Source organism: Sinorhizobium americanum, assembly GCF_001651855.1.
In the GTDB taxonomy this organism is placed as follows: Bacteria; Pseudomonadota; Alphaproteobacteria; order Rhizobiales; family Rhizobiaceae; genus Sinorhizobium; species Sinorhizobium americanum.
The window spans coordinates 115344-172355 of sequence record NZ_LNQC01000080.1; the positions used below are offsets into that span (position 1 = coordinate 115344).

Consider the following 57012-nt stretch of genomic DNA (forward strand, 5'->3'; position numbering starts at 1 on the left):
TCCTCCCCTGCCTACGACAGGAAATGTCGGAAAGGTCGCTCAGCGCAGGAAAAAGTAGCCGGCGACGTTGAGGAGGATGAACAGCACGAAGGCACTGATGAAGCCCATGGTCGTGAAGAAGCCGGCGGCCATGGCGATCAGCAGGGCAACGCAAAACACCGTGCCGTATTTCGTTGCGTTGAGAAAGAGCGTGTAGGTCTTCTCATGCTCGGAATAGTCCATCGGGGCGCCCGTCTCGGCCGGTCCCGTATGATGCTCTGCCATCTCCAGTTCTCCAGAATGCTGTGGCACCGCCTTTCGGCGGTTCGCTTTGACCCACTATTCGGAACCGCTCCGCGTGTAACGCGAGAGAGCGGTCCTTTAGCTTCCGCATACACAAAGCGACGGCCCTTCGCAACGAAAACCCGCCCCGCCAGGCTGCGGCATAGTCGAACGCGCATGCCGGCGAATTGTTTCGGCGTAGGTAACGCAGGCCTAACGCGAGACGCGCCTAAGCGCCTGGCTATGCCCGCAAGAAGGAGCGGCCCTGACCCAATTGCGCGAATCTCGCGGTTGGCAGGATCGTCAGCGGCGCAAACGGCACCTCCTCGCGCCCGCCGAACATCAGGCGGCGCTCGAACGGCTCGGAATCGAAAATCGGGTACCGATCCAGAATGGACGGCCTCTGGCCACGCACCTGCGCAACGAGGAGCGCACCGTCGGCGTTGTAGACGCCGAGATTCTCCCGCCGCTCCACCACGGTCGTCGATCCGAAGATGCGCTTGTAGAAGGCGGTGTGCCGTGGACGGCAGGCGGTCAGGCAGCGGTCGGCGGCAAAATACTCGCAGGCCATCGCCACCGGGCGCAGCGTCAGATACGGCAGGGCCTTCAGATCGTCGCCGAGGACCTCCGGATCGACGGCCAGTCTGCCCGGATCGATCAGCACCATGCCCGCATCCAGAAAGACCTCGATCTCTTCGCCGAAAATCAGCCCGGACGTGCTGGCGCGATGGTCCGGCGTCACATGGTGGACGCGCACCGTGCTGACCAGCCTCTCGTCGAGATAGATGCCGAAGACATAGGCGTGGTTGTCGAAGTCCAGCGCGTCGACGAGCGTCGCACCGGGCAGCTCCATGAGGTTGACGGCCCTGTAAGCCTTGAATCTCAGGCGTGCGATATCCTCCATATCCTCGCCGCCTTCGACCCGCCGGTATTCGACGCGATCGAGGAGCAGCATGAGCTTCTCGGAAAAACTGCCAGAACCGGTCTGGCCCCCGTTGGCACGCATCACCCCATCCCATGGTTAACAGGTGGTTAAACCTATTTATGGGAGGGCCGTCGGCAACAACAAAATGGCACAACTCACAATTAACGTTCTGTTAACCTTAACAAAAAGTTAAATCGCCGCGGCTAACGGGCGGCGAGCGGTACGACAGTCGCCTATTCGCGTTTAAGCGATCTGCGAGCGCGACGCTTTCGCGTTCCGTCGTCGGACACGCGGCTTGCACAAGTCCCTTATCGCCGATGCCGGCATCGGCGCCGAGAACACGAAACCTTGGATCAGATCGGCACAGCGATAGTCGTTGATGAGCTGCAGCTCATCGAGGGTCTCGACCCCTTCTACGACTGCTTTGAGGCCGAGGGCGCGGCCGAGATTGACTGCGCTGCACAGCAGTTTGAAGCGGCGCGCATCGTCGCGGATGTTGCGGACGAAGGAGCGATCGATCTTGATGATCGAGACGGGCAGTGCGTCGAGATAGCTAAGGCTCGAATAGCCGGTCCCGAAGTCGTCGATCGCAAGGGTCATGCCGCGCTCGCGCAATTCGTGAAGTAGCGACTGGCCCTTGGCCGGCTCATCCATAAGGCAGCTTTCAGTCACTTCCAGATGCAACCGGGCCGGGTTCAGACCGGTCTCGTGCAGTGCCTTGCCGACCATCTCGACAATCTGCCTGTCGCGGAGATCAAGCACCGACAGGTTGACCGAAACCGAGACGCCCGCGGGCCAGGTCGAGCAATCGCGGCAGGCCTGCCGGAGCACGAAGCATGTGATCTCGGTGACGAGCCCCATCTCCTCCGCAAGCTGGATGAAGACGCTCGGCGGCACCGGCCCGCGTTCCGGGTGAGTCCAGCGCGCCAAGGCCTCGCAGCATTCGACGCGCGCCCCGTCGGGCGTGAACATCGGTTGGTAGGAAACGCTGAGAGCACCGGACTTGAGCGCTTCGCGCAGATCGCTCTTGAGCTTCTGCCGGTCGAGATAGCGCGCATCCATTTCGGCTTCGAAGGCGGTGCACCCTCCCCTTTCGCGCGATTTCGTTTCCGCCAGCGCCAGGTCGGCCTTGATCTGCAGATCCTCGAATCGAAAGGCGCTGCTCCTGGCAATGACGAAGCCGGAGCTCATGGTCATGTAGAATGTGAAGCCACCCGCCTCGTAGGCGCCACGCATCCGGACGTGGACATCGCGAATGCGCTCGTCGAGGTCCGGGCGGTTTTCCTTGTTGGGGAAAAAGACGACGAACTCGTCGCCCATCAGCCGTGCCGCGATCGCGCCGCTGCCCGCGACATCTTTGAGGCGCTCGGCGATCGACTGCAGCAACTTGTCGCCGACCACGTGACCGCGTGTATCGTTCACGTGCTTGAATTCGGCGACGTCGATGAGCAGCAGCCCGATGTCTCGGTCGGGCACAGCCTCGCCGGCGACCGCATTGTGCGCCAGTTCGAAAAGATAGTCGCGGCTCGGCAGCCCGGTCAGCGTATCGAAGCGTACCATCTGCAGGATCTGTCTTTCCGCCTGAACCCGCGCCGTCACGTCTTCGAAAATCAGCACGATCTCGCCGCTTTCGCGCCGGCTCGCCGAAAATTCAAGAAAGAAATCTTCGGAAACGGGAACGAGCGCACGCGATCGCTTTCCCTTGAGCAGGAGGTCGAGCCTACGAACCATGGTCGCGGTCTTTTCCGCGTCCAGCGTCATCTCGCGGGCGCCACGCCGCAGCACCTCGTTGAGGAGCACATCTTTCGTTTCCGCCTTGTCGCCGAGCTTCAGAAGCTCGCAGGCGCGCTCATTGGCGACGACGATCCGGTTGTCGCCGTCCAACATGAACAGGCCGTGCGTCATGTTGTTGAGAGCCGCATCGAACTGGCCGTTGATCGACCTGATTTCTCGAGCGGCTAGGACATTGTCGTAGAGAAACGCGCGCACGTTGTTCGCCATCTTCCATGTCGTGAAGATGAACGGCAGGATTAGGACCGCCAGCACCAGCATGTAGGGGTCGCCCAACGTGATGAGGCCCATGACGATCGGCAGGCAGGCCGACGAGGACAGCAACAGCACCGCGCGTTCGGAGCCGTAATTCCTGCCCACCAGCGAAATCATCGAGGCAAGCGTCACCGAAATGCAGGCGAGCTCCGCGAATGAATCCTGGCTGACGGCAATGGCATAGCCACAGGTGAGGCCACAGGTCAGCGTGACGCCGATGCCACCGACTATATATCGGTTTTCCCATCTTCTGACGATCATGCGATCGGCGTGAGAGAAATCCTCGCGGTCGAAGCGCCGCATGTCGAGATTTCGGAGAGTCCAGATGATGACGATCGCAACGGCGCAGCCGAGATAGAAGGCATCGGACGTCTTCAGGAAGACGAGCAGAAAGGTCACGACGTGCGACAGCATGCCGATCACCAAGGCCCGGCGATGTTGGTAGAGCGAGCTTACAGACGAGAGGTAGATGTCTGTCGGAAAAGCGCCCTGTTCATTGCGCGTCATGAACCAAGCTCCGGTTTGCCGGATTGTTAGAAGTGAGGACTTAAGGAATGATTTCGTCTAACTGTCGAATATAACTGCAGAACTCCGGATCAGCGGCAACTCGGTTTTCGCGTTTCGGCGGAGATTCAACCTTCTCTTGCGGCCAGCCGCCGATAATGCACGGGTTTTGCAACCGCGCATAGGCGTGCGTTAAGGAAATAAAAACCAATCGAACTTCCATGGTTGTCGAGTGGGCAAACCCCCTTTCAAAAGGAAATGGTTAGCCGATCTTGAAGAAACGGCGCCGAATGCCCGTTGCAAACCTTGAAACGCGCCGTAAAACTCCACCGGGAGGCCTCGCATGGCACCCGCCTCTCTCCGTGGTTGACTTTGACCGCTCTCTGGCGGCAAGGCTTTTCAAAACGATAACCGGAGTTTGATGATGCCGAAACCTGTCGTCGCCATACCCTGCGACTTTCGCGAATTCGACGGCAATGTCTGGCACGTGGTAGCCCATCAATATGTGCGTGCTGCCGTCGAGGGGGCAGGCGTCATGCCCTTCCTCGTTCCGGCGCTCGAAAGCGGCAACGACATCGATGAAATCCTCGACCGGGTCGACGGGGTGCTTGCCAGCGGCGCCCGCTCCAACGTCCACCCGTCGCATTACGGCCGAGAGGCGACCGATGCGGATGGACCCTTCGACGCCGGCCGCGACGCGACCAGCCTCCCCTTGATCCGTGGGGCGCTCGATCGCGGCATTCCGCTGCTCGCCATCTGCCGCGGCATTCAGGAACTCAATGTCGCGCTCGGCGGCACGCTCGCAACCGAAATCCAGGATCTGCCGGGGATTTCGGACCATCGCAAGCCGGACGTGCCCGATCTCGACATCGCCTATGGCATCCGCCAGGACGTGGTCGTCAAGGAAGGAAGCTGCCTCGCTCCCGTTCTCGGCACCGGGCGGATTCGGGTTAACTCGCTGCATCGCCAGGCGATCGCAGCCACCGCGCCAAGGCTGGCAGTCGAGGCCGTCGCCGACGATGGCACGATCGAGGCGGTGTCGGTCATCGGCGCCAAGGCGTTTGCGGTCGGCGTCCAATGGCATCCGGAATATTGGGTGCGGACCGACGGCCCCTCCGCCGCCCTCTTCAAGGCCTTTGGCGATGCGGTGCGCGGCTATCGGGAGAGCAAGGCGAAATAGCCGCTCTGACAGCGCCGCGCGTCTTTTCAGACGTGCAAAGGACGCTGTAGCACTTTAAGTCTGCGCATCGTGCTTTCAAGTGGAACCACCGAAAGCAGAAAGATGCTCTAGATTCAAAGTGCTAGAGCGTCCTTTGCGCGTTCAAATGAACGCGCGGCGCTCTAGCGGCCTTTGCGCTCGAACGGCGTCTCGGCGACCGGCGTCAGCGCCCGTCCGGTGGAAAACCAGGCCTTCAGATTGTCGACGACGAGATCGGCCATGGCATTGCGGGTGACGACCGAGGCGGACGCCACATGCGGCAGCAGCGAGACGTTCGGGAAAGCGAGAAGCGCCTCCGGCACATGCGGCTCGTTCTCGAAGACGTCGAGCCCGGCACCGGCAATTGTGTTGCTTTCGAGCGCCGCAACCAAGGCAGCCTCGTCCAGCGTCGAACCGCGGCCGACATTGATCACCACCCCTTGCGGTCCAAGCGCCGCGAGAACTTCCGCATTGACGGCCTTCGCCGTGCTCGCCGTCCCCGGTACGATGACGATCAGCGTGTCGACTGCCTCGGCCAGGGCCAGAAGGCTCGGATAAAAGGCGAAGGGCAGTTCCTCGCGCCGGCTGCGCGTGTGATAGGCGATGGGCACGCGGAACGCCTCCAGCCTGCGGGCGATCGCCAGGCCGATCCTGCCAAGGCCGAAAAGCCCAACCTTCCGGCCCCGGAGCGACAGCGGCGACAGCGGGAAAGCACCGTCGCGCACCCACCGGCCCTGCCGCAGCCATTGCTCCGCCTGGGGCAGCTGACGCACGGTGTTGAGGAGCAGCCCGATCGCCGTATCGGCGACTTCCTCCGTCAGCACATCCGGCGTGTTGGTGACGACGATACCGCGCTCCGCTGCGTGGGCGACATCGACGCCGTCATAGCCCACGCCGAAGTTGCCAACGATTTCGAGCCGAGGGAAGGCATCCATCAGTCCCGTCGGAAGACGTCCCGACACGGCGATGCCGACGACATCCGCCATGTCTGCCGTCACCAGTGCCGCATCGGCGCGCTCGATGCGCACAGTCTCGAACATCTCCGGCAATCGCTCGAGGATGCGCGGGTTGATCTTCCCGGGCACCAGGATTCTAGGACGGCTCATCGAGGCTTCCTTTCAATGCGTCACAAAATACGGATGCCTGCATCTTGTTCCGACTCGCAAGGAGGGATCAAGCCGTTACCCGGAGCGGACCGGTCGACTGGCGGATGCGCATCTCCGGTTTGATCAGGTGAATGCCGTCGGGCTCATGGCTGCCGGAAAGCTTGTCGAGGAGCGCACGGGCCGCACTGCGCCCGACTTCCGCCTGGCCGTTCCAGACGGTCGTCAGCGCCGGCGTCGCGATCGAGGCTTCCTCGAGATCGTCATAGCCGGTGACCGAAATATCGACGCCCGGCACGAGGCCGGCGCGGGCGATGCCGTTCATCATGCCGATTGCAACCAGGTCGTTCCAGCAAACCACGGCGGTCGGCTTCTGCGGCAGCGACAGGAGATGCACCGCCGCCTCGAAGCCGCCCTGCTTCGAGCGGGGGCCCGGGATACGCAGGTCCGGATCGACCTCGATATTCGCCTTACGCAAGGCGTTGACATAGCCCTGGTAGCGGTCGCGCCCGGTCGAGGTCTGGTCGGTGCCGCCGACCATCGCGATGCAGCGGTGGCCGAGACCGATCAGATGGTTGGTGGCCAGCGCGATGCCGTAGGCGTCGTCGCCGCGGAAGATCGGTACGTCGAGGCCTTCGATCGAACGGGCGATTAGGATCGCCGGCATGCCGTTGTCCTCGGCGAGCTGGATATCCTCCGGCGGCGTGCCGATCGCCGGCGACATAATGACGCCGTCGCCGCCGAGTTGCAGCAGCGTCTCGATGAAATCGCGCTGTTTCTCGACGGAATCGTAGTGATTGGAAAGAATGAAGGTCTGCTTGTCGCGATCGAGCTCCGCCTCGATCGACTTCAGGATCTCGCCGTAGAACGGATTCATGATGTCGTGCACGACGACGCCGATGATGCCGGAGCGGGAGGTCCTGAGGCTCGCGGCGCGGCGATTGTAGATGTAGCCGAGGGCGCGCGCCTGTTCCTTGATCTTCTCACGGGTTGCGATCGCCACGAGCGGGCTGTCTCGCAATGCCAGGGATACGGTCGCCGTCGAAAGTCCGAGTGTTTCCGCGATTGTCGAAAGCTTGACCTTCTGCGCCACCGTGCCCCCCGTTTGCCCGTCGAATGTCTCGGCTCGTTTTAAACCCTCTTTAAACTGTTTAAATCGCCGCTGCAATCGGGAATTGGCCATACGAGCTGCGTCAGTCGGCAGCACGCGCCGCCTGCAGATTGCTGTCGACCACGCGCAGGAGTTTCAGAAGCGTGCGCACCTGCTTGTCGGTGAGGCCGCGCGTGGCGAGCTTTTCGGAATGCTGACCGGCCTCGGCAATCGTCTGCAGTCGGTCGCGCCCCGGAGCCGTCAAAAAGACCTTGGTCAAGCGCGCATCGTCTTCGTCCGGGCGGCGCTCGAGGAAGCCCTGAGCCTCCATGCGGCCGATCGTGCGCGTCATCGTCGGCGCCTTGACCCCGAGTCTCACGGCGAGCGCGCCAGCGGTCAGGCCGTCCGTTTCGGCCAAGGCGAGCATGACGCCGTCCTGGCCGGCATAGAGGCCGCTCTCAACGAGGTTGCGGGAAAGCACGGTGCGCATCGAGCGGGCAGCCTGGACAAGCAGCGAGGCAAGGTCGTGGTCCTGCACGTCGGCATTCAGCTCGTCGCGCTTCTTGCCGTTCTTGCCCTTCTTTTCGGCTTTGCTCTTCTTGCCCATTGGACCTCCGGCCGAATCCCTGACACTTTCTTTATAGCAAGTCGGCTTGCGAATACGAACTGTATGACTCAAATAACGATTTTACGACAATCGCCGCCGAGGACCGAAGAGAAATGTCGCTGCCGAAGCCCCGCTGGGGCGACAATGACGCCGCACTTGCTCCCACCGAGCGGCGGGATTGGATCGCCGTCCTGCCGCTCGGCGCTGAGGAGCAGCACGGCCCGCATCTGCCCTTCGAAACGGACCGGCTGATCGCCGAGGGCATTGTCGATCGCGTCATTGCAAGGCTGCCCCGCGACCTCCCGGCGACCTTCCTGCCGGCCGAGCCGGTCGGCTATTCGATCGAACATATGGACGTTGCCGGAACCCGGACGCTTGCCTATGACGAAGCAATTTCGCGCTGGCTTGGTATCGCCGAAGACCTTGGCCGGCTCGGCATCCGCAAACTGGTGCTTTTGAATGCACATGGCGGCAATTCGCCGCTGACGACCATTGTGGCAACCGAGGCCAGGGTGCGCATCGGCATGCTCGCGGTCGCGACGAGCTGGACCCGTTTCGGGCAGCCGGACGGCTGGATCACAGCCGAGGACAAGGCGATCGACATCCATGGCGGCGACATCGAAACATCGGTGATGCTGGCCCTCCACCCGGACAAGGTCGACATGACAAGGGCGCGCCACTTCCCCTCCCGTCAGAGCGAGTTTCAGCGGCGTTTCAAGCATCTGCGCGCCTATGGCCCGCATGCCTTCGGCTGGAAGATGGCGGACCTCAACCCGGACGGCGTAGCCGGCAATGCGGCCGCCGCCACGGCGGAGCGCGGCGAAGCTCTCCTCAGCCATGCGGTCGGCGGCATCATCGAGCTGCTCAAGGACGTGCAGGCCTTCGACCCCGACGAGCTCGCGTGAGCGGATGACGGCGGCGAAAAGGCGCGCCGCACATTTGCGCATCGCTGCGTCATCTCCTATATGAAACGCCAACGAAGATGCCCGCGGCGCATCGCCAATCCTCGAGGCTCCCATGACCGAAACGACCACCCAGAAGCCGATCCCCGTCACCGTGCTCACGGGCTATCTCGGCGCCGGCAAGACGACGCTCCTCAACCGCATCCTCAGCGAAAACCACGGTCGCAAATATGCGGTCATCGTCAACGAATTCGGCGAGATCGGCATCGACAACGACCTGATCGTCGAGTCGGACGAGGAAATCTACGAGATGAACAACGGCTGCGTCTGCTGCACGGTTCGCGGCGACCTGATCCGCGTCGTCGAAGGGCTGATGCGCCGCCCCGGCCGTTTCGATGCGATCATCGTCGAGACCACCGGCCTTGCCGATCCGGTGCCGGTTGCCCAGACCTTCTTCATGGATGACGACGTGCGCGCCAAGACCGAGCTCGACGCCGTCGTTGCGCTTGTCGATGCCAAGCACCTGCCGCTCCGCCTGAAGGACAGCCGCGAGGCGGAAGACCAGATCGCCTTCGCCGATGTGGTGCTGCTCAACAAGACCGATCTCGTGACGCCCGAAGAACTGGAGCGCATCGAAGCGACGGTCCGCGTCATCAATCCCTCCGCCCGCATCTACCGGACGCAGCGCTCCGATATCGATCTCGGCAAGGTCCTCGACCAGGGGGCCTTCAATCTCGATAGGGCGCTGGAGAACGATCCGCATTTCCTCGACCAGGACGAGCATGACGATCACGTCTGCGGCCCCGACTGTGATCACGACCATCACCACCATCACCATCACCATGATCATGACCATCACCACCATGATCATGGCCACGATCATCACCATCACCACGATCATGCCCCGTCGCCGATTCACGACGTGACGGTGCAGTCGATCTCGTTGCGTGGCGGCGAGATGAATCCGGAGCGCTTCTTCCCCTGGATCCAGAAGATTACCCAGACGGAAGGACCGAACATCCTTCGCCTCAAGGGCATCATCGCCTTTGCTGGCGACGCCGAGCGCTACGTGGTGCAAGGCGTACACATGATCATCGAGGGCGACCACCAGCGGCCGTGGAAGGATGGCGAGAAGCGCGAGAGCCGCCTGGTCTTCATCGGCCGCGACCTCGACCGCGAGAAGCTCGAGCGCACCTTCAAGGCCTGCGAAGTGCAGGCATGATCCGGGGTAGTGGTAACCAAGAGAGCCTGACCAACTAATGCCGACCGTCGCTCCGCTCGATCTCGAAGGCCACGTCGTCGGCGTCGCCTTTCTGAAGGACATTCCCTTTTTCGCCGGGGCCGCCGGCACCATCCACCGCCTCGACCAGGGCCACAAGACGACAGACCTGCACGACGGCCTGCTGTCGCTCGCCTATGACGAAGCAACCGATACGCTCTTGACCGGCGGCGAGGACGGCAAGGTGATGCGCGTTGCGCCCGACGGCACGACGAGCCTCGTCGCCGAGACGCCGCGCAAATGGATTTCCCAGGTCGCCGCCGGCCCGCAAAAGGCGGTCGCTTATGCTTATGGCAAGACGAGCTATGTCCGCCTTGCCGACGGCACGATGAAGGAATTTTCAGAAGAACGCACGGTGGAGGGCATCGCCTTCGCCCCGAAGGGCCTGCGCATCGCGGTTGCGCGCTATAATGGCGTGTCGCTGCATTGGGTGGGGATGGCCGGCCAGCCGATCGACCTTGAATGGAAGGGCGCCCATACCGGCGTCACCTTCTCCCCCGATGGCCGTTTCGTCGTCACCACCATGCAGGAAAATGCGCTTCATGGCTGGAAGCTCGATGCCAAGGCAGGGGCCGAGGCGCGCCACATGCGCATGACCGGTTACCCGGCCAAGGTGAAGTCGCTCTCCTGGTCCGCCAAGGGCAAGTGGCTCGCCTCCGCGGGCGCCCCGGCGGCGATCGTCTGGCCCTTCCAGGGCAAGGACGGGCCGATGGGCAAGGCGCCGCTCGAACTCGGCACCCGCGGCAACACGATGGTGACGACGGTCGCCTGTCATCCGGCCGAGGATATCGTCGCGATCGGCTACGAGGACGGCATGATCCTTGCCGCCCGTCTCGCCGACAGCAAGGAAGTGCTGCTGCGCCGCCCCGGCAAGGGCGCGATCACCGCCATGGCCTGGAACCGGACCGGCCGGCAGCTCGCCTTCGGCTCCGCCGCCGGCGATTGCGGTGTGGTGGATCTAGCTGGATAGCCGGCGTTTACGCTCGCGATAGCCCCTCACCCTAGGTCCTCTCCCCGCACGGGGGAGGGGACGCAAGGCGCAGCCTCTCTGTTCGAAGGAAGCGGTGCCGCGACCTTCTCCCCGCGTGCGGGGAGAAGGTCGCGGCAGCGGGATGAGCGGCATGACCCATCACCAACCCTCACCACTCGAGCTCCAGATGCGGCCTTCCGTTCGACGTCCTCTCGACCGTGCGGCCGTTTTCGTCGACGGTCGCCGTCACCCTGTGGCGGAAGGCCGAGAAGCTTTCGAAGGTGACGACATCCACCGGCGCGTCGAACCTGAAGGTCAGCCGGTAGTGGCCCGGCTTCGCGGTCAGGGCCTGCGCCGAGAGGATTTCCGCCGCGAAGGGCTGGCCGAGATAGCTACCCCTCACCCGCGCGCCGAGCATCCATGGATTGAATGGCGGCCGGTTGCCGGCGGCCGCGTGTAGCGTGTTCCAGTCGCGATAGCCGTATTGCGCGGCAATCAACTCGAGAGATTTCGAATGTCCAATCTGCTCGCCTTCGGCGCAAAGCCGGGTGCGCAGGCGTCTGGCTTGGTCCTTGAGCGTGTCCAGGGAGGGAAGCGTGCGTGATTCATGCGTCATGACAGGGTCTCCTGCTGCGGCATGCATTTCATCGGATGGGTGCCCGCATTGCCATCGGTTCGCATGCCTCACGGCGTGACCGAGTCGGAAGAGAGGGACTTTACCAAAGCTTGACGCTCGCGGACGGCTGGGGCCCTCGCCCGCCGCCTCCATAGGCGAAGCGGTGAATGCTGTCAAATCGTGCCGCACAGCAGGCGCTCGCAGGCCCCACGCAATTCCTCGTTGCAGCGCTTTCGAAGATGTGGAACGACTATGCGGCGCGAGAGGAGATTTCCATGAACGAGATGACCATCCTTGCATTCGCCGCCGTCGCCTTCATCGGCATCGCAACACCGGGGCCGACCGTGCTCCTGGCGCTGACCAACGGGTCGCGCTATGGCGTCCGCCGCTCCGGCTACGGCATGTTCGGCGCAGTGCTCTCGGACTTCGTGCTGATCGGCGCCGTGGCGCTAGGCCTCGGCGCGCTGCTGGCCGCATCCGAATTCTGGTTCTCGGTGGTCAAGTGGGTCGGCGCCGCCTATCTCGCCTTCCTGGGCGTCACGCTGCTGCGCTCCCACGGCACGCTCGATATCTCGCAGGAGCCGCAGGGCACCGGAGCCGGAACGCGGCGCGCGATCTTCCTGAAGAGTCTTCTCGTCGCCGTCACCAACCCCAAGGGCTACCTGTTCTTTTCCGCCTTCCTGCCGCAGTTCATCGACCCCACGCTGCCGCAGGCGCAGCAATACGCCGTGCTGGCCCTCGTCTTCGCCGCGATCGATTTCATGGTGATGTTCGGCTATGCGCTGCTTGGTTCCCAAGCCGTGCGCTTCCTGAAGCGCTCCGGCGCGGTCTGGCTGGATCGCGTCTGCGGTGGCGCGCTGCTGGCGCTTGCCGGTTCGCTGGCATTCTATCGTCGCGTCACCACCTGACATGGCCTCGCAAAAACGCGACAACGCCCCTGCCTCGCGGCAGGAGCGCTGTTCGTTGTCCGCCTCCGCAGGGTGAGAGGCGGAAAAATCAGGCGGCGCGCTTGACCGGCGGCAGAGCGAGCTTGCGGCCGCTGGCGACGAGCATGCCGGCGGCCCCTTCCAGCCAGCCCTCTTTCAGCTCGAGCGCCAGGAACCGGTCGCGTTCGAACGGACCGGGCATGACGAGGTGCTGCGTCCGCTCGGTGAAGAAGCCGAAGCGCTCGTAGTAGGCCGCGTCGCCGACGAGCAGGATCGCGCCATGGCCGCGGCTCTTGGCTTCCTGGATTGCCGCCCGCATCAGCATGCCGCCGATGCCCTTGCCCTCATAGGCCGGATCGACGGCAAGGGGGCCGAGGAGCAGCGCCGGCACGACGTTGCCCTCCCGGTTGACGCCGGCCTCGACGTTCCAGAGACGCACGGTGCCGATGACGTGGCCGTCGGCGTCGCGGGCGACCAGGGCGAGCCCCTCGGCCGGCACGCGGCCGCGACGCAGCTTCTCCGACGACTTCCTGCGGCGGCCGGGCCCCATGGCCCGGTCGAGCAGGTTTTCACGCGCGACGACGTCGCCCGGGTTTTCGGAGTCGATTACAAAGGTGGACGGCGCGAAGAACGCGCGCAGGGTGTCAACAACAGCGGCCATCGGGGCCTCCCGTCATCAAAACCGCTTCAGGCGGACCAAGGATGATTGTGAAGTCGCCGCTCCCGCTGAAGCGGGAGCGAGCAGGATCAGATCACATAGGCCTTCAGCGGCTCGAAGCCATTGAAGGCGACGGCCGAGTAGGTGGTCGTGTAGGCGCCGGTGCCCTCGATCAGAACCTCGTCGCCGATCGTCAGCGAGATCGGCAGCGGGTACATGTTCTTCTCATAGAGCACGTCAGCCGAATCGCAGGTCGGGCCGGCCAGCACGCATGGCTCCATCGCGTCCGTATCGCGCGCCGTGCGGATCGGATAGCGGATTGCCTCGTCCATGGTCTCGGCGAGACCGCCGAACTTGCCGATGTCGAGGAAGACCCAGCGGTGGCTGTCGTTGTCCGACTTCTTCGAGACGAGGACGACCTCCGCCTTGATCACGCCGGCATTGCCGACCATGCCGCGGCCCGGCTCGATGATCGTTTCCGGAATGTTGTTGCCGAAGTGCTTCTTCAGCGCACCGAAGATCGCCTGGCCGTAGGCTTCGGCCGACGGCACGTCCCGCAGGTACTTCGTCGGAAAGCCGCCGCCCATGTTGACCATCTTGAGCTCGATGCCCTGCTTGGCAAGCTGTACGAAGACGCGCTTGGCATCGGCAAGCGCCGCATCCCAGGCGTCGAGCTTCGTCATCTGCGAGCCGACATGGAACGACACGCCGTAGGAGACGAGGCCGAGCTGATGGGCGTAGACGAGCACGTCGACGGCCATCTGCGGAACGCAGCCGAACTTGCGCGACAGCGGCCATTCGGCGCCTTCGCCATCGGTCAGCACGCGGCAGAAGACCCGGGCGCCGGGAGCGGCGCGCGCGACCTTCTCGACCTCTTCATGGCTATCGACCGCGAAGAGGGTGATCCCGAGGCCGTGAGCGCGGGCAATGTCGCGCTCCTTCTTGATGGTGTTGCCATAAGAAATGCGGCTCGGGGTCGCACCGGCGTCGAGCGCCATTTCGATTTCGGCGACGGACGCGCAATCGAAGTTGGAGCCGAGACCGGCGAGAAGGCGCAGGATTTCCGGCGCCGGGTTGGCCTTTACGGCGTAGTAGATGGCGCTATCGGGCAACGCGTGACGGAAAGCCTTGAAATTGTCGCGCACGATGTCGAGGTCGACAACGAGGCAGGGGCCTTCGGGTCGTCGGGTGTTGAGAAAGTCGATGATGCGTGCGGTGGTCATGGCTGTATTCCCCGATCCATTAGACTCCACAACTGTGGAGGACAAAGGGCATACGCGCGCTTGCACTGGAACCAGCCGGTGGAGACCCCGGAACCATGCATGCGCTCGATGCGCGAACGATGAATCGAAGCCCGCAAAGGCTAAGATTCGGCTTTGTCTGCCATGGATTGGAGGGAATAACCCAACCGCACTTCCGGCAATGAAGGTGTGCCTCTTCAGTAACCCCGGCTGTTGGAGAGCCGGCAGACACCAGAAAGGCCCGCACCGTCGTTGCTTCAAGATGTCCTCGCATTTCCCGGTTGGCCGGAATAGCGACTGGAGGGGTTAGTTCCAGGTACCTTACCGAGATCCTCACCTAATCGAGGGTCGGCGGACACCCACAGGCACGTGCGACTTTGGGCAAGGGCGTAGGTAAGAAAATTCGCTGTCGTAATCAAGAGTTTTTTGCCGCTTCGCCCCTAATTTTTTCTGGACCGAGCCAGAGCGGGCGTGTTCACTTTCGATGAACGATTGCAGCCGCGCCGGTGCGCGCCGGAAAGACACCTCAAACCGGGGATTCGGTGGGGCTTTCCGGCTTCCCGCGGGTCAGAAGAGAAAGACGAATCATGGACACCTTGACCCGCATCCGCGCCTTCATCGATGTCGTGGACGCGGAGGGCTTTTCGGCGGCCGCCCGGCGCGTCGGCAAATCCAAGGCATTGCTGTCGAAATATGTCCGCGAACTCGAAGACGAGCTCGGCGCCCTGCTCCTCAACCGGACAACGCGGCAATTCTCGCTGACCGAGGCCGGGCACACCTATTATCGCTCCGCCTCCGAGATCCTCAAGGAGATCGACAATCTCGCCGATCTCGTCCGCGCCAACAATTCCGATCTGCGCGGACGGCTTCGAATCACCGTGCCGCGAACCTTCGTCGATGCGGAGATCGGCCAATCGCTGATCGACTTCGGCCGGCAGCACCCGGAACTGTCGCTGGAAATCGTTTCCGACGATCGCTTCATCGACCTCGTCGAGGAGGGCTTCGATGTGGCGATCCGCATCACCCGGCTCGAGGACTCGACGCTGATCGCTCGCAAGCTCGACGACTTCCAGGTGCTGATCTGCGCCTCGCCGGACTTCATGGCGAAGGCCGGTCCCTTCGCGCATCCGAGCGAGCTTTCGAAGATACCCTGCATCCTCGACACCAACGGCCGATCCTACTCGAACTGGCGTTTCGTCGAGCCGGACGGGTCGCCGTTCACGGTGCCTGTGAGCGGTCCGATCGAGGTCAACAGCCCGCTTGCCGCAGCCCGCGCCGCGGTGACCGGCATCGGGATCGCGGTCCTCCCCGACTTCATCGCCCGGCCGAGGGTGCAGTCTGGCGAGCTCGTGACGCTCTTCGACGACTACCTGCCCAAGGACCGCGGCATCTATGCGATCTATCCCCACCGGCGTTATCTGCCGACGAAGGTGCGGACATTCGTCGATTTCCTGCATGGCTGGTTCCGCAAGACGCAATGAAGACGTCCGGCGCTTTGCCTGGCGAAGTCCCAATTCCGTCCCATTTTCGGTACATTTCGGGGCGATTCGTACGGTCCGCTTCGACCGAAAAGGAAATCCCGCTCCGATGAACACACAACGCCTCGTCCTGGCCGGCCTTGCGACCCTGCTGACGCCCGGGCTCGCTGCCGCCCATCCGCATATCTTCGCCGAGGCGCGGCTGGAGATCGTCTCCGACGACCAGGGCAACATTGGCGAGCTGCGCAACGTCTGGCGCTTCGACGAGCTATTTTCGGCAAGCGTCGTGCTCGATTTCGACAAGAACTCCAATGCCACGCTCGATCCGGAGGAGCTGAAAGAGGTCGGCCAGACCGTGCTGGAGTCGCTTTCCGAGTACAACTACTACACGACGATCTTCGACAACGGGAAATCCGTGAAGGTCAATCGGCCTGACAGCATCACCGTCGACTACAAGGACAACCAGCTCTTGATGATGTTCGCGGTCAAGCCGGCCGAGGCGATGCCGCTCAAGGGCAAGCTCTCTTTCGGCGTCTACGACCCGACCATGTACACAGCGATGGACTTCCCGACCGACGACGACCTGACCGTCATCGGTGAGAAGATCGAAGCGTGCAAGCATCAGGTGGTGCGGCCGGACCCCGACGAGGTGCTGGCCGAGAACAAGGACACGCTCACCGACGCCTTCTGGAACGATCCGACCGGGACCGACATGTCGAAACTCTTTGCAACCAGGATCGAGGTCACATGCTGAACCTGCGCAGGATCGGCGGTCCGCTCGCCGCCGGCCTTCTGCTGGCGGCCCTTTCGGCGACGCTCGCCATGGCGCAATCGCCGCTCGGCATCGGCTCCGCCGAACCTTCGATCCCGACCAGCGGCCTCTTTGGCGGGTTTTTCGCCTGGGTTAACATGGAGCAGCAGAGCTTCTACCGGCTGCTGACCGGGGCGCTCAAAGGCATGCGCGAGAACCCCTGGCAGCTCTGGTCGCTGATCGGCCTTTCCTTCGCCTATGGCGTCTTCCACGCGGCCGGCCCTGGCCACGGCAAGGCGGTGATCTCCTCCTACATGATCGCCAACGAGACGGAACTGAAACGCGGCGTGCTCCTGTCGTTCCTCTCCTCGATCCTGCAGGGCGTCGTAGCCATCCTGCTGATCGGCGCCGTCTATCTGGTGCTGCGCGGCTCCTCCATCAACATGACGCATGCAACCCATTCGCTCGAGGTCGCAAGCTATGCGCTGATCGCCGCCTTCGGCGGTTGGCTCGTCTACCGAAAGCTGCGGTCGATGGCCCGACCGGCGCTCGCCGTCAGCGGCGAGCACGCCCATCATGACCATGGTTCCAATGATCCCGGCCATCACGCCCATTCGCATCACCACCATGATCACGGCCACGCGCATGGTCCGGGCGAAGTCTGCGCCACCTGCGGCCACGCGCACGCCCCTGACCCTGCGCTGCTGAGGGGCGACCGCTTTGCGCTCAGCGAAGCCTGGTCGGCGATTGTGGCCGTGGGCCTGCGCCCCTGCTCCGGTGCCTTGATCGTGCTTTCCTTCGCGCTGCTGAACGGTCTCTACCTCGGCGGCATCCTCTCGGTCTTCGCCATGTCGATCGGCACCGCGATCACCGTCTCGATCCTCGCCACCCTCGCCGTCACCGCCAAGGGTTTCGCGCTCCGCTACGCCTCCAGCCAATCGGCCGCGGCCCGCCTCTCGAACGGCATCGAGATCGCCGGCGCGCTGCTGGTGCTAGTTCTGGGGCTTGTCCTGTTGGGGGCTGCGCTGCAGGGCTGATCAAGAAAATTGCTGCCGCGACGGCCCCTCATCCCGCTGCCGCGACCTTCTCCCCGCAGGCGGGGAGAAGGGACATGCCGCGCCGCCAGTCCCTCTCCCCGTTTGAGCGCAGGCGAGAAAGGGCAAATCGCGAGCTCTCCAGTCCCCTCTCACCGCCTGCGCGGAGAGGGCTAGGGTGAGGGGCAATCACTTTGCATTACGGCAGCTTTGCGCCGGCAGAATTACAGCCCCCGCCGGCGCTGATGCCGGGCGCGCAGCCAAAAGATCAGGAAGAAGCCGAGCACGAAGAGCGCTCCGACGCCAGCGGCGAGCCAAGGCGAGATGTCGCCGAGCCTGACCATGATCGACGGCAGCACGAAAAAGCCGATGCCGACGACCATCAGGATGATGGCGGCGGCAACTGCCGGCGATCTATCCTTCTTCTCGGGCGCCTTCACGCTTGCTCCTTTGCCGCGAGTTCTGCGCGAATCTCGTCCAGCCGCCGCTTCTGGCGCCCCTCGGGATCGAAATTCTCCGGCGAAAGCCACGCCTCGAAAGCCGCCTTGAGCAGCGGCCATTCGCTGTCGATCATCGAAAACCAGGCCGTGTCGCGATTGCCGTGTTTGGAAATCATGTGCTGGCGGAAAATGCCCTCGAAGGTGAAACCGAGCCTGAGCGCCGTGGTGCGGCTCGGCTGGTTCTCGCTGTGGCATTTCCACTCGTAGCGGCGATAGCCGAGGTCCTCGAAAACGTGCCTCGCCATCAGATAATGCGCTTCGGTCGAAAGCGGCGAACGCGACATGGCCGGCCCGTGCGCGACGCCGCCGACCTCGACGACGCCGTTGGCGGGGTCAGCACGCATATAGTTCGCCATGCCAACGACCTTGCCGGTCGCCTTGTCGCGAAACACCTCGGTGATCCAGCCGGATTTCGTCTGGACCGCCGAGAGCCAAGCGTCGAAGGCCTCGATTCCCGAAAAATCGTCCTGGGTGAAATATTTGAGCAGCGGGTTGATCGCCAGGCCGCCGAAGGCGTCGTGCCAGAGCGGCTCGAGATGCGCCGTCCGATCATAGGACTCTACGCGGACATATCGGCCCTCGATCGAGACCGGCTGCGGCGCCGGACATCCCTTCCAATTGGCAAGATCGCGCATCGATCACTCCCTGCGTTGCACTTGCTTCGGGAATAGGACAGACGCCAGCCGGTTTCAAATTCAAACTGGTGATCGAACCATGAGCGGAACGGATGTGCTCCGCTCCGCGCTTTGGCTAAATGGAAACCTTCGCCGCGGAGACCGTCGCCTCGATATGGTCGACAAGCGCATCGGCAAGTCCGAGCCGCCCGGCGAGAAGGTCAAGATAGCCGCGCTCCGCCCGACCCTCCGGCTCGATCGCAAGCCGTGACGCCGTATAGATCTCGACCCGTTCCTCCTCCGTCTCGCCGGCAGCGACGATGGCATCCAGATCGATCGGATTGGCGAGCTCCGTTTCAAGGAAAGCCGCCGCATCCGCCGAAAGACCGGAAACGGATAGCTTGTCCATGATCCGGCCGCGCTCGGTTTCGTCGATATGGCCATCCGCCCGGGCGGCGGCGATCATGGCGCGAACGAGCACCAGCGCGAAATCGTTGCTGAGCGCTTCCGGTGCGGCGAAGCCGGAATCGGCCGGCGGTGCGGGGAGTTGAGCGGGTGCGGGAGTTGCCGATTGCGGCGCCTGACCGGCCTGGTAGTTCTTGTAGGCCTGATAGCCGAGGCCGGCGATCGCCGCCAGGCCGCCGAGAACGGCCGCGTTGCCGGCCAGCTTGCGTCCCGACTTGGTGCCGAGCAGCACCGCCGCGATCGCGCCGGTTGCCAGTGGATTGTCCTTGGCGAGCTTGGTTACCTGATCGGCGCGGCCGCCGACCGTGCCGCCGGCACCGGGCATCTGCGAACCCAAGAACTGATCCAGCAATTTTTTCGCGTCGAACATCGGCCTCGCTCCTTAGGTTTGACGCGCGGAAGCTCCCGCCCTGGCACGTCGTTGCGGAGTGAGACATAGGAACAGCGGCGCGAAAATACAAATACGCACTGGACACGAAAAAAGCCGGACGTAAGCCCGGCTCTTGTAAGTTGCCCGTTTGGCCCGGTCAGTCTTTGAGCGCGAAGGCCTGGGCGGCGAGCTTGGTGATACCGGCCCAATCGCCCTTGGCGACCAGCTCCTTCGGCGCCACCCAGGATCCACCGACGCAGACGACGTTCGGCAACGAAAGATAGTCGCGCGCATTCGCGAGCGAAATGCCGCCGGTCGGGCAGAACAGCGTGCCCGCGAGTGGCGAGGACAGCGATTTGAGATAGGCGGCGCCGCCGGCCTGCTCAGCCGGGAAGAACTTCATGACGCCGTAGCCTTCCTCGCGCAGCCCCATCACTTCGCTGGCCGTTGCCGCCCCCGGCAGCAGCGGCACTGCGTGGTCATTGGCGACATCGATCAGTTCCTGCGTCGTGCCCGGGCTGACGATGAACTCGGAGCCGGCTTCCACCGCCGCTTCGAACTGGGCGGCGTTGAGGATGGTTCCGGCACCGGCAACGGCGCCCTCCACTTCGTTCGCCACAGCGCGGATCGCCTCGAGCGCCGCCGGCGTGCGCAGCGTGATCTCGATCGCCTTCAGGCCGCCGGCCACCAGGGCGCGGGCGAGCGGCACTGCAGTTGCCGCATCGTCGATCACCAGCACCGGCACCACCGGTTGCAGCTTGAGAATGGATAGAAGCTTGTCGGTCTTCGCACTCATGCCCGGGTCCTTTTAAAACGATTGAATCCGCCCCTCGCATACTCTTCCTGCCAAGCAATGTCGAGCCCGAAAGGCGCGCGCATTCGCGCCTCCTATGCAAGCAAATGATAAAATATGATTTGGCGCAAAGACATGGCTTGAGCCTCTGCTACAATCCGATAGTTTCATGACATTCGACTTCTCGAAGTGGCGGGACATTCCATGGCGAAGGAGATAGAGCGCAAGTTCCTGGTCGCTTCCGACGGCTGGAAGGAGCGCGCCGACGGAGGCATCAGGCTGCGCCAGGCCTATATCGTTACTATGGAGGATCGCTCGGTGCGCGTGCGGATCCATGGCAACAAATGGGCCCGTCTCACCGTCAAGATCGGCAAGTCGGCCCTGGTCCGCAATGAGTACGAATACGATCTGCCGATGGAAGACGCCCGCGAGCTGCTGGCCCAGGGCGTTGGCATCGTCATCGAAAAGCGGCGCTACCGCGTGCCGCACAAGGGCTTTACCTGGGAGGTCGACGTCTACGAGGGGGCCCTCGAAGGCCTTGTCGTCGCCGAAGTCGAGATGAAGCGCGAAACGGATTTGCCCGCCTTGCCCTCCTGGGTCGGAGGGGAGATTACCGGCGACCGCCGCTATTCCAACCAGGCGCTTGCCACCGAGGGGCTTTTGGTCGCGCAACGATGACCTACGCCTTCAGTCCGGACCGCCCCTTTACCGAGGACTTTCGCGCCGTCGGCGCCGAACAGATCGAGCGTGCGATGACCGTCCTCAACGAGCAGCCGGCCGGCGTGCACGAGGCAATCCACGACGTCCGCAAGAATTTCAAGCGGCTGCGCTCTCTCTATCGGCTCGTCGCCTCCGATGCCCCGCTTTTCCAGAAGCAGGAAAACGCCCGCATCCGCGATATGGCGCACAATCTGTCGACCGTCCGCGACGCGGCCGCCCTCGTCGAGAATGCCAGCTACCTGCGTCAACACGCGGCAGGCGAGGAGCAGCAACTGGCACTCGACAAAGTCTGTTCGATCCTTGCCTCCCGCCGCGACCGGATCGCCGAAGGTGAAGCCGATCTCGACGGAAGAATCGAAGCGACGATCGTCAATTGCGAGCGGGCGCTCGCGGCACTCGGGCATGTTTCCTTTGACGACGGCAAGCGGAAGTCTGCGCGTCGAATGGCGAAGGGATGGCGACGAACATTGGAGCGTGCCGCCGGCGCCCGGGCGACCTGCGAAACGAGCACGGAGGCCGCTCGCTTCCATGACCTGCGCAAGCGTGCCCAGGACTACAGGATGCAGCTGGCGCTCTTACGCGAGGCGTGGCCATCGGCGATGCAGGCGAAGCGGGCGGAGACCAAAGATCTGGTCGACGTGCTCGGCCATTTGAACGACCTCGCCACGATGACCTCGCTCATCAACGAGCAACCGGAGCTCGCCGGCGACAGTCAGAACCAGGCGCATCTCCTTTCCGCCGTCATCGCCCGCCAAGAAGAACTGAGGCGAGAGGCACTGAAGCGGACCGAGGCCGTGTTTCTCGACGATCCGAAGTGCGAAAGCCGCACCGTCGAATTGCTGTGGATCGATGCCGGGCGCTGACGCTCGGCAGGTGGGGCGATCGGGCGCGGCCACTGCAATTGCGCTCGGCCGGCGAAAGCTGTATTTGCGTGCCCCATGACCGACATGTTCACGACACCGCGCCCGGCGGCGCAGGGCCAGTTTCTGGTGGCCGCGCTCTACCATTTCGTTTCCTTCGCCCGTTTCGCCGATTTCCGCGAGCCGCTGCAGGTGGTCTGCGACGCCAACGGCGTCAAGGGCACGCTGCTCCTCGCCCATGAAGGCATCAACGGCACGATCGCCGGCACTGACGAAGGCCTCGCGGCGGTGCTCGCCTTTCTGCGCGCGCAACCGGAATTCGCCCGTCTCGAGCACAAGGAAAGCCGGGCGTCGGCGATGCCCTTCCTGCGAATGAAGGTGCGGCTGAAGAAGGAGATCGTCACCATGGGCGTCGAGACCATCGACCCCAATAAGGTGGTGGGCACCTATGTGGAGCCGAAGGACTGGAACGCGCTGATCTCCGATCCGGACACGCTGGTCATCGACACGCGCAACGACTATGAGACGGCGATCGGCCTCTTCCGCGGTGCCGTCGATCCGAAGACCAGGACGTTCCGCGAATTTCCCGATTGGGTGCGCAACAACACCGGCCTGCACAACAAGCCGAAGATCGCCATGTACTGCACCGGCGGCATCCGCTGCGAGAAGGCGACCGCCTTCATGAAGGAGGAGGGCTTCGAGGAGGTCTATCACCTCAGGGGCGGCATCCTCAAATATCTCGAGGAAGTCCCGGCCGAGGAAAGCCTCTGGGACGGCGCTTGCTTCGTCTTCGACGAGCGCGTCTCCGTCACCCATGGCCTCGCCGAGGGCGAGCATACGCTCTGCCACGCCTGCCGACAGCCCCTGACTCTGGCGGACCTGCAGTCGCCGCTTCACGAAGAGGGCGTCTCCTGCGTCCATTGCCATGAGATCCGCACCGACGAGGACCGCGAGCGCTACCGGGAGCGGCAGCGGCAGATCGCCTTGGCGAAGAAACGCGGAGAGCGGCATCTCGGCAACTGAGGCGAGCCCCAGTCGCCAACATCAAATCTCGATCGTCGCCGCCTCGTCTTGCGCGTCAATCGAAAGGGATGCGGCTCCGGTGACCGCCGTCCAATCCGCCTCGCTGGCGAGAACCACGGGACAGGCCTTTCCATAGAGCTCGGCCGCGACCATCGCCCCGACGGTGACGATCGCGTCGCGCGCCAAGAGCACGATCCCCGCCGGACCGGTTCCGCGCCGGAGCGCTTCCGCCAGCACCGAACTGCCGGAGCTCGAGCCGCGCCCAGCCCGCATCACCAGGATGCGGCCGCTCATCACTTCGTTCTTCTGCGGATGCCATTGGTCGATGATCCGGCCGGTCGCCGAGTCGAGGCCGCCCCAGAAGCTTAAGGGTTCCGAAAGCACCAGCGTTTCCGCCGCCGCCGATCCTGCAACCAGCGTTGTTGCCTGCAGCCGCACAGTCACAGCCGCACCACCTTTCCGGCCCGCGCCGATGCGACGCAGTCCGCAAGCGAGCCAAAGGCGACGTCGACGCCGATATTGCCGGGCGCGTAATAGGCCCACTTGCCGGAATTGGTCATGACTGCGCCGGAGAGGTCGCGCATCACCGCCGTCACATAGGTGCAGGTATCGATGACCAGCGTCACGCCGGCTTCCCGCAGGCGCTCCTCCCAGCCGCGTCTGTGCAGTTCCTCGAGCACCGCCCGGTGGGTGTTGATATAGACATCGATCGCCGGCCGCGCCCCGTCGATCAGCGGCATCAGCCCTTCGAACTCGGCAAGCGAGAAATGCGGCGTGCCCAAGCTGACGGCAGTCAATGGTGTTCCGTCCGGAACCGTCGACAGCTTGCGCACCGTTTCCAGGAGGTCCGCCGCCGCCAGCCGGATCACCTCTTCCGGTACCCTGCCCTGGAAGGCCGCCTCGATCGTCGGCGCCTCCGGCGTCAGCCCGACCGCATGGAAGAGCGCAACGGCGCCCGCGGAAGCGGCGACGGCGCCGAGCGCCTTCAGATCGTCCTCGTTCGTCGAGGCCGGCAGGCCGGTGATCGCCGGCACCCGGTCGCCGCAGCGCCTGCCGATCGCATGTCCGACGGCGACGCAGGTAAGCCCCGCTTCCGCCCATTCCTCGGGCAGGCTCTCAACCTCTACCAGGACGCGCGCGCGGCGGTTCTCGCCGATATGCAAGCCGTAATAGGGGGCACGGCCGGTCAAGGCGCAGCAGAGATCGATGAAATCGCCATAGCGGTTGGTGCGGGCGCCGAGCACGGAATTGGCAAAGACGATGGCGTTCGATTCGGCCCAGGCGATCTGTGCGCCGAAGCAGGGCCGGAAGATCGTCTGGTAGGGCGCGCAGGTGAAGGTCGGCACGCAGCCGAGCTCCTCATGCGCCTGCATCAACCGCGCCCCGCCACGACCGACCTCGTCGCTGCCAAGAAAAAGCTCCGGGTGGATAAGGTCGACCGAGCCGACATTGAGCGTCGTCGGCACGCGGACACGGCCGCCGAGACGCACCAGATGCTCGACAAAATCGAGGCTCACCTGGCCGAGATAGAGACAGCCGTCGATATGCGCCGCCTCGATATCGGTGAAGCGCTCTGCGCCGACCGCCTCGGCGAAGCGGACGAGCAGCCGCATGGCGAAAGCGGCAGCCGCGCCTTGCTCGCCGGACAGAAGCGATCGATCGAAGGATGAAAGCGCAACGGGCATGCGGCCGATTAAAGTCTTTGCCGAGCGCAAGTCAATTCGCCGCGTCGCTGTCAGGCCGGAAGCGTCTCGTACTCGTCGACTCCGAGAGCGGACCGGTCCCAATGCGGGCGGCTGCGCGCGAAGACCGCATTTGTCGGTTCGAACAGCGAGGGATCGTCAAGCGTCCCCGCAAAAACGGTCCATCGATCGTCATCGGGCGGACCGGAAGCGAAAATCTGGCTGCCGCAGGTGGGGCAGAAATGACGGATCGACACATTGCCGCTTTCGGCAGACTTCGCGTAGGCGCGCAACTCGCCGGTGTAAGCGACATCACCCCGCGAAAAGATCATATAGCAACTGTGTCCGGTCCCCGTGGCCCGTTGGCAATCCAGGCAATGGCAAAACCCGGAATAGATCGGTGCCCCCTGCGCCTCGTAGCGAATGGCACCGCACAGACATCCACCCTTCATGTGTGCTTTCCTCCTCGAAAGTGGGAGAAATAGAGCCGTGCCCGCGTCAATCAAACAGAACCGCGCGTCTGGTCCCGACGCGCGGTTCTTCTCAAAGCGAAGAATGCTTACCAGCCGGCAATCACCGAGCCCTTGAAGGTATCGTTTACAAAGGCCTTCACCGTGTCGTTGTGGTAGGATTCGATCAGCGTCTTGACCCAGGGCGCGTCCTTGTCCTTGCCGTTGACGGCGATGATATTGGCATAGGGCGCCTTCTCGCCCTCGCGGGCGATCGGGTCCTTGGATGGGTCGAGGCCGGCTTCGAGCGCATAATTGGTGTTGATGACGGCAGCGTCGACGTCATCCAGCGAGCGCGGCAGCTGCGCGGCATCGAGTTCGGCGAAGGTGAAATTTTTCGGGTTTTCGGCCACGTCCGCCGGGCCGACCTTGAGACCGGCGCCTTCTTTGAGCTTGATCAGCCCCTTGTCGGCGAGGATCAGCAGCGCCCGGCCGCCATTGGTCGGGTCGTTCGGGATCGCCACCGTCGCACCCTCGGCGAGCTCTTCGAGGCTCTTCACCTTCTTCGAATAGACGCCCATCGGGAAGTTGACCGTATAGGCGACGCTGACGATGTCGTAGCCGCGGTCGGCGACCTGATTGTCGAGATAGGGCTTGTGCTGGAAGGAGTTGGCGTTGAGCTCGCCGTCGGCGAGCGCCTGGTTCGGTACGACATAGTCGGAGAATTCAAGGATCTCGATGTCGAGGCCCTTGCCGGCCGCCACTTCCTTGACCTTTTCCATGATCTGGGCGTGTGGGCCCGGTGTCACGCCGACTTTGATGGTTTCGGCGTTGGCCGCCCCGGCCGCAAAGGCAAGGGCGAGCGATGCTGCGAGGAGGAAGTTCTTCATGGGAGGCTCCTTGTTATCTAAAGGAAGTCACGTGTGGGAGGAAAGGTCAGGTCTTGCGGCTGCGCTTGTCGAAGCGGCGCGCCAGGCGGTCGCCGGCGCTCTGGACGAGCTGCACCAAGACGATCAGCACGATGACGACGATCAGCATGACGTCCGGCATGAAGCGCTGGTAGCCGTAGCGGATGCCGAGATCGCCAAGACCGCCGCCGCCGACGGCACCGACCATTGCCGAATAGCCGATGAGGCTGACGATGGTCATGGTGAGCGCCAGCGTCAGCGCCGGCCGGGCTTCGGCAAGCAGCACCTTGAAGACGATCTGCATTGGAGTGGCGCCCATGGCGCGGGCCGCCTCGATGAGGCCCCGGTCGACGTCGCGGATCGCCGCCTCGACGAGGCGGGCGAAGAACGGAATGGTCGCGATCGTCAGCGGCACGATTGCCGCCTTGGTGCCGATCGAGGTGCCGGTGACGAGCCGCGTAAAGGGAATGATTGCCACGACGAGAATGATGAAGGGCGTCGAACGCGTCGCGTTGACGATAAGGCCCACGGCGCGGTTGACATTCGGCGCCGGAAAAAGTTCGCCCCTGCCGCTGGTCGCGAGGAAGATGCCGATCGGCAGGCCGATCAGCGCGCCGATGAAACCGGCGATCGCCACCATGCGAAGCGTATCGAGCGTGGCCTTGCCGATAAGCATGAGAAGATCAGGCGACATAGCCGAGCACCTCCACGGTAAGGCCGTTCTCGGCGAAGAAACGATCCGCCTTGCCCGAGGTTTCCGGATCCGCGCCATAGGCGACGACGAGCGAGCCGTAGGGCTTGCTGCCGATCTCGTCGATCGTGCCGGCGATGATATTGACCTCGGCGCCGATCGACTGGATGAGCCGTGAGATCAGCGGCCGCTCGGCCGCCGCGCCGAAGAAGGTGAGACGCACGACCACCCGGTCGCCAGCCGCTGCAGCAGGCCGGATGTCCCTCGCAACGGCTTCCGGCAGCTTCGAGCCCGGCAGGCCGGATAGAAGGGCCCGCGTCGTTTCGTGCTTCGGATGGGTGAAGACGTCGAAGGTGTGGCCGCGCTCGACGATTTCGCCCTTGTCGATCACTGCAACGTCCGAGGTGACCGCCTTCACCACCTCCATCTCGTGGGTGATGAGCAACACCGTCAGGCCGAGTTCGGCATTGATGCGCTTCAGCAGTTCGAGGACCGACTGGGTGGTTTCCGGATCGAGCGCCGACGTCGCCTCATCCGAAAGCAGCAGCTTCGGCTCGGTCGCCAGCGCTCGTGCAATGCCGATGCGCTGCTTCTGACCTCCCGAAAGCTCGGCGGGATAGCGCCCGTGCTTGTCGGCGAGCCCGACCAGGTCGAGCAGCGGCCGCACGCGCTCATCGATCGCTCGCCTATCCATGCCGGCGATCTCCAGCGGCAGCGCCACATTGCCGAAGACGGTCCGCGACGACAGCAGATTGAAGTGCTGGAAAATCATCCCGACCGAGCGTCGAAGCTCGCGCAATGCCGCCTCGTCGAGTGCGCCGACATCGACGCCGTCGACGAGCACCTTGCCGGCTGTGGGCTTCTCGAGGCCGTTGACCAGCCGGATCAGCGTCGACTTGCCGGCGCCGGAGCGGCCGATGACCCCGGTGATCGAGCCGCGACCGACCGTCAGGCTCACATCGTTCAGCGCCGTGAAGGCAGCGCTTTGGCCGGATGCCGCGAAGCGCTTGGAAACGCCGTCGAAGACGACGGCGGCATCGCCGGTCTCAATAGGGGAAGTTGAAACGGTCATTGTCCGGTCGCCTCCGCAGGAGGGATCACAGGGATGTCAGGATACATGATGCTCTCGGATGTTCGAAACTCTCGTCCCTGTCACGTTGCTGGACGGGAGGCGTGTCGGGTCACTCGGACCTGCGACAACGCATTCGGAACGGGGAGCATTTCTCTATCATCGGGCAACCGGTCGGTTCAAGGTCGCGTACGGCATGGCTGCCATGCCGCCTCGTCTAGGTTGTTATGCCCTTCGACCCTCCTGTTTCACAGACACGATTTTTCCCTGCGCCGCAGCCCGACGCAAAAGTCTACTCTTTTTATGTAGAACGATTGCGCCTGCAGTGCAGCCTGGGAGTTGTCAGGCCGGCTTATGGTTGCCCTTCGGAAACTGTTGCGCCAGTGCCTTGTACCAATGGCCGCTCTTCTTGATCGTGCGGATCTGCGTCTCATAGTCCACGTGAACGATGCCGAAGCGCATGCGGTAGCCTTCCGCCCATTCGAAATTGTCCATCAGGCTCCAGGCGAAATAGCCGCGCATCGGATAGCCCTTGGCGATCAGGTCGGCGGTGACCGACAGGTGCTCGGCGATATAGTCGAGGCGCGGCTGGTCGTCGACGACGCCTTTCTCGACGCCCATATTGTAGCAGGCGCCGTTCTCGGTGATGTAGCAATCCGGCAGCGTGTAGCGGGCGTTGAGCGTTTCCACGAGCGTCCCCAGCGCCGGCGCATAGACCTCCCAACCGATATCGGTCTTCACCTCGCTCACCGGCTTCGCATTGACCGTTGCCGGATATTCGGCACCGGCGGCCGGATCATGCGAAACGCGCATCGGCGTGTAGTAGTTGAGACCCCACCAGTCGAGCGGCTGGGCGATCGTCGCCATGTCGCCGTCCTCGATCAGAGGCACGCGGGATCCGAGTGCCGAGAGGAAGCCTTCCGGGTACTCGCCCTTGAAGATCGGGCCGAAGAAGACGCCGTTGTGGAAATCGAAGGCGCGCTCGGCCGCGGCCTTGTCCTCGGCGCTGTCGCTGCCGGGATAGACCGGGTGAGCGTTGATGACGATACCGACCGGCAGGTCCGACCGTTCTGAACGGATCGCAGCGACACCGAGGCCGTGGGCGAGATTGGTGAAATGCAGTGCGGCGAGCGCCGCATCCATGTTGCGTTCGCCCGGCGCGTGGATGCCGTAGAGATGGCTGAGCCAGACCGAGCACCAGGGCTCATTGAAGGTCGCCACCGCATCGAGCCGATCGCCGAGGCGGGCGATCACCGTCTTCGCATAGCGCTGATAGGCATAGGCGGTCGTGCGCGCCGTCCAGCCACCGTCGCCCATCAACGCCAGCGGCAAGTCCCAATGATAGAGCGTTGCAAAGGCCTTGATGCCGCGGGCCGTCAGGCCATCGACGAGGCGGTCATAGAAGTCGAGCCCCTTCTCGTTGATCGGCCCGGTGCCCTCCGGAATGATCCGCGGCCAGGCGATCGAGAAGCGGTAGGCCTCGACGCCGAGACTTTCGATGAGATCGAGGTCCTGGTCGAGCCGATTGTAATGGTCGCAGGCGACGTCGCCATTGTGGCGCTCGAAGACGCGGCCCGGCATGTTGGAGAAGGCGTCCCAGATGGACGGCTTGCGCCCGTCCGCCTTGCTCGCACCCTCGATCTGGAAGGAGGCGGTGGTCACGCCGAAAACAAAATCGCCGGGGAATCGTTCTGCGAGTTTCTTGGCTTCGATCATCATACATGTCCCGTCATTCGACGAGCGGCGCACCGAATGGCGCCGCTGCATTATTGCTGTTTGGCCGTGGCCCAATGCCGCGAGGGCAAAGGACGAGGCTCCTTGTCTGTCTACCGGTTGCGGTTCAGACCTTCACCCAGGCTCCGTTGCGCTGCGACGAGCGTACGCAGGCATCGACGAAGGCCATGCCCTTCATGCCATCGTCTATCGTCGGATATGTGACAGCCGGGTCCACCGTCTCGCCGTTCCGCCTGGCGTAGATGGCGCGGGCAGCCTCCGTGTAGATATTGGCGAAGCCTTCGAGATAGCCTTCCGGATGGCCCGAAGGAACGCGCGAAACCCGTGCCCCCGCCGCCGAGGCGCCGGCTCCGGCGCGTGTCAGCAGCCGCTTCGGCTCGCCGAACGGCGTGTGCCAGAGATAGTTCGGGTCCTTCTGGACCCATTCAAGGCCGCCCTTGGTGCCATAGACGCGCACCATCAGGCCGTTCTCGTGGCCGGGCGCCACTTGGCTGCACCACAGCATGCCCTTCGCTCGCGCGCCGTCCTTCTCCTTGAAGCGCAGCATCACATGGGCGTTGTCGTCGAGTTGGCGGCCGGCGACGAAGCTGTCGAGATCTGCCGAGAGCTCGTCGAGCTCCAGCCCGGAGACGAAGCAGCCGAGGTTATAGGCATGCGTGCCGATATCGCCGGTGGAGCCGCCGGCGCCGGAACGCGCCGGGTCCGTCCGCCAGGCCGCCTGCTTCTGGCCGGACTGCTCGATATTTTCGGTCAGCCAGTCCTGCGGATATTCCATCTGCACCAGTCGGACGGCGCCGATCTCGCCATTGGCGATCATCTCGCGCGCCTGCCGAACCATCGGGTAGCCGGTGTAATTATGCGTCAGCACGAAGAGCGCGTCGCTTTCCTCCGCCGCTTTCTTCAGCTTCTTGGCGTCGGCAAGCGTCGAGGTCAGCGGCTTGTCGCAGATGACATGGATGCCGCGCTTCAGGAACTCCTTGGCGGCGGCATAGTGCACATGGTTCGGCGTGACAATCGCCACCGCTTCGATGCCGTTCTTGAGCTTCGCCTCGCGGATCGCCATTTCCTTGAAATCCGAGTAGACGCGCGACGAGTCGAGTCCGAGCTCGCGGCCTGAGGCCTGCGCCTTCTCGGGCGTCGACGACAGAGCGCCGGCCACCAGTTCATAGTGGTCGTCGAGCCGCGCCGCGATTCGGTGCACCGCCCCAATGAAGGCGCCCGAGCCGCCGCCGACCATGCCGAGCCGGATTCGCCTTTGCCGCGTTTCGCTACTGCTTCCCTCAATTGCCATCGTGCTTTCTCTCCTGAACAGATTTGTCATCGGGGCATTGAGACCCCCTCTGCCCTGCCGGGCATCTCCCCCACAAGGGGGGAGAAAATCGTGGCGACGCTCCGCCCTCTCGAAAGATAGAACCTCGCGGTTAGGCAAGACAAAGGTCGATCAGGCGACTCTTGGAGCCTCGATTTGGCCGCTGCGTCGCGGTGCAGTACGCCCCTCCCCCTTGTGGGGAGGGGTTGGGGAGGGGTCTTGCCCCCTCAGAGTCCCAGCATCCGCCGGTTCGCCGCCTCGTCCGTGCCGCTGTCGGCGAAATCATCGAAGGCCTTTTCTGTGACGCGGATGATGTGCGCCTTGACGAACTCGGCCCCCTCGCGGGCGCCGTCTTCCGGATGTTTCAGCGCGCATTCCCACTCGACCACCGCCCAGCCGGCGAAATCATTCGCAGCCATTTTCGAGAAGACTGCGCCGAAATCGACCTGGCCGTCGCCGAGCGAGCGGAAGCGGCCGGCGCGGTTCACCCATCCCTGATAGCCGCCATAGACGCCCTGCCGGCCGGTCGGGTTGAACTCCGCATCCTTGACGTGGAACATCCGGATGCGGTCCTTGTAGATGTCGATATTGTCGAGATAATCGAGGCACTGCAGGACGTAGTGCGACGGATCGTAGAGCATGCAGGCTCGGGCATGGTTGCCGGTGCGCTCCAGGAACATCTCGTAGGTGATACCGTCATGCAGATCCTCACCCGGGTGGATCTCGTAGCAGACGTCGACGCCGTAATCCTCCGCATGGTCGAGGATCGGCCTCCACCGCCGGGCAAGCTCGTCGAAGGCGGTCTCCACCAGACCTGCCGGTCGTTGCGGCCAAGGATAAACGAAGGGCCAGGCGAGCGCGCCGGAGAAGCTCGCCATGGCTTCGAGGCCGAGGTTCCTCGAGGCGGTCAGCGCCAGCTTCACCTGTTCGACCGCCCATTGCTGGCGCGCCTTCGGATTGCCACGCACTTCCGGTACGGCAAAGCCGTCGAAGGCCTCGTCATAGGCAGGATGCACGGCCACCAGCTGACCCTGCAGATGGGTCGAGAGCTCAGTGATCTCAATGCCGTTGTCGCGCGCTTTTCCGGCGATGTCGTCGCAATAGGCCTTCGATTCAGCCGCCCTCTTCAGGTCGAAGAGCCGACCGTCCCAGCTCGGGACCTGTACGCCCTTGTAGCCGCAATCGGCCGCCCATTTCGTAATTGAATCCCAGGAATTGAAAGGCGCCGCGTCACCGGCGAATTGCGCAAGAAAAAGCCCCGGTCCCTTTATGGTCTTCATGCAAAATTCCTCCTAGTGGATCGGTTTACTGAAACACCGGTCTGCCGGTCGAGTGGTATTCGAGCGCTTCGCCCCGCAAATTTTCGCGATATCTTAAATACCTGCAACGTTGCAGGAGCGAGAACCTAACAGATTCTTCGCGAGGGGCAATGGGCTTCTGCCCTGTCGCGAAGAGCTTTCGAATAGCACTCGCGGGCGCCAAAATTCGTCCGCGAGTGCAGCTGAAAATCCAATCGCCAGGTCAGACGTAGCGATTGACGACGTTTTCCAGGTACTCCTGCTTGCCGGACTTCGGCTGCGGGTTGAGATCGGCCTTGCGCACCCAGGCCTCGATCTCTTCGAGCGAGAAACCGCCTTCGAGCATCTTGTTCGCCTCCGGCACGTTCCAGCCGGCATAGCGTTTTTCGAGTGGTGCGGAGAGTGCCTTGTCCTCGATCATCTTCGCCGCCGCCCTGAGGCCTCGCGCGCAGCAATCCATGCCGCCGATATGACCGATCAAGAGGTCCTCGGGATCGATCGACTGACGGCGCAGCTTCGCGTCGAAATTGGTGCCGCCGGTCTTGAAGCCGCCGCCTGCCAGCACGTGGTAATAGGCGAGCGCCATTTCCGGGACATTGTTGGGGAACTGGTCGGTGTCCCAGCCGGACTGGTAGTCGTTGCGGTTCATGTCGATCGAGCCGAAGATGCCGAGCGCATTGGCGAGCGCCAGTTCGTGCTCGAAGGAATGTCCGGCAAGGATCGCATGGCCCTGCTCGATATTAACCTTCACCTCGTTCTCGAGACCGTACGTCTTGAGGAAGCCGTAGACGGTCGCGACGTCGAAATCGTACTGGTGCTTAGTCGGCTCCTGCGGCTTCGGTTCGATCAGGATCGTGCCCTTGAAGCCGATCTTGTGCTTGTATTCGACGACGAGGTTGACGAAGCGGCCGAGCTGGTCGAGCTCGCGCTTCAGGTCGGTGTTGAGCAGGGTCTCATAGCCCTCGCGCCCGCCCCAGAGCACGTAATTCTCGCCGCCGAGCTTCTGCGTCGCGTCGATGCAGGTCTTCACTGTCGCCGCAGCGAAGGCGAAGACGTCCGGGTCCGGATTGGTCGCGGCACCGCCCATATAGCGCCGGTTCGAGAACAGGTTCGCCGTGCCCCAGAGCAGCTTGACGCCGGTGTCGGCCTGCTTCCTGGCGAAATGATCGACGATCTCCTCGAGGTTGCTGGTGTTTTCCGCGAAGTTCCGACCTTCGGGGCGCACATCGGCATCGTGGAAACAATAGAAGGGCACGCCGAGAAGCTGGAAGAGTTCGAAGGCGACGTCCGCCTTCAGCTTTGCGGCCTCCATCGAGTCCTTGAACCAGGGCCGTTCGAAGGTCTGGCCGCCGAACGGGTCGCCGCCCGGCCAGACGAAGCTGTGCCAATAGGCGACGGCGAAGCGCAGATGATCTTCCATCCGCTTGCCGAGGACGACCTCGTCGGGATTGTAGTGGCGGAAGGCGAGCGGATTGGTGCTCTCCGGTCCCTCATATTTGATCTTGGCGATATCGCCGAAAAAACCGGTGTTCACGGCTGTCTCCTATCCTGGGCTGTTGCCGGCCCGCTTGTGCGGAACACGGCGATTTCGTGGAAAGTAATCGTTTTCATTTCAGTTATGGTGCGACCGGCGGTACCGGCCTGACTGGGACTTGGCTAAATCGTCGCTTCCTTGATGGCGGGGTAAAGCCGGCGGTAGCGCTGATAGGCGTCCTCGTAGGCGCCCACCAGCGAAGCATCCGGCGCAATTGTCTCCGCCGTCGCCGGCGCAGAGCAAGTCGCTACTGGGTCCGCGCCGGTGGCGGCGATCAGCCCGAGCCGGGCCGCACCGAAGGCGGCGCCGAAATCGCCGTCCGCCGGCAGGTCGACTGGCAGGTCGAGCGCGGTTGCGATCGACCTCAGCCAGTAGCGCGACCGCGAGCCGCCGCCGATCGCGGTGACGCGATCAAGCGTCGTACCGGCGGCGCGCAGTGCTTCCAGGCTGTCGCGGATCGCGAAGGAGACGCCTTCGAGCACCGCCTGCGTCAACGCGGCGCGCGAACTTTCGTGGCCGAGACCGGCGAAGGCGCCGCGGATCGCCGCGTCATTATGCGGCGTGCGTTCGCCGGAGAGATAGGGAAGGAACGAAACGGAACCTGGCGCCTTTAGCGTGTCGCCGAGCTCGCCCGTCAGCTCCGCAGCGCTTTTGCCGGTAATGCCCGAATGCCAATTGAGCGCATCGGTCGCCGAGAGGATCACCCCCATCTGGTGCCAGGTGTTCGGCAGGGCGTGGCAGAAGGCGTGAACGGCGCTTTCCGGATTGGGAAGATAGCTAGCGTTGGCGGCGAACAGCACGCCCGAAGTGCCGAGCGAGACGAAGGCCTGCCCCTCCCCCACTGTGCCCATGCCGCAGGCAGAGGCCGCATTGTCACCGGCGCCGCCGGCAATGACGACGCCCGGGCTCATCCCCCAGCGATTGGCGAGCTCCGGCCTGAGCATGCCGGCACTTTCCGTGCCCTCGACAAGCGCCGGCATCTGCCGTTCTTCGAGATTTGTCGCGGCAAGCAGGCACTCGGACCATTCGCGCTTGCCGGTGTCGAGCCAGGCGGTGCCAGCGGAATCTGACATTTCCGACATATACTCGCCCGTCAGCCACAGGCGGAGATAGTCCTTGGGCAGGAGCACCCAGCGCACCCTAGCGAAAATCTCCGGCTCGTTCTCGCGCACCCAGGCGAGTTTTGGCGCGGTGAAGCCGGGAAAGACGATATTGCCGGTCAGCGCCCGGAACTGCGGGTCGCCATCGAGTTCGGCGGCCTGGCGGTAGCTGCGCGTATCGTTCCAGAGAATGCAGGGACGCAGCACCGCGTCGTTCTCGTCCAGCAGCGTCGCGCCGTGCATCTGGCCGGAAAGACCGATACCGCGCACCGCAGCAAGCGCCTGCGGATGCGCCTGCTTGAGACCGTTGATCGCTCCTTCGGCGGCGCGAGACCAGTCGGCCGGGTTCTGTTCCGACCAGCCGGGATGCGGCCGCGAGACGTCGAGCGCAGCCGAGGCGGAGCCGACGATCCGCTGTCCGCCGTCGATCAGCATGGCCTTGACGCCGGACGTGCCGAGATCCAGTCCGAGGTACATGGGTGTCCTCCTATGCCTGCCCGTTCGGCAGGTTGTCTTTCAGGAAAATGTCGATGCGGATGCGCTCCTGCGCCTCGATCACCGGCAAACCGTCTGCCTTGGCCTTCAGCACCCGGATCGCACTGCGGATCTCGTGACCCGCATCCTGGTTGAGGAGCACATCGATCGTCCCGGACAGAAGAGCGGCCCGGCTATGGGGCGTCAGTTCATGGGCGATCGCGCACACCGCCTCGGCCCTTCCCGCTTGTTGGAGCGCCGCAACCAGACCGCGATTGCCGGCGCCGAGACTGTAGATGCCGGCAAGGTCCGGGTGGCGCTCGAGGAGTGCGGCGACAAGTTTCTCGACCAGGGCCGCATCATCCTGTCCCTCGACCACCGGCAGAATCTGCCGGGCGCGAAAGCAGTCGCGGATGACCGCCTGGAAACCTTCCAGCCGCTCCCTATGGTCGCGTACCAGCATCGAGCCGGCCACAACCGCGACCGGCCCCTTGCGACCGCGGAGGAAGCGGCCCATCAGGTTCCCGGCAGTGCGCCCGGCCGCGATATTGTCGACGCCGGCGAAATGATCGCGCGCCGATCCGGGCAGGTCCGAAACCAGGGTGACGACGACAATGCCGTCATCGCGCAGGCGCTTCACCGCTTGCGTCACCTCCGGGGCGTCGACCGCGACGACGGCCACGCCGGCGGGCCGCCGTCGATGTGCCTCGGCCAGGGCATCGGCCAAGGCACGCGCGTCGAAGGCGGGGACGCAAAGAAGTGCGATCTCCGTCCGCTCGGCCGGTGAGCGCGCCATCGCCGCCCTCACCTCCGCCTCGAGGCCGCGCATGAAGGCGTTTTCGCCGCCGGGAAGGATGAAAATCAGAGGATAGCTGCGGCCCTTGGCAAGATTGGCCGCAGCCACGTCACGCACATAGCCAAGCGTCGCGATCGCCCGCTCCACCTTGTCGCGCGTCACCGACCGAACGCCCGGGCGGTTGTTCAGCACCCGGTCGACGGTCGCGAGGCTGACGCCCGCTTCCGCGGCAATATCGTGAACGGTCGGTCGCATCTCTTCCTCCTGCAGACCCCTTAGAGGAAGTTTTGATGTACGTAAATCAAAAATTTCGAGACAAGCGGAAAGCCTGCAAAACTTCCGCGCCAACGTCTCAGACGAAACGCTTGCTGAAGGCGTGCGTGAATGCGACATGGCCCATCTCGCCGCGCGCCTCACCGAAGACGACATCCAGGAATTTCTCGGTCACCCGCACCAGTGCGAAGCCGCCGAGATAGGCCGCTTTCGGCTTGAAAATGTCGAGTTCGCCGGCGCGATAGGCCATCACCCGGTCATGCTCGTGGCCATGGAAGAGCCCGACGACATTGTAGCCCTTCAGCACCGCGATCAAGGCATCGCGCTCAGCCGGCCTCCACCAATGCGGCTCGCCATCGCCCTGGTCGTCGAAGGTTTTTGCCTCAGCGTCCCAGACCTCGGTCGAGAACGCATCCCATCCATAGTGCTGAAACAGCACGACGGGTCGGCCGTCCGCGGCGTAGGCAGCAAGATCGCGCGTCAGCCACGGCAGGCCGCTCACGGCCCCCTTGCGCTCGTCGCCGCCGAAGCGTTGCAATTGCACGAGATGAAGGCCGCCCCAGTCCCAGGAATAATTGTCCGAAAGCGGATCGTAGTTGGCGACCGGCACCGGCGGCCGGTAGAACACCGACTGGCGATGGGTGAGCTCCACGTAGTCGCGCAATTCCCGGCGATACCAGTCGGCGTTCGGAGGCGCGCCGTCCTGGTCGAGATCATGGTTTCCGAGGCCGACATAGACGGGATAGTGGATATTATGCGGCCCGACGCCATGCTCGTATCGGCTCTGGAACTGCTGCAGCTGCCGCCCTTCGCGCGGCTCGCGAACCTGGCCGCCGCCGTCGTCGGTGATATCGCCGCCGAGTACGAGGCCGAACGGCCGGGCAATCTTCGCGCCGGCGCTGGCAAGACCGCTTGGCTTGCCGTCGATCGTTTGGGGCCAGTGCTGTCCCGGAAGTCCGTTGAGCGCCGCAATGTGGCGCAGCAGATTGGCGTCGGTCTTGCCCTCCTGCTCGCAATTCGGCGCAAGGCCTTCCGTCGAGACGAGGCAGGCATGGATGTCATTCGAAAAGACGAATGTGGCATCGATCGGGGGCCGCGCTGCGGCACGCCCGCCGCCTGCGATCAGCGAAAGGCCGAGGCCGGCAGTACCAGCCAGAAGTCTCCGCCTGGAAGGGTTGAGGAACGGATTGCCGATCATCGCCTGCCCTGCCCTTTAGCCAACGCGACCACTGAAGGGTCGCGAGGATAGTGCCGCAAGGTTTTCGGGGCGTAAAGCATGCCGTTTGTGCTGAATGCGGTCGCCACGAGGCCCCTTCTCCCCGCCTGCGGCCGCCCGCGGGGAGAAGGTCGCGGCAGCGGGATGAGGGAAGCCTTAGTGCCCGCCGCCTCCCGAGCCGGCACCCTCCGGCTTCTTGATCATCAGAACGCCGAGCACCATCGCCAGGAACAGCACGGTGAGGATCAGGAAGACGTCGATGAAGGACATGATCACCGCCTGCTGCTGAACCATCTGGGCCAGCTGCTTGACGGCCGCCGTCGCGCCGTCGAGGCCGTAGGCGTCGAAGTTCGACGCCATGTTGTTCAAACGATCGACCGCCTCCGGATTGCCCCACTGGATATGCTCGGCGAGGCGGGCATAGTGAAGATCCTGGCGCTGCGTCAGGATCGTGTTGATGATCGCCAGGCCCACGGCGCCGCCGAGGTTGCGCGTCAGGTTGAACAGGCCGGACGCGTTGCGGATGCGTGCCGGCGGCAGCGTGCCGAGCGCAATGTTGTTGATCGGTACCATGCAGAGCATCAGCGAGCAGCCGCGCAGGATCTGCGGGACGAGCAGTTCCCAGAAATCCCAATCCGCCGTCAGTTGGCTCATGGTCCAGGTGCCCGCGGCAAAGCCCGTGAACCCGATCGTCATCATCACCCGTGGGTCGAGCCGGCCGGCCAGGAAGCCCGCGACCGGCGCCGTCAGGAACATGGCGAGCCCCGAGACGAACATGGTCTCGCCGATCATCAGTGAATCATAGCCGCGGATGCGCCCGAGATAGAGCGGATAGAGATAGGTGAGGCCATAGAGGCCGATGCCCATCACGAAGGAGAACAGCGAGCCGAAGGAGAAATTTCGATTGGCGAAGGCGCGGAGATCGACCACCGGAAACTCGACCTTGAAGGCCCGGTAGAAGAATATGGCGGCGGCGACAGCCGTGGCGACCGCCCCCATGACGATATGGTCGTCGTTGAACCAGTCGTTGGCATTGCCCTCCTCGAGCACATATTCGAGCGAACCGAGGAAGACCGCCATCGAGAACAGCCCCCACCAGTCGAACTTCTTGATTAGTCCAAGCTCCGGCTCGTCGAAATCGATGAAAATCCAGGTCAGGGTTGCGACGATGATGCCGGGAATGACGTTGACGAGGAACAGCCAGTGCCAGGAGAAGGCGTGGCTCAGATAGCCGCCAACCGTTGGGCCGATGGTCGGGGCCAGCGTGGCGATGAGGCCGATGATCGGCGACACGATGTTGCGCTTCGACGGCGGGAAGATCGTGAAGGCGGCGGCGAACACCGACGGGATCATGCCGCCGCCGATGAAGCCCTGGATCGCCCGGTAGACGATCATCTGGTCGATATTGGTGGCGGTTGCGGCCAGCGCACTCGAGGCGGTGAAGCCGGCCGCGGCGACGGAAAAGAGTACGCGCGTCGAAACGATGCGGGCAAGTGTCCCCGACAGCGGGATCATGATGACTTCGGCGATCAGGTAGGAGGTCTGCACCCAGCCGATCTCGTCCGATCCGGCGGACAGGCCGGCCTGGATTTCGGCAAGCGAGGCCGAGACGATCTGGATGTCGAGGATCGCCATGAACATGCCGACGACCATCGCGAAAAAGGCGATGAGCCGTCGCGGATCCATGCGCTCCTCTGTCCCGGCGCCGCCTGTCGCCGCCGGGCCTGCTGTTATGGTCGCAGCCATGTCCGCTACTCCTTCGCGCGATTACTTCGCTTCGGCGACCTTCGTGGTCTCGGGCGCCGTCCGGGTATCGACATCGACCACGACGCTTAAGCCCGCCCGGAGGTTACCCTTGGCGAGCGCATCTGCCGGGAGCGTGATCCGCACCGGCACGCGCTGGATGATCTTGGTGAAGTTGCCGGTGGCGTTTTCCGCCGGCAGCAGCGAGAAGACCGAGCCGGAGGCCGGCGAGATCGAAGCGACGGTGCCTTCGATCGAGTGCTCCTCGTAAGCGTCCACATGGACCTTGACCTTTGAGCCGGGGACCAGATGGGCGATCTGCGTTTCCTTGAAGTTGGCGTCGATGTAGAGCTGGTCCACCGGCACCAGGGCGGCAAGCCGCTGCCCGGCCGAAACGAGATCGCCTACCTGGACGGCGACGTTGCCTATGACGCCGTCATAGGGCGCCTTGAGCACAGTGAAGCCGAGATCGCGGTTCGCCTTGTCGCGCGCCAGTTCCAGTGAACGGATCGTGCTTTCCGATTCCGCTCGCTGCGCCGCGAGCACGGTGATATTCGCCTTGGCCGCGGCGATATTGGCTTCGGCGCCGACGAGATTTGCCTTCGCCTGGTCGAGCGCGACCTGGGCACTGTCGCGCGAAGCGTCCGTTCCGAACGCCTTGGACTGCAGGTCGCTGGCGCGCTTCTGGGTCAGCTCGGCGCCGCGGACGGTCGCCTCGAAGGCCCTTTTCTGCGCCTCTGCCTGGTTCAGGCTCGCCGCTGCGCCGGCGATCTGGGCGTCGAATCGGCTGAGCGCCAGCTTCTGCGTGGCGATCTGCGCCTCGGCCTGTTCCGCCGCAATCCGGTAATCGCCGTCCTCGAGCGTGACGAGCGGGTCGCCGGCCTTCACGTGCTGGTTGGCGACGACGTCGACCTTGGCAACATAGCCGGAGACCTTCGGAGAGATCGTCGCAATGTCGCCCTCGATGTAGGCATCGTCGGTCGAAACCATGAAGCGGCCGTTGGTCCACCAGTCGTAGCCGTACCAGGCGCCGGCTGCGAGCAGCGCCAGACCGATGGCTGGAAGGATCGGCTTGCGGCGTCTCTTCGCCGGAGCAGCAGCCTCAGCGGCGGAAGGTTCCGTCGCCGCCGGCGCCTCCGCTGTGGGTGCCTTGGCTTCCGTGCTTGGAACATCAACGGCTTCGAAATCATCACCTACGGGACGGGCTCGCGCGGCACTGGAGGTGCTGGAAGGGGACATGAGACACCTGTTTTCGGCTAAATTAGCTAAATTGAACTGAACCGTTCGGTTCGATTATCCTTGACATAATTCCTTCCGCAGCGCATATCAAGAGGAAATCGAACCGAGCGGTTCGAAACGCTTGCCGCGGGCTGAAAAAAAATGCGGATCCAATTCCGCACCCGTTGCTTTTTATTGAAACGGTCACGCTAATGGGTTGGAGCGAGTTCTTAAATCCACCGTGATCTACAGGAGTGGAAACGTCCGGGTAATCATGACGTCAGCGAAAAGTGCACGGCAGGAAAGGTCCCTGCAGCCGGAACAGCGGCCTTCGAGCGGCGGACGCCGCGTCGCCGGCGAGGATCCGGTCAAACGCGAGCAGATTCTTGAAGGCGCCAAGCGTGTCTTCATGCGCAGCAATTTCGACGCGGCCAGCATGAACGACATCACCCGCGAGGCCGGCGTCTCCAAGGGCACGCTCTATGTCTACTTCGAGAACAAGGAAGATCTGTTCGAAGCCTTGATCGCGCGCGAGCGCAGCCGCATCGTCAACAGCATCAAGCAGTCGCTGAACGACATCGAGCCTATCGAGGAAGCGCTACACGATTTCGCCGTGACGCTCGTTACCAGCATGACATCGGACTACACGATCCGGGCCATGCGGACCGTGCTCGGCGTGATCGACCGCATGCCGCGGCTGGCGCAGCGTTTCTTCACCGCAACGCCCGAAAACGGCTACACGGTGCTGAAGGCCTATCTCGAGCAGCAGAAAGCGGCAGGCAGGCTGTCGATCGACGATACGGAACTGGCCGCCAAGCAGTTCATCGAACTCTGTATGGCCGGCCTGTTCAAGGGCCGTCTCTTCGGGATGTGTGAAGCGGTTCCGCCCGAACAGATCGAAAAGAACGTCGCCTCGGCCATCCGTGTTTTCATGGCCGCCTATGGGCAGCACGCTGATCAGAAATCCTAAGCCGGGCTGCACATCTGCAGGCGATTGCCGAAGGGATCGTAGAAGCTCGCAAAGGTGACGAAGCCGGGAACGACCTGCGCATCCTCGCACCGCGGCGGCGCAGTTCCTCGACTGCCGCATGGCAGTCCTCGACGTTCAAGACGAGCGTCGTCCCCGTCGAGGGCGTCCAGCCGCTCTCCGCCAACGTCACCGAAACGTTGCCGGCCACGCCGCCGGTGGAGAATTCGATCCAGCCCGCTTCGGGCAGGTCGTAGAGCGGCGGCCCGAATCCGAGCACCTCCCCATAGAACGCGCGGGCACGATCAAGGTCGGTCACCGAAATCGAGACCACGTTGATGCCACGAAAGAGAGGACCGGTCGTTGCCATGACGGCGGATGTAGGACGCGGACCCCGTTCGTCCAGCCTGCGCAATCGGGAAATCCAGAAGGTGAATTCGCCGTCGGCAGGCCGTGCCGATTAAAATCCAGCAACCGCGATCAAACGCGTCCTCCTATAAATCCATAAGAGCTAGGTCGCTTGCCACGGGAGTGAACATGAGTGCCATCGGACGGGCGATCTGGTTCATCGAAAGCCATTTCGCCAAGGATATCTCACTGGAGCGGATTGCCGACGCCGCCGGCCTGTCGCGCTATCATCTATCACGCGTCTTCGGCCTTGCGACCGGCCATTCGATCAGTGCCTATATCCGCGGACGCCGCCTGAGTTCGGCGGCGCTTCGCCTTGCCGAGGGCAACTCCACCATTCTCGAGGCCGCCCTCGATGCGGGCTACGGCTCGCACGAGGCATTCACCCGTGCCTTCCGCGAGCAATTCGGGGTCACGCCCGAGTCTGTCCGCAAGCAGAGGCATGTCTGCAATATCGAACTTGTGGAGCCCATCAGGATGGACGATACGCGCAATAAGAAGATCGAACCGCCGCGCTTCGAGGAGGGCCCTGCCCTGCTCCTCGCCGGCCTTGAAGAAACCTATGCCTACGATCGCACCGAAGGCATTCCCTCGCTCTGGCAGCGCTTCAATGGCCACTTCGGTCATATTCCGGGCCAGCGGGGCAACGTCGCCTATGGCATCTGCACCCATTCGGATGCCGAGGCCGGAGGCTTCCGCTACATGGCGGCCGTCGAAGTCGCGGATGCGGACGGACTGCCGAACGGGTTTTCGACCCTGAAGCTGCCGAAGCAGCGCTATGCCGTGTTCCTGCATCGCGGCCACATCTCGGCGATCTCGGCCACGGCCCATCACATCTTCGCAACCTGGTTTCCGCAGTCTGGGCTCGAGCACGGCGAAATGCCCGATCTCATGGAACGCTACGACGAGCGGTTCGACCCGGATTCCGGCATGGGCGTCGTCGAGATGTGGGTTCCGATAAAACAGTAAACGGTAAAACGCTGCCGCAAAGCCGCGGCAGCGCTTGCTACTTCGGCGTTACTCCTTAAATACTGCGGGCTAGTCTGGCGCGACGACGCGCCGCGGAGGCAAAGTGTGCGCGGTTTCCGCCGGCCTTTCGCTCCGTTTTGTGGAACCGATCACGCTCGTCAGAAAGGAACAGTTCGCCGATGCAGGAAATCCTCACGCTCGCTCAAAGCCCGGAGGCTTGGGTCGCTCTCATTACGCTGATTGTGATGGAAGTGGTCCTCGGCATCGACAACCTGATCTTCATCTCCATCCTCACCAACAAATTGCCTGCCGAGAACCGGGTCAGCGCCCGGCGCATCGGCATCGGCCTCGCGCTTATCATGCGACTTGGGCTGCTCGGCACGATCGCCTGGATCGTGCAACTCACCGAGCCGGTCTTCGAGGCCTTTGGCCATGGCTTCTCCTGGAAGGACATGATCTTGATCGCCGGCGGCCTTTTTCTCGTCTGGAAGGCGACGAAGGAGATCCACCACAATGTCGATCCGAGCGACCATGACGAGGACTTCATCGCGAGCTCGGCGATCAACGGCTTCACGGCGGCGATCGGCCAGATCCTGCTGCTCGATCTCGTCTTTTCCGTCGACAGCATCATCACCGCCGTCGGCATGACCCCGCACCTGCCGATCATGGTCATCGCCGTCGTCGTCGCCGTGACGGTGATGCTGGTTGCAGCCAACCCGCTCGCCAACTTCATCGAACGGAACCCGACGATCGTCATGCTGGCGCTCGCCTTCCTGCTGATGATCGGCACGACGCTGATTGCCGAAGGCATGGGCTTCCACGTGCCGAAGGGTTATGTCTACGCCGCCATGGCCTTCTCGGCCCTGGTCGAAATCCTCAATATGATCGCCCGCAACGCGCGCCTGAAGAAGCAGCAGGCCAGCAAGCTGCACTGACTTTGCAATCGGCGAGGATGACGAAGATGACAAAGAGGCCCGCACCATTGGTGCGGGCCTCTTGCTGCGGGAGGCGAGGATGCGGACTGGACAGGTCAAGAGCTCGTCTGCCGTTCCGTTGGCCACGGGAAGAAACCGGCAAAATTCCCGTGTTCTCCTGGTCTGTCGCGTCCGGTTGCCACAGTCCGCGTCCTCGCAGCGGATAACGCAGCCACGCTGTTAGCGTTCCAATCCTTGTTCGACGAGAGAGGCGACCGACAGCGCGACTTCCTCTTTCCGTTGACATCAAGGGCTTTCTATGGTCTCACCCCTGCCGACTGGAATTGCCCGCCGATACCGCTCAAACGGCACCCTTGCGGGCCTTCCTTCCCATAAAATACGCGCCCGTCAGCTGGTAGGCACTCCGGCCAAGGGCTCAAGAGCACGTCAAGACGGGCAAAGACCATGGCAGATTCTGCAGTCCGGGTACGCATCGCACCCTCCCCCACCGGCGAACCGCATGTCGGCACCGCCTATATCGCGCTGTTCAACTATCTCTTTGCGAAGAAGCACGGCGGCGAATTCATCCTGCGCATCGAGGATACCGACGCGACGCGCTCGACGCCGGAATTCGAGAAGAAGGTGCTCGATGCGCTGAAATGGTGCGGGCTCACATGGTCGGAAGGTCCGGATATCGGCGGCCCCCACGGCCCCTATCGCCAGAGCGACCGCAAGGATATCTACAAGCCCTATGTCGAGAAAATCGTCGAGAACGGCCACGGCTTCCGCTGCTTCTGCACGCCCGAGCGGCTGGAGAAGATGCGCGAGGCACAGCGCGCCGCCGGCAAGCCGCCGAAGTATGACGGCCTGTGCCTGAGCCTGTCGGCCGAGGAAGTCACCTCCCGCGTCGCCGCCGGCGAGCCGCATGTCGTGCGCATGAAGATCCCGACCGAGGGCTCCTGCAAGTTCCACGACGGCGTCTATGGCGATGTCGATATCCCGTGGGATGCGGTCGACATGCAGGTGCTGCTCAAGGCCGACGGCATGCCGACCTATCATATGGCGAATGTCGTCGACGACCATATGATGAAGATCACCCATGTCGCGCGCGGCGAGGAGTGGCTCGCCTCGGTGCCGAAGCACATCCTGATCTATCAGTATCTCGGCCTCGAGCCGCCGAAGTTCATGCATCTGTCGCTAATGCGCAATGCCGACAAGTCGAAGCTGTCCAAGCGCAAGAACCCGACCTCGATCTCCTATTACACGGCGCTCGGCTATCTGCCGGAAGCGCTGATGAACTTCCTCGGCCTGTTCTTCATCCAGATCGCCGAGGGCGAAGAACTGCTGACGATCGAGGAACTGGCGCAAAAGTTCGATCCTGAAAACCTGTCGAAGGCCGGCGCGATTTTTGACATTCAGAAGCTCGACTGGCTGAACGCCCGCTGGATCCGCGAGAAGCTCTCGGAAGACGAGTTTGCCGCGCGGGTCTTCGCCTGGGCGTCCGAAAACGAACGTCTCAAGGAGGGCCTGAAGCTCTCGCAGTCGCGCATCTCGAAGCTCGGCGAGCTGCCGGATCTGGCCGCCTTCCTCTTCAAGTCCGATCTCGGCCTGCAGCCGGCCGCCTTTGCCGGCGTAAAGGCGACGCCTGAGGAGATGCTGGAGGTCCTGAACACCGTTCAGCCGGACCTCGAAAAGATCCTCGAATGGAACAAGGAATCGATCGAGGCGGAACTGCGCGCCAGCGCCGAGCGGATGGGCAAGAAGCTCAAGGCCGTCGTCTCGCCGCTCTTCGTCGCCATCTCCGGTTCGCAGCGTTCGCTGCCGCTCTTCGACTCGATGGAACTGCTCGGCCGCGCCGTCGTGCGCCAGCGGCTCAAGGTGGCGGCACAGGTGGTCGCCTCCATGGTTGGCAGCGGAAAGTAAGGACGATACCCATGAACGAGAAGACAGAAACCGCCGGCCTTTCCTCCGACGCCACGGAAGTACGCGCCCAGAAGCTCGACCTCTTGCGCACGCAGATCGGCGATGTCTATCCGGCGCATTTCCACCGCACGCTGACCAATGCGGAACTCGCGGAAAAATATGCCGGGCTCGAGCCGGACACGGAAAGCGGCGACCTGGTGACGGTCGCCGGCCGCGTCTTCTCCTCGCGCAATTCCGGCATGTTCATGGATATCCATGACGCCTCCGGCAAGATCCAGATCTTCTCGCACAAGGACACGGCCCCGGAGGAAGCGCGCGCGCTGCTGCCGATGATCGATCTCGGCGATATCATCGGCGTTACCGGCGAGGTGCGCCGCACCAAGCGTGGCGAGTTGACGGTGAACGCCAAGCAAATCACCATGCTCTGCAAGTCGCTTCTGCCGATGCCGGAGAAGTATCACGGGCTTGCCGACATCGAGACGCGCTACCGCAAGCGCTATCTCGACATCATGGTCAACGAGGAATCGAAGCTGCGCTTCCAGCAACGAAGCCGCATCGTCTCCGGCATCCGCCGCTTCCTCGAGGACGAAGGCTTCATGGAAGTCGAGACGCCGATGCTGCAGCCGATCTATGGCGGCGCCACGGCCGAACCCTTCAAGACGCATCACAACACGCTGAAGCTGGACATGTATCTGCGCATCGCGCCCGAGCTTTACCTGAAGCGCGTGCTCGTTTCCGGCCTGACCGACAAGGTCTTCGAGATCAACCGCAACTTCCGCAACGAAGGCGTCTCTACCCGGCACAATCCAGAATTCACCATGATGGAGTGCTACTGGGCCTATGCCGATTACGAGGACATGATGGGCCTCGTCGAGCGTATGTTCGAAAAGCTCGCCCTCGCCGTCCACGGCACGACCGAGTTCGAATTCGGCGACAAGCAGCTCTCCTTCAAGGGTCCCTTCCCGCGCGTCTCGATGCCGGCGGCCGTCAAGGACGCGACCGGCATCGATTTCCTTGCCATCCGGAGCGACGAGGAAGCCCGCCAGGCGGCCCGCAATGCCGGGATCGAGGTCGAGAAGGACGCGACCTGGGGCGAAGTGCTCGCCTTCATCTTCGAGGAGAAGGTCGAAGCGACGCTGATCCAGCCGGCCCATGTCATTCATTTTCCGAAGGACATCTCACCCTTCGCCAAGGAGGTGCCGGGCGAGCCGCGGCTCGTCGAGCGCTTCGAGACCTATTGCAACGGCTGGGAGATCGGCAACGCCTTCTCCGAACTCAACGACCCGGTCGAGCAGCGCGCCCGCATGGTCGAGCAGATGGAACAGGCCCACGCCCGCGGCGAAAAGGAAAAGACGCTCGACGACGACTTCCTCGACGCCATGGACCAGGGCATGCCGCCCGCCGGCGGCTTAGGCATCGGCGTCGACCGGCTGATCATGCTGCTCACCAATTCGCCGTCGATCCGCGACATCATTCTCTTCCCGGCCCGGCGCCACAAGGGCGACTGAGCTGATAAGCAGACCCCGGACAGCATTGAGCCCATCGCGCAAGCGGTGGGCTTTTCGTTTGACGGGGAAATGTTGTTGGCGGGTCAATGCCCGCCATGCGCCTCGGCACTCTCGGCCGGATGCTCGCTCGATTCCGACACGGCCGCAGCCTCCGCGTCTTCCGCCTCGGCCGCAGCCGGATCGATGCAAAGCGAGTGATCGTCCATCTTGGCCATGATGGCGTGAACTTCGTCGAGCCCGAGGCTCACGAGCTTGCCATGGAACATGCCGTCCGGATTGGCCGTGCCGTCATTGTAGGAAGCCCGGAACGGCTCGCCCATGCCCTTGACGCTCTGCGGACCGGGCGCGAAAAGCACTTCGGCACCGATCGCGGCACCCCGCACCGCGGCGCGCTCCTCAGGCCCGGCGGCATCGAGCACGACCACTTGATAGAGGTCGGCCCTTTCCTTCTTGGCGAATGCGCCGACGACGCGCAGCGCCGTACGGACGCGCTCCGGGCCAGCCGCGCTGTCGGTCTTCACATGCATGCGGATCCAGCGCTGGCCGCGGTGGTCGAGCTTCAGCGTCCGGAGCGCCGTGCATTCGAGACCGGAAGCGGAAGGCTCCGAAAGCCGCGCGACGAGCCTGTCGCGCCCCACATAGACGGCGGCACCGCCGGATGCGGCCGAGACCGCAAAGGCCGCGGCAAGGATGACCACGAGCCGCTTCGAAGGGCGCAATTTACTCAAGATAGCCTTCACAGGCGGCTCCGCTGGACGCAAATACGAGAAAAGCCAGAACGCCATCGAGGATAGGCGAAACACCCTTTCGGAAAGTTTAAGCGGACGGGCGCAAGACACTTGCTCTCCTGCCCGCCGTCACTAAAAACGAAGCGTCAGTTCTCGATTGGGGGATAAGGGAGATCATGGCGCGCATCGGAATAGTCGGAGCGGGTATCATCGGCTGCGCCTCGGCGGTCCATCTGATCGCCGAAGGCCACGCCGTCAGCGTATTCGAGAAGGACCCCGACGGCCTGCCTGCCTCCATCGGCAACGCCGGCATCCTCGCGGTTCCGGAGATCGATCCGATCGCCCGCCCCGAAATGCTCTTCGCGGCGCCGAAATGGCTGATCGATCCGCTTGGTCCGCTGACGCTGCGCTGGCAAGACCTGCCGGCCCTCACGCCCTGGCTCTTCCATTTGCTTCTTGCGGCTCGGCCCGCCCAGGTCGAACGCTCCCGCCAGGCCCTGCTCGGCCTGATGCGTGAAGCTCTCGCCGCACATCAGGCCATGGCGAGACTCTGCGGCATTTCGGGCCATATGAAACCGACCGGGGCGCTGACGATCTTCGACAGCGAGGCTGCCCTCGACGCCGCCTTCCGGCACGAGCAGGCAACCGCCCGCCTTTTCGGCTTCGCCGTCGAACGGCTCGACGCCCGCGCCGCCCGCGGCCGCATCCCGGCGCTCGAGGGCGCCTTCGCCGGCGGCGTCTTCAGCAGCGGATATCAGACCTTTCCCGATCCGCTCAAACTGCTGCGCGATCTGCAGCACCATGTCCGGCAACAGGGCACGCTCGTCGAAGCCGGCGTCGAGGCCGTGCAGCCAAGCACCGAGGGGATCACCATAGTCGCCGACAGCGGCGAACGGCACGTCTTCGACAAGGTGGTGATCGCCGCCGGCGTGTGGTCGCGCACGCTGGTCCGCCAGCTTGGGCTGAAGGTGCTGCTGGAAACGGAACGCGGGTACAACACCACCTTCGCTGACCCGCCGGTGAAGCTGGAAATGCCGATCTTCTTCGCCGAGCACGGCTTCGTGGCAACGCCGCTTGCCAACGCCCTGCGCATCGGCGGTGCGGTGGAACTGGCGCGGCCGGAGGCGCCCCCGAACTACGCGCGCGCCGCTGCCATGCGCCGCAAGATGCGGCGCTATGTGCCGGCCCTGCCGGAGAGCGGCGGCAAGGAATGGATGGGCAGGCGCCCTTCGACACCGGATTCGGTGCCGGTCATCAGCCTCCATCCGTCCGACCCCCGCATCGCCATGGCCTTCGGCCACGGCCATCTCGGTCTGACGCTCTCGGCGATCACTGGCGCCAAGATCGCCGCCCTCCTCTCCAACCGGGCTGGTACCGACCTCGAATCGTTCAGCATCCGACGTTTTCAATAAGCCCGGCGATCGATTGACTTTCGCGCGCAGCTTGTCCATTGCCGCCAGCACGCAGGATCAGGTTCAGGCAAAAGGGGCCGATGTCCCCGAGAAGGAAGACGATATGCACAAGGTTATTTTCGATACGGATCCCGGCGTCGACGACGCCATGGCGCTTCTCTTCCTGCACCGTCACCCGGAGATCGACCTCATCGGCATTACCTCGGTGTTCGGCAACGCCTCCATCGAAACGACGACGCGCAACGCCCTGTTCCTGAAGCAGGCCTGGGGCATTGCCGCGCCGGTCGCCAAGGGCCTCGGCGAGATGTTCAATCCCGACCGGCCGCATATCGACTGGCCGACCGGCATTCACGGCCACGATGGCCTCGGCAATATCGACGTGCCGGATGTGATCGACCTGCCGCTCGATCATCGGCCCGCGCATCGCTTCATCATCGACACCGTGCGCGCCAATCCAGGGGAAGTGACGCTCGTCGCGGTCGGCCGCATGACCAATCTGGCGCGCGCATTGCGCGAAGACCCGGATATTGCCAGCCTCGTGAAAGCCGTGGTGATCATGGGCGGCGCCTTCGACGTTCCCGGCAACATCACCCCGGCCGCCGAGGCCAATATTCATGGAGACCCGGAGGCAGCCGACGCGGTGATGACCGCCCCATGGCCGGTGACGGTGATCGGCCTCGACGTGACGTCGCAGACGGTGATGACGCGCGCCGTGCTCGCGGACATCGCCGAACGTGGCGGCAAGGCGGCAAAACTCCTCGCCGACATTTCGCAGTTCTACATCGTCTTCTACGAGCAGCATGTCGATGACGGCATGGTCGTGCACGACAGCTGTGCCTGCGCCTATGTCGTCGCCCCGGAACTGTTCCGCACCCGCAGCGGGCCAATCCGCGTGCTCTGCGGCGGCATAGCCGACGGCCAGACGATCCAGAAGCCGGACGGGCGGCTTTTCCCGCCGAATGCCTGGGACAATCTGCCGAGCCAAAAGGCCTGCATCGGCATTGATGCCGAGGCGGTGCTGAAGCTGATCGGCGATACGCTGGCGAACGGTCGATAAGTCCCCCGGTCTTTCTCAGCCGACGAAAAACTTGCGCGGATAGCTGGCAGACAGTCGCCCGCCAGCTATCTTTGTCTGCATGAAGCCGGAATCATTGCTCTATCCCGCTCCGAAGGGGCTCTATTGCGAGAAGGGAAACTTCTACATCGACCCGGTTCAGCCGGTCGAAAGGGCGCTGATCACCCATGGCCATTCCGATCATGCCCGCGCCGGACATGGCCGCGTGCTTGCGACACGCGAAACGCTCGACATCATGCGCATTCGCTACGGCGACAGCTTTTGCGGTGAAAGCGACGTCGCCCAGCTCGGCGAAACGATCGCGATCGACGGCGTCCGGGTCTGCTTTCATCCGGCCGGCCATGTGCTCGGCTCCGCGCAAATTTCGGTCGAGGCGGGTGGAAGAAGGATCGTGGTTTCGGGTGACTACAAGCGGCGGCCCGACCCGACCTGCCGCGCTTTCGAACCGGTCCGCTGCGATGTCTTTATTACCGAGGCGACCTTCGGCCTTCCGGTCTTCCACCATCCGGACGACAGGGCGGAGACCGCCCGTCTCCTTGCCTCGCTGAAGCAATTTCCCGAGCGTGCCCATGTCGTCGGCGCTTACGCGCTCGGCAAGGCGCAGCGCGTCATCGCGCTGCTGCGTCAGCAAGGCTACGACGAGCCCATCCATATCCACGGCGCGCTTGCCAAACTCTGCGAATATTACCAGACCGAGGGCATCGATCTTGGCGATATCCGGCCAGCCACCCTTGCCGGCGACAGAAGGCCGGATTTCGCCGGTGGCATCGTCATCGGCCCGCCTTCGGCCTTTGCCGACCGCTGGGCGCGGCGCTTCGCCGAACCTGTCGCGGTCTTTGCGTCCGGATGGATGCTCATTCGCCAACGCGCCAAGCAGCGTGGCGTCGAATTGCCGCTCGTCATCTCCGACCATTGCGACTGGGCCGAACTGACCGGTACCATACGCGAAATTGCCCCGGCCGAAGTTTGGGTGACGCATGGCCGCGAGGAGGCCTTGGTGCGCTGGTGCGAATTGCAGGGCATTCCGGCGCGCCCGCTGCATCTCGTCGGCTACGACGACGAAGGGGAATGACGGATGAAAGCCTTCGCCGAACTTCTCGGCCGCCTCGTTCTGACCCCCCAGCGGAACGCCAAGATACGGCTGCTCGCCGACTATTTCCGCAGCGCCCCCGATCCGAGCCGCGGCTATGCACTGGCGGCGATCGCCGGGACGCTTTCGCTCAACACGGTCAAACCGGCCTTGATCCGCGACCTCTTGCTCGAGCGCATGGACGACGTGCTGTTCCACTATTCCTACGACTATGTCGGCGATCTCGCCGAGACGGTGTCGCTGGCCTGGGAACCGCCGGCGGACGTCGTTCCTGAGGACATTCCGCTCGGTGAGGTCGTCGAACGGCTTCAGAGGGCGGGGCGTTCCGAGGTGCGCTCGCTAGTCCGCGACATGCTCGACCGGCTCGATACCGCCGGCCGTTTCGCCTTTCTGAAACTCGTCACCGGGGGTTTACGGATCGGCGTCTCGGCGCGGCTCGCTAAGCAGGCCCTCGCTGACTTGGGCGGCAAGGACATCGGCGAGATCGAGACCTTGTGGCACGGGCTGTCGCCGCCTTACGTGCCGCTCTTTCTGTGGCTTTCCGGCGAAGCGGAGATGCCCCTTCTCAGCACGCCGGCCGTCTTCCATTCCGTGATGCTCGCGACCCCGATCGGCGAGGGCGATCTGGATGGATTGGACCCTGCCGACTTCGCCGCCGAATGGAAATGGGACGGGATCCGCGTCCAGCTTGCCAATATCGGCGGCGTGCGGCGGCTCTATTCCCGCAGCGGCGACGAGATATCTGGCGCTTTCCCGGAAATCATCGAGGCGGCCGACATTGCCGGAGTGATCGACGGCGAGTTGCTGGTCGGCGGAACGATGCGCACCAATCGCGCCACCGCCACATTCGGCGACCTGCAACAGCGCCTGAATAGAAAGACCGTCAACCGCAAGCTGCTCGAGGACTATCCCGCCTTTATTCGCGGTTACGACATCCTCTTTTCGGGCGAACGCGACATGCGGCCCGAACCTTTCCAAGTCCGCCGCCAAGCCCTGGCGGCCTTGATCGAAACCGCTTCGCCACAGCACTTCGACCTGTCGCCGCTTGTTCCCTTCTCGACCTGGGAGGAACTGGACCGGCTGCGCTCGGACCCACCGGATCCGGTCATCGAGGGGATCATGCTGAAGCGGCTCGACTCGCCCTATCTGTCCGGGCGGATGAAGGGCCCGTGGTTCAAATGGAAGCGCGCGCCGTTCAACATCGACGCGGTGCTGATGTACGCCCAGCGCGGCCACGGCAAGCGCTCGAGCTACTATTCGGATTTCACCTTCGGCGTCTGGACGGAGGCGGAAGGCGGCGCGGCGCTGGTTCCCGTCGGCAAGGCCTATTTCGGCTTCACAGATGCCGAGTTGGAGGTGCTCGACCGGTATGTGCGCGACAACACGGTCGAGCGGTTCGGCCCGGTGCGCGCGGTTCGCGCCGAACCGGAGGCCGGCTTTGTCGTGGAAGTGGCGTTCGAGGGCCTGAACCGCTCGACCCGCCACAAATCGGGCGTCGCCATGCGCTTCCCGCGCATCGCCCGGCTGAGACCGGACAAGCTGCCGCGGGAGGCCGACAGGCTGGAGACACTGCAGGCGATGATCGGGATGAAAGGTTAGAATCCCGGTTTCCCGCCTTCGCCTATTTCAGCGGTTCCGAATGAAGAATTGTTAAGGAGAGTTTGGAATATTCGGGCTGTCTGTCTCGCCGTCCGCATTTGCAGGGTCGCCTCGTGCCAAAACTACACGGTCAATATTTTGGGAAATACCGGCTCTCGCGGATTCTGACGCTCAATTACGTTCCGGCGCTGATCGCGACCGTCGTCGTGCTGATTGCCGGAATTCTCGCCGACAATCAGAACCGGGTCGTTTTCGAGGCACGTCTGCGCTCCGAGGTGGCGGACGAGCTCAATCCGATACGCTCGCGCCTGGAGAGCAGCGTCAACGGCAATATCCAGCTCGTCCGCGGGCTGATCGGCACGATCGCAACCGAGCCCGACATGCACCAGCAGCGCTTCAGCCAACTTGCACGGAGCATCTTCAGCGAGCGCTCGCAACTGCGCAACCTCGCCGCAGCGCCCAATCTCATCGTCTCGATGGTCTACCCGCTGGCGGGCAATGAGAAGGCGATCGGCCTGAACTACCGCAACAACGACAAGCAACGCGAGTCCGTCATGCATGTGGTCGCCAGCGGGAAGATGGTGCTTGCCGGCCCGGTCGATCTCGTCCAGGGCGGGCGCGGATTGATCGGCCGCTTTCCGGTAACGGCCAATGCCGGCGGCAGCAAGCGCTTCTGGGGCCTGATGTCGGCGGTCATCGACATCGACCAGCTCTACCGCGACAGTGGCCTTGTCTCATCGGCTCTCGCTATCGACATCGCCATTGCCGGCCGTGACGGTCAGGGGCGCGATGGCGCGATTTTCTTCGGCGATCCGGCGATCTTCGGAAAGGCGCCGGTGGAGGTGGACGTGACGCTGCCGGGCGGCTCCTGGCGTATGGCGGCGATACCGAAGGGCGGATGGCCGGCGACGCCGGACAATGCCTTGCAGGTTCGCCTGCTGATCATGCTCGGCGGCGTGATGATCGTCGTTCCGATGATCGTCACGGGGTATCTGACGAAGGAACGCCAGCAAAATATCCGCGCCCTGCGGCAAAGCAAGGATCAGCTGCTCGAGCTTTCGCATCGCCTGAAGATTGCGCTCGACACGTCCAAGATCGGCATCTGGGAACTCGATATCGACAGCGGCAAGCTGCTGTGGGACAACCGCATGAAGGAGCTTTACGGCGTCGGCCCCTCCGTCCGCGAAACCTTCGACGACTGGAAAGAGGCGTTGCATCCCGACGATCTTCCCCGCGCGAAGGCGGAATACGCCGAGACGGTCGCAAGCGGCGGCGCCTATAATTCCGAGTTCCGCATTCGTCTGCCCGGCGGCGACATCCGCTACATCCGCGCCAGCGGCTCGGTCCACATCGGTGCCGGCGGCAGCCGCAAGATCGTCGGCGTCAACTGGGACGTGACGGCCGACGTCGAAACGCGGGCGAGACTTTCGGAGGCAAAGCGCCTCGCCGAGGCACACAGCGCCGAACTGGAGACGGCGCGGCACCGGATGGAATTCAACGCGCTGCACGACCCGCTGACCGGGCTCCCGAACCGTCGCTTCCTCGACCAGATCCTTGGTGACCGCACGCCGCAGCTCGCCGCCGAGGGCAGGGTCAGCATCTTCCATATCGACCTCGACCGCTTCAAGCAGATCAACGACACGATGGGCCACGCGGCGGGCGACGAGATACTCCGGCACGCCGCCGGACTGCTGCGCTCGAGCGCACGGGAGAACGACTTCGTCGCGCGGATTGGCGGCGACGAGTTTGTCATCATTCGTGCCGGCGGCAACGCCGCGGAAGATGCGGCGCTGGCCTCGAGCATCATCGAGGCGATGAGCACGCCGGTCCGCTACATGGACCAGGAGTGCCGCATCGGCGTCAGCATCGGCATTGCCGCCCAAACCGCCGCGACCGACGAGCTATCCCAGATCCTCGTCAATGCCGATATTGCGCTTTACGAGGCCAAGAGGCGCGGCCGCAACCGGCACGAAACCTTTACCGGCGCTTTGAAGACCGCCGTGTTCCAGACGAAACGGACGGCCGACGAGATCCTTCGCGGTCTCGAGCAGAACGAATTCGTCGCCCATTTCCAACCGCAATTTTGTCCGGTGACGCTGGAGGTCATCGGCGTCGAAGCGCTGGCCCGCTGGGATCACCCGACCAAGGGGCTGATCGGCCCGCATGCCTTCCTGAAGACAGCCGAGGACATCAACGTCGTCGCAGCCATCGACCAGACGATCCTCGAACAGGCGCTCTTCCAGATCTGCCGCTGGGAGGCAAACGGCATCCGCATACCCAAGGTGTCGGTCAATCTTTCCTATTCGCGTCTGCGCGACGAGGGGCTGATCGAGCGGCTGGAGCAGATGCGGATACCCGAGGGCCGGCTTTCCTTCGAACTGCTCGAGTCGATCTCCTTCGACGAGAACGACACGACGCTGCTGTCGAACATCAGACGCATCAAGGAACTCGGCATCGACATCGAGATCGATGATTTCGGCACCGGCTACGCTTCCATTCTCAGCCTGTTGAAGCTGACGCCGCGCCGCCTGAAGATCGACCGGCAGCTGGTGCTGCCCATTCTCGCGTCACCCCAGCAGCGCCGGCTGGTCGAATCGATCATCGATATCGGCACCTCGCTCGGCATAGAAGTGATCGCCGAGGGCGTCGAGACGCGCGAACACGCCGCGATTCTCAAGCAGCTCGGCTGCCACGGGCTGCAGGGCTATGCCTTCGCCCGGCCGATGAGCGCCAACGATCTCGCGACCTTCGTCTTCGAGCGGAAGTGGCGCGCCGCCTGAGGGCTCCCTCGGAAACGCGGCGCTCTGGCGCCGGGGCATTTGTCTCGCCGGGCGGCCGTGTTTTTCTCTGCCGGAAGGCTTGGCAGTAGAGCGCAAAAAAGTCATAAAAACATATGCCTCTGCCGCTTCGCGGATCATCCGGGCATGCCTGGTGACCGTTGCTTCGGCGGCCGTCCCATCGGAACCAGTCGTTCCAATCTCCGAAACACGCCGACCGAGAGGGCTGAACGATCGAATACGCGGAAAAATTGCTGTCAGTCTTCATTCTTGCCCCGTTCGGGGGAAGCCTCATCGCAATCTTCTTTCCGTCCGATCAACGCGGCGCCACGGCCTGGTTCGCGGGTGCGATCGCCCTCATCTGCTTCCTGGTGACCGCCGGCCTCTACCCCTTCGTCGCCACCGGCGGCGTGCTTCGCTTCGAGCTCGACTGGATCCCCGAACTCGGGCTGAACTTCAAATTGCGCATGGACGGCTTTGCCTGGCTGTTTTCGGCGCTGATCACCGCCATCGGCTTTCTGGTCGTCCTCTACGCCCGCTACTACATGGCCGAGGAAGACCCGGTGCCGCGCTTCTTCGCGCTCTTTCTCGCCTTCATGGGATCGATGCTTGGTGTCGTGCTTTCCGGCAACCTCATCCTGCTCGCCGTCTTCTGGGAACTGACGAGCATCGTTTCCTTCCTGCTGATCGGCTACTGGCATCACAATGCCCATGCCCGCGATGGCGCACGTATCGCCCTGACAATGACGGGCATTGGCGGCCTTGCGCTGCTGGTCGGCCTGCTGCTGATCGGACGCGCCGTTGGCAGCTACGATCTCGACGCCGTGCTCGCCTCGGGCGAGGCGATCCGCAACGATCCGCTCTACAATGCGATCCTGGTTCTCATCCTGCTCGGCGCCCTGACGAAGAGCGCGCAGTTTCCCTTTCATTTCTGGCTGCCGCATGCCATGGCGGCACCGACACCGGTTTCGGCCTATCTGCACTCGGCGACGATGGTGAAGGCGGGCGTTTTCCTGCTGGCGCGGCTATGGCCGGTGATGGCCGGCACGGAAGCCTGGTTCTGGATCGTCGGCCTTGCAGGGCTGACGACGCTGCTGCTCGGCGCCTATTTCGCGATCTTCCAACAGGACCTGAAGGGGCTGCTCGCCTATTCGACGATCAGCCATCTGGGGCTAATCACCGTTCTCCTGAGCCTCGGCAGCCCGCTGGCTGCC

The 57012-nt window shown here is 63.5% G+C and carries 52 protein-coding genes (1 of these 52 cut by a window edge); 22 read left to right on the forward strand and 30 right to left on the reverse strand.

The annotated features are described in order from the left end of the window. Window positions 1–39: 39 nt before the first annotated feature. From ATC00_RS27990 to ATC00_RS28000, 3 genes are all read right to left on the reverse strand, one after another. Window positions 40–264: an aa3-type cytochrome c oxidase subunit IV gene (locus tag ATC00_RS27990; protein ID WP_037389376.1), complete on the reverse strand. Its 225-nt coding sequence runs from the start codon at window positions 262–264 to the stop codon at window positions 40–42. A gap of 238 nt (window positions 265–502) precedes the next feature. Further along, the gene (locus ATC00_RS27995; protein WP_037389378.1) at window positions 503–1267 is read right to left on the reverse strand and encodes an N-acyl amino acid synthase FeeM domain-containing protein; all 765 of its coding nucleotides are present in this window, start codon (window positions 1265–1267) and stop codon (window positions 503–505) included. Window positions 1268–1429: 162 nt separating this feature from the next. Beyond that, on the reverse strand, window positions 1430–3739 hold the full coding sequence (locus ATC00_RS28000) for a putative bifunctional diguanylate cyclase/phosphodiesterase (protein ID WP_037389381.1): 2310 nt from the start codon (window positions 3737–3739) through the stop codon (window positions 1430–1432). A gap of 421 nt (window positions 3740–4160) precedes the next feature. Between ATC00_RS28000 and ATC00_RS28005 the strand changes: the two genes are divergently transcribed. Further along, window positions 4161–4916 carry a gamma-glutamyl-gamma-aminobutyrate hydrolase family protein gene (locus ATC00_RS28005; protein WP_037389384.1) on the forward strand — a complete coding sequence of 252 codons (756 nt, stop codon included), beginning with the start codon at window positions 4161–4163 and terminating at the stop codon, window positions 4914–4916. Between the two features lie 161 nt (window positions 4917–5077). Here ATC00_RS28005 and ATC00_RS28010 read toward each other — a convergent pair whose 3' ends face one another. The 3 genes from ATC00_RS28010 to ATC00_RS28020 form a co-directional block, all read right to left on the reverse strand. Then, window positions 5078–6040, reverse strand: a complete 963-nt coding sequence (locus ATC00_RS28010) for a 2-hydroxyacid dehydrogenase (protein WP_064255236.1) — start codon at window positions 6038–6040, stop codon at window positions 5078–5080. 67 nt (window positions 6041–6107) lie between these two features. Then, window positions 6108–7130 carry a LacI family DNA-binding transcriptional regulator gene (locus tag ATC00_RS28015; RefSeq protein WP_037389389.1) on the reverse strand — a complete coding sequence of 341 codons (1023 nt, stop codon included), beginning with the start codon at window positions 7128–7130 and terminating at the stop codon, window positions 6108–6110. 100 nt (window positions 7131–7230) lie between these two features. Continuing rightward, complete coding sequence (locus ATC00_RS28020) at window positions 7231–7734, reverse strand: MarR family winged helix-turn-helix transcriptional regulator (protein ID WP_037389392.1); 504 nt, start codon at window positions 7732–7734, stop codon at window positions 7231–7233. A 113-nt stretch (window positions 7735–7847) separates the two neighbouring features. Here ATC00_RS28020 and ATC00_RS28025 point away from each other — a divergent pair, with 113 nt between their 5' ends. From ATC00_RS28025 to ATC00_RS28035, 3 genes are all read left to right on the forward strand, one after another. Then, on the forward strand, window positions 7848–8639 hold the full coding sequence (locus ATC00_RS28025) for a creatininase family protein (protein ID WP_064255237.1): 792 nt from the start codon (window positions 7848–7850) through the stop codon (window positions 8637–8639). Window positions 8640–8751: 112 nt separating this feature from the next. Then, a complete protein-coding gene (locus tag ATC00_RS28030; protein WP_064255238.1) occupies window positions 8752–9858 on the forward strand; it encodes a CobW family GTP-binding protein in 1107 nt (368 codons plus the stop codon). A gap of 37 nt (window positions 9859–9895) precedes the next feature. Continuing rightward, complete coding sequence (locus ATC00_RS28035) at window positions 9896–10885, forward strand: WD40 repeat domain-containing protein (protein WP_037389401.1); 990 nt, start codon at window positions 9896–9898, stop codon at window positions 10883–10885. A gap of 169 nt (window positions 10886–11054) precedes the next feature. Here the strand turns inward: ATC00_RS28035 and ATC00_RS28040 are convergent, their stop codons facing one another. After that, window positions 11055–11501 carry a glyoxalase superfamily protein gene (locus ATC00_RS28040; protein ID WP_037389404.1) on the reverse strand — a complete coding sequence of 149 codons (447 nt, stop codon included), beginning with the start codon at window positions 11499–11501 and terminating at the stop codon, window positions 11055–11057. Window positions 11502–11776: 275 nt separating this feature from the next. On the opposite strand from ATC00_RS28040, the gene ATC00_RS28045 reads away from it, so the two are divergent. Further along, the gene (locus ATC00_RS28045; RefSeq protein ID WP_037389596.1) at window positions 11777–12409 is read left to right on the forward strand and encodes a LysE family translocator; all 633 of its coding nucleotides are present in this window, start codon (window positions 11777–11779) and stop codon (window positions 12407–12409) included. Window positions 12410–12497: 88 nt separating this feature from the next. Here the strand turns inward: ATC00_RS28045 and ATC00_RS28050 are convergent, their stop codons facing one another. Together ATC00_RS28050 and odc2 are read right to left on the reverse strand one after the other, a co-directional pair. Beyond that, a complete protein-coding gene (locus ATC00_RS28050; RefSeq protein WP_037389407.1) occupies window positions 12498–13088 on the reverse strand; it encodes a GNAT family N-acetyltransferase in 591 nt (196 codons plus the stop codon). Window positions 13089–13174: 86 nt separating this feature from the next. Further along, window positions 13175–14308, reverse strand: a complete 1134-nt coding sequence (odc2, locus tag ATC00_RS28055) for an ornithine/lysine decarboxylase (RefSeq protein ID WP_037389410.1) — start codon at window positions 14306–14308, stop codon at window positions 13175–13177. Between the two features lie 605 nt (window positions 14309–14913). On the opposite strand from odc2, the gene ATC00_RS28060 reads away from it, so the two are divergent. The 3 genes from ATC00_RS28060 (at window position 14914) to ATC00_RS28070 (ending at window position 17592) form a co-directional block, all read left to right on the forward strand. Next, window positions 14914–15807, forward strand: coding sequence for a LysR family transcriptional regulator (locus ATC00_RS28060; protein ID WP_037389413.1), 894 nt, complete (start codon window positions 14914–14916; stop codon window positions 15805–15807). 106 nt (window positions 15808–15913) lie between these two features. Next, a complete protein-coding gene (locus tag ATC00_RS28065; RefSeq protein WP_037389415.1) occupies window positions 15914–16558 on the forward strand; it encodes a DUF1007 family protein in 645 nt (214 codons plus the stop codon). Continuing rightward, window positions 16552–17592, forward strand: a complete 1041-nt coding sequence (locus tag ATC00_RS28070; protein WP_037389417.1) for a nickel/cobalt transporter — start codon at window positions 16552–16554, stop codon at window positions 17590–17592. The genes ATC00_RS28065 and ATC00_RS28070 overlap by 7 nt, the downstream gene beginning before the upstream one ends. A gap of 221 nt (window positions 17593–17813) precedes the next feature. Here the strand turns inward: ATC00_RS28070 and ATC00_RS28075 are convergent, their stop codons facing one another. The 4 genes from ATC00_RS28075 to ATC00_RS28090 form a co-directional block, all read right to left on the reverse strand. Beyond that, complete coding sequence (locus tag ATC00_RS28075; RefSeq protein ID WP_037389420.1) at window positions 17814–18029, reverse strand: hypothetical protein; 216 nt, start codon at window positions 18027–18029, stop codon at window positions 17814–17816. Then, on the reverse strand, window positions 18026–18724 hold the full coding sequence (locus tag ATC00_RS28080) for a GNAT family N-acetyltransferase (RefSeq protein ID WP_037389423.1): 699 nt from the start codon (window positions 18722–18724) through the stop codon (window positions 18026–18028). Before ATC00_RS28080 ends, ATC00_RS28075 begins: the two co-directional genes overlap by 4 nt. 115 nt (window positions 18725–18839) lie before the next feature. Further along, the gene (locus tag ATC00_RS28085) at window positions 18840–19538 is read right to left on the reverse strand and encodes a tellurite resistance TerB family protein (RefSeq protein WP_064255239.1); all 699 of its coding nucleotides are present in this window, start codon (window positions 19536–19538) and stop codon (window positions 18840–18842) included. 157 nt (window positions 19539–19695) lie between these two features. After that, window positions 19696–20334, reverse strand: coding sequence for a 2-dehydro-3-deoxy-phosphogluconate aldolase (locus ATC00_RS28090; protein ID WP_064255240.1), 639 nt, complete (start codon window positions 20332–20334; stop codon window positions 19696–19698). Between the two features lie 201 nt (window positions 20335–20535). On the opposite strand from ATC00_RS28090, the gene ATC00_RS28095 reads away from it, so the two are divergent. The 3 genes from ATC00_RS28095 (at window position 20536) to trhO (ending at window position 22934) form a co-directional block, all read left to right on the forward strand. Then, a complete protein-coding gene (locus tag ATC00_RS28095; RefSeq protein WP_037389432.1) occupies window positions 20536–21009 on the forward strand; it encodes a CYTH domain-containing protein in 474 nt (157 codons plus the stop codon). Next, window positions 21006–21914, forward strand: coding sequence for a CHAD domain-containing protein (locus tag ATC00_RS28100; protein ID WP_064255241.1), 909 nt, complete (start codon window positions 21006–21008; stop codon window positions 21912–21914). Before ATC00_RS28095 ends, ATC00_RS28100 begins: the two co-directional genes overlap by 4 nt. A 75-nt stretch (window positions 21915–21989) precedes the next feature. Continuing rightward, entirely contained in the window at window positions 21990–22934 is a 945-nt protein-coding gene (trhO, locus tag ATC00_RS28105) for an oxygen-dependent tRNA uridine(34) hydroxylase TrhO (RefSeq protein WP_037389437.1), read from the forward strand. 21 nt (window positions 22935–22955) lie between these two features. Here the strand turns inward: trhO and ATC00_RS28110 are convergent, their stop codons facing one another. From ATC00_RS28110 to ATC00_RS28180, 15 genes are all read right to left on the reverse strand, one after another. Next, window positions 22956–23378, reverse strand: coding sequence for an aconitase X swivel domain-containing protein (locus ATC00_RS28110; RefSeq protein ID WP_037389440.1), 423 nt, complete (start codon window positions 23376–23378; stop codon window positions 22956–22958). Beyond that, entirely contained in the window at window positions 23375–24619 is a 1245-nt protein-coding gene (locus ATC00_RS28115; protein WP_064255242.1) for an aconitase X, read from the reverse strand. The genes ATC00_RS28110 and ATC00_RS28115 overlap by 4 nt, the downstream gene beginning before the upstream one ends. A 50-nt stretch (window positions 24620–24669) precedes the next feature. After that, window positions 24670–25068, reverse strand: coding sequence for a GFA family protein (locus ATC00_RS28120; RefSeq protein ID WP_064255243.1), 399 nt, complete (start codon window positions 25066–25068; stop codon window positions 24670–24672). A gap of 107 nt (window positions 25069–25175) precedes the next feature. Then, window positions 25176–25955: a MetQ/NlpA family ABC transporter substrate-binding protein gene (locus ATC00_RS28125; RefSeq protein ID WP_037389446.1), complete on the reverse strand. Its 780-nt coding sequence runs from the start codon at window positions 25953–25955 to the stop codon at window positions 25176–25178. 46 nt (window positions 25956–26001) lie between these two features. Beyond that, window positions 26002–26667, reverse strand: coding sequence for a methionine ABC transporter permease (locus ATC00_RS28130; RefSeq protein WP_037389448.1), 666 nt, complete (start codon window positions 26665–26667; stop codon window positions 26002–26004). After that, entirely contained in the window at window positions 26657–27736 is a 1080-nt protein-coding gene (locus ATC00_RS28135; RefSeq protein WP_037389450.1) for a methionine ABC transporter ATP-binding protein, read from the reverse strand. The genes ATC00_RS28130 and ATC00_RS28135 overlap by 11 nt, the downstream gene beginning before the upstream one ends. Before the next feature lie 339 nt (window positions 27737–28075). Continuing rightward, complete coding sequence (locus tag ATC00_RS28140; RefSeq protein ID WP_064255244.1) at window positions 28076–29452, reverse strand: GH1 family beta-glucosidase; 1377 nt, start codon at window positions 29450–29452, stop codon at window positions 28076–28078. A gap of 121 nt (window positions 29453–29573) precedes the next feature. After that, entirely contained in the window at window positions 29574–30758 is a 1185-nt protein-coding gene (locus ATC00_RS28145) for a Gfo/Idh/MocA family protein (protein WP_037389455.1), read from the reverse strand. A gap of 245 nt (window positions 30759–31003) precedes the next feature. Further along, a complete protein-coding gene (locus tag ATC00_RS28150; RefSeq protein WP_037389456.1) occupies window positions 31004–32056 on the reverse strand; it encodes a sugar phosphate isomerase/epimerase family protein in 1053 nt (350 codons plus the stop codon). A 241-nt stretch (window positions 32057–32297) separates the two neighbouring features. Continuing rightward, window positions 32298–33608, reverse strand: a complete 1311-nt coding sequence (gene xylA, locus ATC00_RS28155; RefSeq protein ID WP_037389458.1) for a xylose isomerase — start codon at window positions 33606–33608, stop codon at window positions 32298–32300. 122 nt (window positions 33609–33730) lie between these two features. Then, window positions 33731–35185 carry a xylulokinase gene (gene xylB / locus ATC00_RS28160; protein ID WP_064255245.1) on the reverse strand — a complete coding sequence of 485 codons (1455 nt, stop codon included), beginning with the start codon at window positions 35183–35185 and terminating at the stop codon, window positions 33731–33733. Between the two features lie 10 nt (window positions 35186–35195). After that, window positions 35196–36233 carry a LacI family DNA-binding transcriptional regulator gene (locus ATC00_RS28165; RefSeq protein ID WP_064255246.1) on the reverse strand — a complete coding sequence of 346 codons (1038 nt, stop codon included), beginning with the start codon at window positions 36231–36233 and terminating at the stop codon, window positions 35196–35198. Between the two features lie 97 nt (window positions 36234–36330). Beyond that, window positions 36331–37449 carry a metallophosphoesterase gene (locus tag ATC00_RS28170; RefSeq protein WP_064255247.1) on the reverse strand — a complete coding sequence of 373 codons (1119 nt, stop codon included), beginning with the start codon at window positions 37447–37449 and terminating at the stop codon, window positions 36331–36333. A 174-nt stretch (window positions 37450–37623) separates the two neighbouring features. Further along, window positions 37624–39213, reverse strand: coding sequence for a DHA2 family efflux MFS transporter permease subunit (locus ATC00_RS28175; protein ID WP_037389469.1), 1590 nt, complete (start codon window positions 39211–39213; stop codon window positions 37624–37626). A 21-nt stretch (window positions 39214–39234) separates the two neighbouring features. After that, the gene (locus ATC00_RS28180; protein ID WP_037389472.1) at window positions 39235–40449 is read right to left on the reverse strand and encodes an HlyD family secretion protein; all 1215 of its coding nucleotides are present in this window, start codon (window positions 40447–40449) and stop codon (window positions 39235–39237) included. Window positions 40450–40702: 253 nt separating this feature from the next. Between ATC00_RS28180 and ATC00_RS28185 the strand changes: the two genes are divergently transcribed. Continuing rightward, window positions 40703–41398 carry a TetR/AcrR family transcriptional regulator gene (locus ATC00_RS28185; protein ID WP_037389475.1) on the forward strand — a complete coding sequence of 232 codons (696 nt, stop codon included), beginning with the start codon at window positions 40703–40705 and terminating at the stop codon, window positions 41396–41398. On the opposite strand, the gene ATC00_RS31755 is transcribed toward ATC00_RS28185, so the two are convergent. Then, window positions 41358–41810 (reverse strand): VOC family protein, encoded by a 453-nt coding sequence (locus ATC00_RS31755; RefSeq protein WP_234782436.1) that lies wholly within the window; start codon window positions 41808–41810, stop codon window positions 41358–41360. The genes ATC00_RS28185 and ATC00_RS31755 overlap by 41 nt on opposite strands. Window positions 41811–41932: 122 nt before the next feature. Between ATC00_RS31755 and ATC00_RS28190 the strand changes: the two genes are divergently transcribed. The 4 genes from ATC00_RS28190 to lysS all read left to right on the forward strand — a co-directional run bounded on the left by ATC00_RS28190 (window position 41933) and on the right by lysS (window position 47117). Continuing rightward, the gene (locus ATC00_RS28190) at window positions 41933–42772 is read left to right on the forward strand and encodes an AraC family transcriptional regulator (protein ID WP_064255248.1); all 840 of its coding nucleotides are present in this window, start codon (window positions 41933–41935) and stop codon (window positions 42770–42772) included. 179 nt (window positions 42773–42951) lie between these two features. Continuing rightward, window positions 42952–43707, forward strand: a complete 756-nt coding sequence (locus ATC00_RS28195; protein ID WP_037389478.1) for a TerC family protein — start codon at window positions 42952–42954, stop codon at window positions 43705–43707. Between the two features lie 444 nt (window positions 43708–44151). After that, window positions 44152–45609 (forward strand): glutamate--tRNA ligase, encoded by a 1458-nt coding sequence (gltX, locus tag ATC00_RS28200; RefSeq protein WP_037389480.1) that lies wholly within the window; start codon window positions 44152–44154, stop codon window positions 45607–45609. 11 nt (window positions 45610–45620) lie between these two features. Continuing rightward, entirely contained in the window at window positions 45621–47117 is a 1497-nt protein-coding gene (gene lysS, locus ATC00_RS28205; RefSeq protein WP_064255249.1) for a lysine--tRNA ligase, read from the forward strand. Window positions 47118–47200: 83 nt separating this feature from the next. Here lysS and ATC00_RS28210 read toward each other — a convergent pair whose 3' ends face one another. Beyond that, a complete protein-coding gene (locus ATC00_RS28210; RefSeq protein ID WP_064255266.1) occupies window positions 47201–47857 on the reverse strand; it encodes a hypothetical protein in 657 nt (218 codons plus the stop codon). Window positions 47858–48021: 164 nt separating this feature from the next. Here ATC00_RS28210 and ATC00_RS28215 point away from each other — a divergent pair, with 164 nt between their 5' ends. From ATC00_RS28215 to ATC00_RS28240, 6 genes are all read left to right on the forward strand, one after another. Next, window positions 48022–49257, forward strand: a complete 1236-nt coding sequence (locus tag ATC00_RS28215; protein ID WP_037389485.1) for an NAD(P)/FAD-dependent oxidoreductase — start codon at window positions 48022–48024, stop codon at window positions 49255–49257. A gap of 103 nt (window positions 49258–49360) precedes the next feature. Continuing rightward, complete coding sequence (locus ATC00_RS28220; protein WP_064255265.1) at window positions 49361–50314, forward strand: nucleoside hydrolase; 954 nt, start codon at window positions 49361–49363, stop codon at window positions 50312–50314. A gap of 79 nt (window positions 50315–50393) precedes the next feature. Beyond that, complete coding sequence (locus tag ATC00_RS28225) at window positions 50394–51404, forward strand: ligase-associated DNA damage response exonuclease (RefSeq protein WP_037389487.1); 1011 nt, start codon at window positions 50394–50396, stop codon at window positions 51402–51404. A gap of 3 nt (window positions 51405–51407) precedes the next feature. Beyond that, window positions 51408–53021 carry a cisplatin damage response ATP-dependent DNA ligase gene (locus tag ATC00_RS28230; RefSeq protein ID WP_037389488.1) on the forward strand — a complete coding sequence of 538 codons (1614 nt, stop codon included), beginning with the start codon at window positions 51408–51410 and terminating at the stop codon, window positions 53019–53021. A 113-nt stretch (window positions 53022–53134) separates the two neighbouring features. Next, window positions 53135–55801, forward strand: a complete 2667-nt coding sequence (locus tag ATC00_RS28235) for a bifunctional diguanylate cyclase/phosphodiesterase (protein WP_064255267.1) — start codon at window positions 53135–53137, stop codon at window positions 55799–55801. Window positions 55802–56049: 248 nt separating this feature from the next. Then, window positions 56050–57012, forward strand: partial view of a monovalent cation/H+ antiporter subunit A gene (locus tag ATC00_RS28240; protein WP_064255250.1) — the beginning only. 1950 nt of this gene lie beyond the right edge of the window; 963 of the gene's 2913 nt are visible here — the first part of the coding sequence; it begins with the start codon at window positions 56050–56052; the stop codon falls past the right edge of the window.

Bases quoted from the DNA above. Each gene is read 5' to 3' on its own strand.
- ATC00_RS28180 (WP_037389472.1), bottom strand. From the start codon at position 40,449: ATGTCCCCTTCCAGCACCTCCAGTGCCGCGCGAGCCCGTCCCGTAGGT.
- ATC00_RS28215 (WP_037389485.1), top strand. From the start codon at position 48,022: ATGGCGCGCATCGGAATAGTCGGAGCGGGTATCATCGGCTGCGCCTCG.
- trhO (WP_037389437.1), top strand. From the start codon at position 21,990: ATGACCGACATGTTCACGACACCGCGCCCGGCGGCGCAGGGCCAGTTT.
- odc2 (WP_037389410.1), bottom strand. From the start codon at position 14,308: ATGACCACCGCACGCATCATCGACTTTCTCAACACCCGACGACCCGAA.
- ATC00_RS28115 (WP_064255242.1), bottom strand. From the start codon at position 24,619: ATGCCCGTTGCGCTTTCATCCTTCGATCGATCGCTTCTGTCCGGCGAG.
- ATC00_RS28020 (WP_037389392.1), bottom strand. From the start codon at position 7,734: ATGGGCAAGAAGAGCAAAGCCGAAAAGAAGGGCAAGAACGGCAAGAAG.
- ATC00_RS28170 (WP_064255247.1), bottom strand. From the start codon at position 37,449: ATGATCGGCAATCCGTTCCTCAACCCTTCCAGGCGGAGACTTCTGGCT.
- ATC00_RS28140 (WP_064255244.1), bottom strand. From the start codon at position 29,452: ATGATGATCGAAGCCAAGAAACTCGCAGAACGATTCCCCGGCGATTTT.
- ATC00_RS28010 (WP_064255236.1), bottom strand. From the start codon at position 6,040: ATGAGCCGTCCTAGAATCCTGGTGCCCGGGAAGATCAACCCGCGCATC.
- ATC00_RS28195 (WP_037389478.1), top strand. From the start codon at position 42,952: ATGCAGGAAATCCTCACGCTCGCTCAAAGCCCGGAGGCTTGGGTCGCT.
- ATC00_RS28050 (WP_037389407.1), bottom strand. From the start codon at position 13,088: ATGGCCGCTGTTGTTGACACCCTGCGCGCGTTCTTCGCGCCGTCCACC.
- ATC00_RS28145 (WP_037389455.1), bottom strand. From the start codon at position 30,758: ATGGCAATTGAGGGAAGCAGTAGCGAAACGCGGCAAAGGCGAATCCGG.
- ATC00_RS28030 (WP_064255238.1), top strand. From the start codon at position 8,752: ATGACCGAAACGACCACCCAGAAGCCGATCCCCGTCACCGTGCTCACG.
- ATC00_RS28135 (WP_037389450.1), bottom strand. From the start codon at position 27,736: ATGACCGTTTCAACTTCCCCTATTGAGACCGGCGATGCCGCCGTCGTC.
- ATC00_RS27995 (WP_037389378.1), bottom strand. From the start codon at position 1,267: ATGCGTGCCAACGGGGGCCAGACCGGTTCTGGCAGTTTTTCCGAGAAG.
- ATC00_RS28175 (WP_037389469.1), bottom strand. From the start codon at position 39,213: ATGGCTGCGACCATAACAGCAGGCCCGGCGGCGACAGGCGGCGCCGGG.
- ATC00_RS28040 (WP_037389404.1), bottom strand. From the start codon at position 11,501: ATGACGCATGAATCACGCACGCTTCCCTCCCTGGACACGCTCAAGGAC.
- ATC00_RS27990 (WP_037389376.1), bottom strand. From the start codon at position 264: ATGGCAGAGCATCATACGGGACCGGCCGAGACGGGCGCCCCGATGGAC.
- ATC00_RS28025 (WP_064255237.1), top strand. From the start codon at position 7,848: ATGTCGCTGCCGAAGCCCCGCTGGGGCGACAATGACGCCGCACTTGCT.
- ATC00_RS28225 (WP_037389487.1), top strand. From the start codon at position 50,394: ATGAAGCCGGAATCATTGCTCTATCCCGCTCCGAAGGGGCTCTATTGC.
- ATC00_RS28070 (WP_037389417.1), top strand. From the start codon at position 16,552: ATGCTGAACCTGCGCAGGATCGGCGGTCCGCTCGCCGCCGGCCTTCTG.
- ATC00_RS28000 (WP_037389381.1), bottom strand. From the start codon at position 3,739: ATGACGCGCAATGAACAGGGCGCTTTTCCGACAGACATCTACCTCTCG.
- ATC00_RS28230 (WP_037389488.1), top strand. From the start codon at position 51,408: ATGAAAGCCTTCGCCGAACTTCTCGGCCGCCTCGTTCTGACCCCCCAG.
- ATC00_RS28185 (WP_037389475.1), top strand. From the start codon at position 40,703: ATGACGTCAGCGAAAAGTGCACGGCAGGAAAGGTCCCTGCAGCCGGAA.
- ATC00_RS28190 (WP_064255248.1), top strand. From the start codon at position 41,933: ATGAGTGCCATCGGACGGGCGATCTGGTTCATCGAAAGCCATTTCGCC.
- lysS (WP_064255249.1), top strand. From the start codon at position 45,621: ATGAACGAGAAGACAGAAACCGCCGGCCTTTCCTCCGACGCCACGGAA.
- ATC00_RS28065 (WP_037389415.1), top strand. From the start codon at position 15,914: ATGAACACACAACGCCTCGTCCTGGCCGGCCTTGCGACCCTGCTGACG.
- ATC00_RS28090 (WP_064255240.1), bottom strand. From the start codon at position 20,334: ATGAGTGCGAAGACCGACAAGCTTCTATCCATTCTCAAGCTGCAACCG.
- ATC00_RS28005 (WP_037389384.1), top strand. From the start codon at position 4,161: ATGCCGAAACCTGTCGTCGCCATACCCTGCGACTTTCGCGAATTCGAC.
- ATC00_RS28100 (WP_064255241.1), top strand. From the start codon at position 21,006: ATGACCTACGCCTTCAGTCCGGACCGCCCCTTTACCGAGGACTTTCGC.
- ATC00_RS28095 (WP_037389432.1), top strand. From the start codon at position 20,536: ATGGCGAAGGAGATAGAGCGCAAGTTCCTGGTCGCTTCCGACGGCTGG.
- ATC00_RS28165 (WP_064255246.1), bottom strand. From the start codon at position 36,233: ATGCGACCGACCGTTCACGATATTGCCGCGGAAGCGGGCGTCAGCCTC.
- ATC00_RS28120 (WP_064255243.1), bottom strand. From the start codon at position 25,068: ATGAAGGGTGGATGTCTGTGCGGTGCCATTCGCTACGAGGCGCAGGGG.
- ATC00_RS28220 (WP_064255265.1), top strand. From the start codon at position 49,361: ATGCACAAGGTTATTTTCGATACGGATCCCGGCGTCGACGACGCCATG.
- ATC00_RS28150 (WP_037389456.1), bottom strand. From the start codon at position 32,056: ATGAAGACCATAAAGGGACCGGGGCTTTTTCTTGCGCAATTCGCCGGT.
- ATC00_RS28130 (WP_037389448.1), bottom strand. From the start codon at position 26,667: ATGTCGCCTGATCTTCTCATGCTTATCGGCAAGGCCACGCTCGATACG.
- xylB (WP_064255245.1), bottom strand. From the start codon at position 35,185: ATGTACCTCGGACTGGATCTCGGCACGTCCGGCGTCAAGGCCATGCTG.
- gltX (WP_037389480.1), top strand. From the start codon at position 44,152: ATGGCAGATTCTGCAGTCCGGGTACGCATCGCACCCTCCCCCACCGGC.
- ATC00_RS28060 (WP_037389413.1), top strand. From the start codon at position 14,914: ATGGACACCTTGACCCGCATCCGCGCCTTCATCGATGTCGTGGACGCG.
- ATC00_RS28045 (WP_037389596.1), top strand. From the start codon at position 11,777: ATGAACGAGATGACCATCCTTGCATTCGCCGCCGTCGCCTTCATCGGC.
- ATC00_RS28035 (WP_037389401.1), top strand. From the start codon at position 9,896: ATGCCGACCGTCGCTCCGCTCGATCTCGAAGGCCACGTCGTCGGCGTC.
- ATC00_RS28080 (WP_037389423.1), bottom strand. From the start codon at position 18,724: ATGCGCGATCTTGCCAATTGGAAGGGATGTCCGGCGCCGCAGCCGGTC.
- ATC00_RS28125 (WP_037389446.1), bottom strand. From the start codon at position 25,955: ATGAAGAACTTCCTCCTCGCAGCATCGCTCGCCCTTGCCTTTGCGGCC.
- ATC00_RS28085 (WP_064255239.1), bottom strand. From the start codon at position 19,538: ATGTTCGACGCGAAAAAATTGCTGGATCAGTTCTTGGGTTCGCAGATG.